Source organism: Burkholderia sp. 9120, from assembly GCF_000745015.1.
GTDB lineage: Bacteria > Pseudomonadota > Gammaproteobacteria > Burkholderiales > Burkholderiaceae > Paraburkholderia.
On sequence record NZ_JQNA01000002.1, the window covers coordinates 3,157,442 to 3,214,187 of the forward strand.

At 63.6% G+C, this 56,746-nt stretch carries 52 protein-coding genes (2 of these 52 cut by a window edge); 23 read left to right on the forward strand and 29 right to left on the reverse strand.

Annotation, left to right across the window (positions count from 1 at the left end; all coding sequences use genetic code 11):
* On the forward strand, positions 1–465 hold the end of the coding sequence (gene fhuB / locus FA94_RS22330; RefSeq protein ID WP_081936358.1) for a Fe(3+)-hydroxamate ABC transporter permease FhuB. It extends 1,575 nt beyond the left edge of the window; 465 of the gene's 2,040 nt are visible here — the last part of the coding sequence; its start codon lies beyond the left edge, outside the window; the stop codon is at positions 463–465.
* Between the two features lie 2 nt (positions 466–467).
* On the opposite strand, the gene FA94_RS22335 is transcribed toward fhuB, so the two are convergent.
* Positions 468–1,616 carry a peptidyl-alpha-hydroxyglycine alpha-amidating lyase family protein gene (locus tag FA94_RS22335; protein ID WP_035555251.1) on the reverse strand — a complete coding sequence of 383 codons (1,149 nt, stop codon included), beginning with the start codon at positions 1,614–1,616 and terminating at the stop codon, positions 468–470.
* A 123-nt stretch (positions 1,617–1,739) separates the two neighbouring features.
* A complete protein-coding gene (locus FA94_RS22340) occupies positions 1,740–2,348 on the reverse strand; it encodes a TetR/AcrR family transcriptional regulator (protein WP_035555254.1) in 609 nt (202 codons plus the stop codon).
* 197 nt (positions 2,349–2,545) lie between these two features.
* Here FA94_RS22340 and FA94_RS22345 point away from each other — a divergent pair, with 197 nt between their 5' ends.
* Positions 2,546–3,322, forward strand: a complete 777-nt coding sequence (locus FA94_RS22345) for an SDR family NAD(P)-dependent oxidoreductase (protein ID WP_035555257.1) — start codon at positions 2,546–2,548, stop codon at positions 3,320–3,322.
* A gap of 7 nt (positions 3,323–3,329) precedes the next feature.
* Here FA94_RS22345 and gcvA (FA94_RS22350) read toward each other — a convergent pair whose 3' ends face one another.
* Positions 3,330–4,268, reverse strand: coding sequence for a transcriptional regulator GcvA (gcvA, locus tag FA94_RS22350; protein ID WP_051980660.1), 939 nt, complete (start codon positions 4,266–4,268; stop codon positions 3,330–3,332).
* 239 nt (positions 4,269–4,507) lie between these two features.
* Here gcvA (FA94_RS22350) and FA94_RS22355 point away from each other — a divergent pair, with 239 nt between their 5' ends.
* Together FA94_RS22355 and FA94_RS22360 are read left to right on the forward strand one after the other, a co-directional pair.
* Positions 4,508–4,897 carry a CidA/LrgA family protein gene (locus tag FA94_RS22355; protein WP_051980661.1) on the forward strand — a complete coding sequence of 130 codons (390 nt, stop codon included), beginning with the start codon at positions 4,508–4,510 and terminating at the stop codon, positions 4,895–4,897.
* A 9-nt stretch (positions 4,898–4,906) separates the two neighbouring features.
* On the forward strand, positions 4,907–5,596 hold the full coding sequence (locus tag FA94_RS22360) for an LrgB family protein (protein ID WP_051980662.1): 690 nt from the start codon (positions 4,907–4,909) through the stop codon (positions 5,594–5,596).
* Positions 5,597–5,650: 54 nt separating this feature from the next.
* Here FA94_RS22360 and FA94_RS22365 read toward each other — a convergent pair whose 3' ends face one another.
* The 7 genes from FA94_RS22365 to FA94_RS22395 form a co-directional block, all read right to left on the reverse strand.
* On the reverse strand, positions 5,651–6,616 hold the full coding sequence (locus FA94_RS22365; protein WP_035562702.1) for a D-2-hydroxyacid dehydrogenase: 966 nt from the start codon (positions 6,614–6,616) through the stop codon (positions 5,651–5,653).
* A gap of 18 nt (positions 6,617–6,634) precedes the next feature.
* On the reverse strand, positions 6,635–8,725 hold the full coding sequence (gene tkt, locus FA94_RS22370) for a transketolase (protein ID WP_081936036.1): 2,091 nt from the start codon (positions 8,723–8,725) through the stop codon (positions 6,635–6,637).
* A gap of 184 nt (positions 8,726–8,909) precedes the next feature.
* Entirely contained in the window at positions 8,910–10,769 is a 1,860-nt protein-coding gene (locus FA94_RS22375; RefSeq protein ID WP_035555263.1) for a TRAP transporter large permease, read from the reverse strand.
* Between the two features lie 4 nt (positions 10,770–10,773).
* Positions 10,774–11,817 carry a TRAP transporter substrate-binding protein gene (locus FA94_RS22380; protein WP_035555266.1) on the reverse strand — a complete coding sequence of 348 codons (1,044 nt, stop codon included), beginning with the start codon at positions 11,815–11,817 and terminating at the stop codon, positions 10,774–10,776.
* A 136-nt stretch (positions 11,818–11,953) separates the two neighbouring features.
* A complete protein-coding gene (locus FA94_RS22385) occupies positions 11,954–12,718 on the reverse strand; it encodes an SDR family NAD(P)-dependent oxidoreductase (RefSeq protein WP_035555269.1) in 765 nt (254 codons plus the stop codon).
* 105 nt (positions 12,719–12,823) lie between these two features.
* A complete protein-coding gene (locus FA94_RS22390; RefSeq protein WP_035555272.1) occupies positions 12,824–13,822 on the reverse strand; it encodes a transketolase family protein in 999 nt (332 codons plus the stop codon).
* Positions 13,819–14,664 (reverse strand): transketolase, encoded by an 846-nt coding sequence (locus FA94_RS22395; protein ID WP_035555274.1) that lies wholly within the window; start codon positions 14,662–14,664, stop codon positions 13,819–13,821. Before FA94_RS22395 ends, FA94_RS22390 begins: the two co-directional genes overlap by 4 nt.
* A gap of 131 nt (positions 14,665–14,795) precedes the next feature.
* Between FA94_RS22395 and gcvA (FA94_RS22400) the strand changes: the two genes are divergently transcribed.
* Entirely contained in the window at positions 14,796–15,686 is an 891-nt protein-coding gene (gcvA, locus tag FA94_RS22400) for a transcriptional regulator GcvA (protein WP_176061208.1), read from the forward strand.
* Positions 15,687–15,799: 113 nt separating this feature from the next.
* Here gcvA (FA94_RS22400) and FA94_RS39530 read toward each other — a convergent pair whose 3' ends face one another.
* Complete coding sequence (locus tag FA94_RS39530) at positions 15,800–16,156, reverse strand: TolC family protein (RefSeq protein WP_286166118.1); 357 nt, start codon at positions 16,154–16,156, stop codon at positions 15,800–15,802.
* A gap of 261 nt (positions 16,157–16,417) precedes the next feature.
* The gene (locus FA94_RS38760) at positions 16,418–17,140 is read right to left on the reverse strand and encodes a hypothetical protein (protein WP_156126689.1); all 723 of its coding nucleotides are present in this window, start codon (positions 17,138–17,140) and stop codon (positions 16,418–16,420) included.
* Between the two features lie 704 nt (positions 17,141–17,844).
* Here FA94_RS38760 and FA94_RS22410 point away from each other — a divergent pair.
* Together FA94_RS22410 and FA94_RS22415 are read left to right on the forward strand one after the other, a co-directional pair.
* Complete coding sequence (locus FA94_RS22410) at positions 17,845–18,561, forward strand: alanyl-tRNA editing protein (protein ID WP_035555283.1); 717 nt, start codon at positions 17,845–17,847, stop codon at positions 18,559–18,561.
* Between the two features lie 18 nt (positions 18,562–18,579).
* Positions 18,580–19,434: an AraC family transcriptional regulator gene (locus FA94_RS22415; protein ID WP_035555285.1), complete on the forward strand. Its 855-nt coding sequence runs from the start codon at positions 18,580–18,582 to the stop codon at positions 19,432–19,434.
* A 62-nt stretch (positions 19,435–19,496) separates the two neighbouring features.
* Here FA94_RS22415 and FA94_RS22420 read toward each other — a convergent pair whose 3' ends face one another.
* The 7 genes from FA94_RS22420 to FA94_RS22450 form a co-directional block, all read right to left on the reverse strand.
* Positions 19,497–19,895, reverse strand: a complete 399-nt coding sequence (locus tag FA94_RS22420; protein WP_035555288.1) for a hypothetical protein — start codon at positions 19,893–19,895, stop codon at positions 19,497–19,499.
* A 107-nt stretch (positions 19,896–20,002) separates the two neighbouring features.
* Complete coding sequence (locus tag FA94_RS22425) at positions 20,003–20,671, reverse strand: RraA family protein (RefSeq protein ID WP_035555291.1); 669 nt, start codon at positions 20,669–20,671, stop codon at positions 20,003–20,005.
* Positions 20,668–21,708 (reverse strand): amidohydrolase family protein, encoded by a 1,041-nt coding sequence (locus FA94_RS22430; RefSeq protein ID WP_035555292.1) that lies wholly within the window; start codon positions 21,706–21,708, stop codon positions 20,668–20,670. The genes FA94_RS22425 and FA94_RS22430 overlap by 4 nt, the downstream gene beginning before the upstream one ends.
* 81 nt (positions 21,709–21,789) lie before the next feature.
* On the reverse strand, positions 21,790–23,112 hold the full coding sequence (locus tag FA94_RS22435) for an MFS transporter (RefSeq protein ID WP_035555295.1): 1,323 nt from the start codon (positions 23,110–23,112) through the stop codon (positions 21,790–21,792).
* A gap of 124 nt (positions 23,113–23,236) precedes the next feature.
* Positions 23,237–24,136 (reverse strand): LysR family transcriptional regulator, encoded by a 900-nt coding sequence (locus FA94_RS22440; protein WP_035555297.1) that lies wholly within the window; start codon positions 24,134–24,136, stop codon positions 23,237–23,239.
* Positions 24,137–24,249: 113 nt separating this feature from the next.
* On the reverse strand, positions 24,250–25,725 hold the full coding sequence (locus FA94_RS22445) for an NAD-dependent succinate-semialdehyde dehydrogenase (protein ID WP_035555300.1): 1,476 nt from the start codon (positions 25,723–25,725) through the stop codon (positions 24,250–24,252).
* Between the two features lie 234 nt (positions 25,726–25,959).
* The gene (locus tag FA94_RS22450) at positions 25,960–26,976 is read right to left on the reverse strand and encodes a LacI family DNA-binding transcriptional regulator (protein ID WP_035555303.1); all 1,017 of its coding nucleotides are present in this window, start codon (positions 26,974–26,976) and stop codon (positions 25,960–25,962) included.
* Positions 26,977–27,180: 204 nt separating this feature from the next.
* Between FA94_RS22450 and FA94_RS22455 the strand changes: the two genes are divergently transcribed.
* The 5 genes from FA94_RS22455 to FA94_RS22475 all read left to right on the forward strand — a co-directional run bounded on the left by FA94_RS22455 (position 27,181) and on the right by FA94_RS22475 (position 33,536).
* Positions 27,181–28,320 carry an ABC transporter ATP-binding protein gene (locus tag FA94_RS22455; RefSeq protein ID WP_035555306.1) on the forward strand — a complete coding sequence of 380 codons (1,140 nt, stop codon included), beginning with the start codon at positions 27,181–27,183 and terminating at the stop codon, positions 28,318–28,320.
* A 112-nt stretch (positions 28,321–28,432) separates the two neighbouring features.
* Positions 28,433–29,686: an ABC transporter substrate-binding protein gene (locus tag FA94_RS22460; protein ID WP_035555308.1), complete on the forward strand. Its 1,254-nt coding sequence runs from the start codon at positions 28,433–28,435 to the stop codon at positions 29,684–29,686.
* A 65-nt stretch (positions 29,687–29,751) separates the two neighbouring features.
* Positions 29,752–30,657 carry a carbohydrate ABC transporter permease gene (locus FA94_RS22465; protein WP_035555311.1) on the forward strand — a complete coding sequence of 302 codons (906 nt, stop codon included), beginning with the start codon at positions 29,752–29,754 and terminating at the stop codon, positions 30,655–30,657.
* A gap of 19 nt (positions 30,658–30,676) precedes the next feature.
* Entirely contained in the window at positions 30,677–31,528 is an 852-nt protein-coding gene (locus FA94_RS22470; RefSeq protein WP_035555313.1) for a carbohydrate ABC transporter permease, read from the forward strand.
* A 37-nt stretch (positions 31,529–31,565) separates the two neighbouring features.
* On the forward strand, positions 31,566–33,536 hold the full coding sequence (locus FA94_RS22475; RefSeq protein WP_035555316.1) for a beta-galactosidase: 1,971 nt from the start codon (positions 31,566–31,568) through the stop codon (positions 33,534–33,536).
* A gap of 189 nt (positions 33,537–33,725) precedes the next feature.
* Here the strand turns inward: FA94_RS22475 and FA94_RS22480 are convergent, their stop codons facing one another.
* The 6 genes from FA94_RS22480 to FA94_RS22505 all read right to left on the reverse strand — a co-directional run bounded on the left by FA94_RS22480 (position 33,726) and on the right by FA94_RS22505 (position 39,674).
* Positions 33,726–34,058 carry a hypothetical protein gene (locus tag FA94_RS22480; RefSeq protein ID WP_035555318.1) on the reverse strand — a complete coding sequence of 111 codons (333 nt, stop codon included), beginning with the start codon at positions 34,056–34,058 and terminating at the stop codon, positions 33,726–33,728.
* Between the two features lie 128 nt (positions 34,059–34,186).
* Complete coding sequence (locus FA94_RS22485; RefSeq protein WP_035555320.1) at positions 34,187–35,545, reverse strand: MFS transporter; 1,359 nt, start codon at positions 35,543–35,545, stop codon at positions 34,187–34,189.
* A gap of 75 nt (positions 35,546–35,620) precedes the next feature.
* Positions 35,621–36,841 (reverse strand): porin, encoded by a 1,221-nt coding sequence (locus tag FA94_RS22490; protein WP_035555322.1) that lies wholly within the window; start codon positions 36,839–36,841, stop codon positions 35,621–35,623.
* A gap of 320 nt (positions 36,842–37,161) precedes the next feature.
* The gene (locus FA94_RS22495) at positions 37,162–37,506 is read right to left on the reverse strand and encodes a cupin domain-containing protein (RefSeq protein ID WP_035555324.1); all 345 of its coding nucleotides are present in this window, start codon (positions 37,504–37,506) and stop codon (positions 37,162–37,164) included.
* A 33-nt stretch (positions 37,507–37,539) separates the two neighbouring features.
* Positions 37,540–38,529: a M14 family metallopeptidase gene (locus tag FA94_RS22500; RefSeq protein ID WP_035555327.1), complete on the reverse strand. Its 990-nt coding sequence runs from the start codon at positions 38,527–38,529 to the stop codon at positions 37,540–37,542.
* 62 nt (positions 38,530–38,591) lie between these two features.
* Positions 38,592–39,674, reverse strand: a complete 1,083-nt coding sequence (locus FA94_RS22505) for a tartrate dehydrogenase (RefSeq protein WP_035555329.1) — start codon at positions 39,672–39,674, stop codon at positions 38,592–38,594.
* Positions 39,675–39,810: 136 nt separating this feature from the next.
* Here FA94_RS22505 and FA94_RS22510 point away from each other — a divergent pair, with 136 nt between their 5' ends.
* Positions 39,811–40,734 (forward strand): LysR substrate-binding domain-containing protein, encoded by a 924-nt coding sequence (locus tag FA94_RS22510; RefSeq protein ID WP_035555330.1) that lies wholly within the window; start codon positions 39,811–39,813, stop codon positions 40,732–40,734.
* 58 nt (positions 40,735–40,792) lie between these two features.
* Here FA94_RS22510 and FA94_RS22515 read toward each other — a convergent pair whose 3' ends face one another.
* The 4 genes from FA94_RS22515 to FA94_RS22530 form a co-directional block, all read right to left on the reverse strand.
* Positions 40,793–41,290, reverse strand: coding sequence for an Lrp/AsnC family transcriptional regulator (locus FA94_RS22515; RefSeq protein ID WP_035555332.1), 498 nt, complete (start codon positions 41,288–41,290; stop codon positions 40,793–40,795).
* Positions 41,291–41,341: 51 nt separating this feature from the next.
* Complete coding sequence (locus tag FA94_RS22520; protein ID WP_035555336.1) at positions 41,342–42,739, reverse strand: aspartate aminotransferase family protein; 1,398 nt, start codon at positions 42,737–42,739, stop codon at positions 41,342–41,344.
* A gap of 185 nt (positions 42,740–42,924) precedes the next feature.
* On the reverse strand, positions 42,925–43,851 hold the full coding sequence (locus tag FA94_RS22525; RefSeq protein WP_035555339.1) for a 2-hydroxyacid dehydrogenase: 927 nt from the start codon (positions 43,849–43,851) through the stop codon (positions 42,925–42,927).
* 6 nt (positions 43,852–43,857) lie between these two features.
* Positions 43,858–44,778 carry a GNAT family N-acetyltransferase gene (locus FA94_RS22530; RefSeq protein WP_035555342.1) on the reverse strand — a complete coding sequence of 307 codons (921 nt, stop codon included), beginning with the start codon at positions 44,776–44,778 and terminating at the stop codon, positions 43,858–43,860.
* Between the two features lie 277 nt (positions 44,779–45,055).
* On the opposite strand from FA94_RS22530, the gene FA94_RS22535 reads away from it, so the two are divergent.
* The 10 genes from FA94_RS22535 to FA94_RS22580 all read left to right on the forward strand — a co-directional run.
* Entirely contained in the window at positions 45,056–46,546 is a 1,491-nt protein-coding gene (locus FA94_RS22535) for an aldehyde dehydrogenase family protein (RefSeq protein WP_035555345.1), read from the forward strand.
* A gap of 266 nt (positions 46,547–46,812) precedes the next feature.
* Entirely contained in the window at positions 46,813–47,481 is a 669-nt protein-coding gene (locus FA94_RS22540; protein WP_035555348.1) for a haloacid dehalogenase type II, read from the forward strand.
* Positions 47,482–47,547: 66 nt separating this feature from the next.
* On the forward strand, positions 47,548–48,822 hold the full coding sequence (locus FA94_RS22545) for an NAD(P)/FAD-dependent oxidoreductase (RefSeq protein ID WP_035555351.1): 1,275 nt from the start codon (positions 47,548–47,550) through the stop codon (positions 48,820–48,822).
* Between the two features lie 81 nt (positions 48,823–48,903).
* The gene (locus FA94_RS22550) at positions 48,904–50,520 is read left to right on the forward strand and encodes an ABC transporter substrate-binding protein (protein ID WP_035555354.1); all 1,617 of its coding nucleotides are present in this window, start codon (positions 48,904–48,906) and stop codon (positions 50,518–50,520) included.
* Between the two features lie 37 nt (positions 50,521–50,557).
* Positions 50,558–51,511, forward strand: coding sequence for an ABC transporter permease (locus FA94_RS22555; protein WP_035555356.1), 954 nt, complete (start codon positions 50,558–50,560; stop codon positions 51,509–51,511).
* Complete coding sequence (locus tag FA94_RS22560) at positions 51,508–52,458, forward strand: ABC transporter permease (protein WP_156126690.1); 951 nt, start codon at positions 51,508–51,510, stop codon at positions 52,456–52,458. The genes FA94_RS22555 and FA94_RS22560 overlap by 4 nt, the downstream gene beginning before the upstream one ends.
* Complete coding sequence (locus FA94_RS22565) at positions 52,458–54,302, forward strand: ABC transporter ATP-binding protein (protein WP_035555359.1); 1,845 nt, start codon at positions 52,458–52,460, stop codon at positions 54,300–54,302. The genes FA94_RS22560 and FA94_RS22565 overlap by 1 nt, the downstream gene beginning before the upstream one ends.
* A complete protein-coding gene (locus FA94_RS22570; RefSeq protein WP_035555362.1) occupies positions 54,299–54,613 on the forward strand; it encodes a (2Fe-2S)-binding protein in 315 nt (104 codons plus the stop codon). Before FA94_RS22565 ends, FA94_RS22570 begins: the two co-directional genes overlap by 4 nt.
* Entirely contained in the window at positions 54,598–55,968 is a 1,371-nt protein-coding gene (locus FA94_RS22575; protein ID WP_035555365.1) for an FAD/NAD(P)-dependent oxidoreductase, read from the forward strand. Before FA94_RS22570 ends, FA94_RS22575 begins: the two co-directional genes overlap by 16 nt.
* Positions 55,965–56,746 carry the 5' portion of an NAD(P)/FAD-dependent oxidoreductase gene (locus FA94_RS22580; RefSeq protein ID WP_035555368.1) on the forward strand. Its footprint extends 400 nt past the window's final position, so 782 of the gene's 1,182 nt are visible here — the first part of the coding sequence; its start codon is at positions 55,965–55,967; the stop codon falls past the right edge of the window. The genes FA94_RS22575 and FA94_RS22580 overlap by 4 nt, the downstream gene beginning before the upstream one ends.

The following is a 56,746-nucleotide window of genomic DNA, read 5'->3' on the forward strand; positions in this document are numbered from 1 at the left end:
AATTTCGTCGTCGGCTCGACGTATTACGTGGATCCGATTGCGGCGGCGGTGGCGGTGGTCGTCGCGGTGTTCGGTTTGGGCGCGGCGCCGTTGCTCGCTCGCTGGCTGGAACTGCTTTCTCTCGGCGAGGGCACGAGCCGTTCACTGGGCGTGCGCGTCGATGTCGCGCGTCTGGCGGTTTTGCTGTTGACTGCGTTGCTGACGGCCACCGCGACCTTGCTGATCGGACCGCTGTCGTTCGTCGGGTTGATGGCGCCGCATCTCGCTCGTTCGCTGGGCGTATGCCGGGCGCGCGAACAACTGCTGGCGGCCGCCGCAGCGGGCGCGCTGCTGATGGTGCTGGCCGATTGGCTCGGCCGCATGCTGCTGTTCCCCGACGAAATGCCCGCGGGCTTGATGGCCGCGTTGATCTGCGGACCTTATCTGCTGTGGTCGATGTTGCGGACCGCGCCGCGTGCGGCGTGAATTCACGCATGCAACACCAGCTTCTGCACCCGCCAGTTCAATAGTTCGGCCACGAACAACACGTTCTCCGACGGGCACGCCATCTGATGAATCCAGCCGAACTGCTTCAACTGTTTGCCGGATTGACCGAGCACGCCGAGCACCTTGCCGTCGAGCGTCATCTTGTAGATACGGCCCGGATAACCGTCGGCGCTGTACAGCACCTGATTCGGTCCCGGTGAAATGCAGATGGCCCACGGCGCGCCCGGTGCAAACGTGCCGGCCGCCAAGGTGGCTTCGTCCGGCATGTTGCCGATCGCCGGACGCGCGCCCGGCGGGACCGGCACGTCGATCGTGAATTGCCGCAGGAACGTGCCTTCGGTATCGAACACCTGAATGCGCCGGTTGCTGCGGTCGGCGACGTAGATGTTGTCGTGCGCGTCGAGCGCGATGCTGTGCGGGGTATGAAACTGTCCCGGACCGGTGCCGCGTTCGCCCCATGATTTGAGCCAGTTGCCGTCGCGATCCACTTTGGCGACGCGCGAGTTGATATAGCCGTCGCTGATGTACGTATTGCCCGCCACGTCCCACGCGACGTCCGTCACCTGACGGAAGCGGCCGTCTTCGGCGGGCAGCGGCGGGTTAGGGTGTTTGAGCGGCGCGGTGTCTTCGTCGGCGGCTTCCTGCTTGCGGCCGAATACCATCGCGACGCGGCCGTCCGGGGTGAATTTGATCACCATGTCGGAGCCTTTGTCCGTCACCCAGATGTTGTCTTGCCGGTCGATCTTGACCGTATGCGCGAACGACCACGCGTACAGATTGCGTCCTATCTCGCGAATGAAACGGCCGTCGGGCGCGAACTCCAGCAATTGCGCCGCTGCCGCGCCATAGGCCGGTCCGTTGGTGTTGCCGCGCGACAGCACGAAGATATGTCCTTGCGAGTTGAGCGCGATGCCGGAGCATTCGCCGAAATACGTGTCTTTAGGCAAATGAACGGGATTGGCAATCGAGTCGTAAGGAATCGCGGGTGCGGATTGAGTGTCCGCGAAGGCGGATGGTATGGCGAGACCGGCAGCGGTGCCGGCGATCAGGTTCAGGAACGTACGGCGACTGATTGCGCGATGTTCCGCGCTGCCGCAGCAAGGGCACAACGACCCATATTGTTCGTTCATCTTCTGTCTCCGGTGGGCACGCTGATTCTGGTCCCATGCGCGATAGTTGTATCAGGCACGCGTCATGTGCCGAACGTACAGAAGCAATCCTAGTTCACAAAGCGCTTAATGGCTAAGTCGTCTTTACGCCATGGTCCCCGCTTGCCGCGCGTCCTTGTTCTGCGCAACGATCAACGCCAGCGAGGAAGCCAGAATCGCCTTCGCCAGTTTGTCTTCGTCGACCGCACGCGCCAGCGTGACCGCGCCGACAATCGTCGCGACGATACCGAGCGCCATGCCTTCGCTGGGCCCCGCCAGGGTCCTGGCGATCTGCGACGTCAGCGAGTGGACGTACTGGGTCAAACGGTCCCGGACTTCCGGGCTCGCATGCCGGGCTTCGCCGGCCAGCGAGCACAACGCGCAACCGTTGCCGGGGTCCTTGACGTGGCGATCGCTGAGAAACAATTCCGCTATGGTTTGCAAAGGCTCTTTCGCCTTGGCCCCGCCTTTACCCGACGCCGTGTTGAGTGCCGCGATGCGTTGCCGGCTCTGAGCGACCGCGTATTCCAGCGCCTCGACGATCAACGCGTCGCGCGATGAAAAATGCCCGTAGAACGCGCCATGCGTGAGCCCGGCGCGCCGCATGCAATCCGCCACGCCGAGCGCCTCGATCCCGTCTTCACGGATTTGCCGCGACGCTGTTTCCAGCACGCGCTGCCGGCTTTCCGCCTTCTGTGCCTGCGAGTAGCCCATTTCGTTCACCGCCTCTTGACAATCTGCATGACGAGCATAATACTGAAAATGTGCATGACGATCAACATGCAGAATGATCAGATGAGACATCGTCGAGATGTCTGGTTATTTGGGGCGGCGTTCGGCCGCTTAACCGTTTCGGGTGTCGCGCGGCCATCGCTTTGGCTGGGCCGGCGGCGCCATGAAGGAGAAAGATGATGCGTTTCACGGGAAAGACAGCGTTGGTCACGGGTGGCAATAGCGGCATTGGTTTCGTCACGGCAAAGCTGATGATTGCCGAAGGCGCGCGCGTGGTGATTACCGGCCGCGATCGCGCGAAGCTGGATCAGGCGGTTGCCGAGCTAGGCGAAAACGCACTAGGCGTGCAGGCCAATCTCGACGACGAAGCGGCGATCGGCACGTTATTCGAACGGATCGGCAGCGCGTACGGTTCGCTCGACATCGTCTTCGCGAACGCCGGCATTTCGGGGCCGACGCCGCTCGGCGGCACGTCGGCCGCCGCATTCGAGGCGATTCTGCGCACCAACCTGACCGCGGTCTTTCTGACGGTGCAGGCCGCGCTGCCGCTGATGAGCGCCGGCGGCGCGATCGTCCTGAACGGTTCGGTGATGCGCGAACTCGGCTCGCCGGGCTCGGCGGCTTATTCCGCGACCAAGGCGGGCATTACGGGCATGGCTAAAGTCTTCGCAACCGAACTGGTGCAACGCGGCATTCGCGTGAATACCGTGATTCCGGGCGGCACGCGCACACCGATCTGGACGCGTGGCGCGCGTGAGGGCGCCACGCTCGACGGTACTGAAGAGGCGCTCGCACCGCGTATTCCGTTTGGCCGCCTGGCCACGCCGGAAGAAGTCGCGGCGGCGGTGCTGTTCCTCGCGTCGAACGACGCTTCGGGAATGACGGGCGCGGAGATTGTCGTGGATGGTGGCACGACTGGCGCACCGTGGGGCTCGGCGCTGTTCCGTCAGGGGTGATGCGCGGCTAGGGGGTGCCGTTTCCCCACGCTAGCGGCTTCACTTCACGGCGCAGTTCTTCGAACAGCCAGTCGCGGAACACCTTCACCGTAGCGTTCCGGCTTTTCTCCGGCGTCGTGACGAAGTGAAAGAACAGCCCCGTTGCAACTTCGGGGCCGAACGGGATCATCAGGCGTTCGTTGCGCACGTCCGGCGCAGCCAGTACGCGCCGGCCCAACACGACGCCCGTGCCTTCGGCCGCGGCCTGGAGCGCGTGATCCGCGTGATTGAAAAACAGGCCGCGCGTGGCATCGCCTTTCAGGCCTGCCTGCTTGAACCACTCCGACCAGCCGGTAGCGGCCGGGTCGACCATTCGCAGCGACTCGTCGTGAATCAGGGGGACGTGCGCGAGATCGGCGGGGGTGAGGGGCTTGCCGTCCGCGTTACGCAACGCGGGGCTGCACATCGGCGCCACGGATTCCTCGATCAGGCGTTCGACATGCAAGCCCGCGGTGTCGATGCGGCCGAAGCGGATCGCCACGTCCACGCCTTCCTTGACGAAATCGCATAGCGCCAGCGAAGCCGACACGCGCGTCTTGATGCCGGGGTGCAATTCGGTGAAAGCCGACAGACGCGGCACGAGCCATTTGGTCGTGAAGGCCGGGCCCGCCGTAATGACCAGCCGCTGGGATTCCTGGCTCGTGTCGACCCAGGTCATGGCGCGCGTCAGATGCGTGAAGCCCAGCGTGACTTCCTGAAAACAGCGTTTGCCGTGTTCGGTCAATTCGATCGTGCGATTCGAGCGGCAAAACAGCTCGATGCCGAGGTATTCCTCGATGCTGCGGATCTGATGGCTGATCGCCGCGGGCGTGACGCACAGTTCTTCCGCGGCGTTCTTGAAGCTCATATGCCGTGCGGCGGCTTCGAAAGCGCGAAGTGCGTTCAACGGCGGCAAGCGATATTTCATCGAATTCGGACGGTGGCCAAAGTAAAGCGCGAACAGCGATTATTCACCGGTTTGTCCGCATGACAAAGCGAAAAGCCTTTCGGGTATAGCGCGGCTCATGCCGGCTTATGCCGGCTCACCCGACACAAACAAAACTAATCCGAGCTTGCGAAATGCTCGCTTTTCGCGTTGACCGGCCGATGTCACAGTGCTGAGGTCCGGCGCCACCCGTGCGCCGTCTTCGATAAAGCGCTCTGATCATGTTCGGTTTCGCCTTCTTCATTGCCATGTATCTGGTCGGCAACGACCTGTCGACGCGTTTCGCGCTGCCGGTCCCCGGACCGATCATCGGACTGGGTCTGGTGTTCGCGCTGCTAGTCGTGCGCGGCAAGGTAGATGCCCCACTCAAAGGGCCGGCCGACACGTTGCTGCGCTACCTTGCATTGATGCTGGTGCCGACCTGCGTCGGCGTGGTCGAACTGATTCATCGTGTGCCGTCCGGCATCCCTGGACTCGCCTGCGTGCTGGTGCTCGCGCTGGTGGGCGGCAGTCTCGCCACGTCCTGGATCGCCAACGCACTGCTGGGTCACGGCGACGTTGGCGTTGACACCGCCGCCGATCCGCTTGCGTCATCCGTTCCACAACGCTAGAGGCTGGCCATGACGACCGCCACGATTTCTCTGGGCTTCATCGCGCTAACCATTGCCGCCTATTCGGCCGGCAACTGGCTATATCTGCGCTCGGGAAAACTGCCCGTGCTGCAACCGGTGCTGATCGCCACCAGTGTACTGGTGGTCGCGCTGCTGAGCGCCGGGCTGCCGTATAGCCGGTATTTCGAGGCCACCGCGCCGTTGCACGACCTGCTCGGGCCAGCCGTGGTCGCGCTGGCCGTGCCGCTTTACGAGAACGTCCACAAGGCGCGAGGGGCGCTGTGGCGGATTGCGCTCGCGACCCTGCTCGGCGGCGTGACGGTGACGGGCAGCGCGTTGCTGCTCGGGCGCGGCTTCGGGTTGAGTCCGCTGATGGAGCGGGCGCTCAGCACCAAATCGCTGACCACGCCGATTGCTTTATCGGTGGCGGGCAAAATCGGCGGGTCCGTGCCGCTGACGATTCTCGGCGTGTTCGTCACGGGGCTGGTTGGTGTGACGTTGACGCCGTTCCTGCTCAAGACGCTTCGTATCGACGATCCGGCGGTGAAGGGCTTCACGCTGGGTTTGACGTCACACACCTTCGGTATTACGCGTGCGCTCGAGTTCGGCTCGGAAGCCGTGGCCTTCGCCACGCTCGGCATGGTGCTGATGGGCTGCGCGTCGGCGGTGCTGTTGCCGGTGATTTTCCGCTTGCTGTGAGCGGATCAGGACAGCAGCGCATGGGCGACGCACCGCGTCCGTCTTCGTCCCCGTTCAATAACTCCCCCGCACCAGATTACTCGGCGTCCCATCGACAAAGTTCTCGATGTTATCCATCAACTGATCGGCCAGCCGCTGCTGCGCCTCATCCGACGCCCACGCCACATGCGGCGTCAGAATCACATTCGGCCGACCGGCGGCGCGCAGCAGCGGGTTGTCGTCGTCCGGCGGCTCACCCGCCGTCACATCGAATCCCGCGCCGCTGATCAGCCCTTCATCGAGCGCCTGCACCAGCGCGTGTTCATCGACGAGTCCGCCGCGCGCCGTGTTGATCAGCAGCGGCCGCCGCTGCATCGCGCGAAACTCGGGCATGGCCAGCATGTTGCGCGTGTGCGGCGTGAGCGGACTGTGTACGGTGATGATGTCGCTGGTCGCCAGCACTTCGTCCCATGGCGTGTACAACGGGCCGAGCCCTTCGCGGCCTTTGTGCGCGGCGAACATCGGCTGCATGCCGAACGCCTTGCCGATTTCCGCGACGCGCTGCCCCAACACCCCTTCGCCGATGATGCCGAGCCGCGCGCCGGCCAGATCGTGAATGGCGTGTGTGAAGAAACAGAATTGCCCGGACTTCTGCCACTCACCGGCGAGTACGTCCTCGCGATAGGCGATCAGATTGCGCCGCAGCGCGAGGATCAACGCGAAGGTGTGCTCGGGCACCGTGTTGATCGCATAGCCGCGAATATTGCTGACCGCGATGCCGAGTCGTTCGCACGCCGCTTTGTCGACGCAGTCCGTGCCGGTCGCGGCCACCGCGACGAGCTTCAGGTCGGGCAACTGCGCGAGCAGGTCGTCGGTTAACGCGACCTTGTTGGTAATCGCAATCGACGCCCCGGCCAGGCGCTTGAGCACCTGATCCGGCGCGGTGCGATCGTGCTCGATCAGTTGATGATCGAAGCGCGGCTCGCGCAACACGATTTGCGGCGCCAACGTCGTGCGGTCGAGAAAAACGATCTTATGCATGGTCATGTCCCCGATGATTTACAGGTGCCGCTTCGCTTCAGCGACGATATATTCCGCGGTGATGCCGAAGTGTTCATACAGCGTTTCCGCCGACGCCGACGCGCCGAATCCCGTCATACCCACGAACCCACCCCGCTCGCCGAGATAGCGGTCCCAGCCGAAACGCAAGGCCGCTTCGATGCCCACGCGCACGGTGCCCGCGCCGAGCACCGCTGAACGGTAGGCGGCATCCTGTTCGTCGAAGATCTCCCAGCAGGGCATGGATACCACTGCCGTCGCGATGCCTTCGTCCTGCAAGCGGCGGCGCGCCTGCAGCGCGACCGCCACTTCGGAACCCGTGGCGAGCAAGGTGACCGCGCGCGGTGCGTCGCTCGCTTCGGCGAGCACGTAAGCGCCGCGCTTTGACAGCGACTCGGCGCTGTGTTCGCGGCGCACCAGCGGCAGCGCCTGGCGCGCAAACACCAGCGTGCTCGGACCATGCCGGTGTTCCAGTGCGAGCGCCCAGCATTCGGCGGCTTCCACGGCGTCGGCGGGACGCAGCACGCGCATGTTCGGCATCGCGCGCAGCGACGCGAGGATTTCGACGGGCTGATGCGTCGGCCCGTTTTTGCCGACGCCGATCGAGTCGTGGCTGAACACGAAATGCACCGGCAAGCCCATTAACGCGGCCATCCGCATGGCCGGCCGTTGATAGTCGGAGAACGCCAGATACGTGACGCTGGTCGCGATCACGCCGCCGTGCGCCGCCATACCGTTGGCCATCGCGCCCATCAGATGTTCGCGCACGCCGCAGTGAACGTAGGCGCCGCTGCGGTCCGCAGCGGTGAACGCGTGCAACTGGCGCTTGTGTCCGGTGGGCGCTTCGAGATCGGCGCAACCGACCATGCGTTCCGGCAGCAACGGCGCGAGCAGGTCGCTGATTTCGCCCGATACGGCGATGCCGGGTTGCGCTTCGCCGCGCTCCACGGCGCGCTTGCGATAGTCGTCGAGCACGTCGCGCCAGTTTTGCGGCAGATGGCCGGACTGCACCCGCTTGAACTCGGCGCGCTGCGCCTCCGGCAACGCGGCGACGCGCGCCTGCCATGCGCGATGTTGCGCGTCGTTGCGATGCCCGGCCGCGCGCCACGCGTCCAGAATTTCCGTGGGCACATCGAACGGTGCATGCGGCCAGCCGAGTTGTTCGCGTGCCGTGTCGGCGTCCGCCTGGAACAGCTTGCCGCTGTGGCCGCCGCGCTGCCCCTGCAAGCGCGCAATGCCGCGTCCGATCACGGTCTTGCACGCGATCATCGAAGGCCGCGGGTCCGCGCGCGCGATCGTCAACGCCGCCGACACCGCTTCGAGATCGTGCCCGTCCACTTCGATCACCTGCCAGCCGCCGACGCGAAAGCGCGCGCAGACGTCTTCGCTGATCGACAGCGAGGTGCTGCCGTCGTCGGTGATCTGGTTGTCGTCCCAGCAGAGAATCAGTTTGCCCAGTTGCAGATGCCCGGCCAGCGAAATCATTTCCTGACCGATGCCTTCCTGCAAACAGCCGTCGCCGACAAACGCGTACGTGGTGTGATCGACCAGATCGCTGCCGAATTTCGCCGCGAGATACGCTTCGGCGATCGCCATACCGAACGCGTTGGCAATGCCCTGGCCGAGCGGGCCGGTGGTGGCTTCAATGCCGTGCGCCGGTTCGTATTCCGGGTGGCCCGCGCAATGCGAGCCGAGTTCGCGGAACGATTGAAGCTGCGCCAGGCTAATCGCGCTATAGCCGGTCAGATAGAGCAGCGCGTAAAGCAGCAGCGAGCCGTGTCCGTTGGATAGCACGAAGCGGTCGCGGTCGGGCCAGGTGGGATCGGCGGGATTGAATTTGAGGTGTCGAGTAAATAGTGCGGTGGCGATTTCGGCCATGCCGAGCGGCACGCCTTGATGGCCTTCGCCGGCGCGCAGGATTGAGTCGATGGAGAGGAAGCGGATCGCGTCGGCGAGCGGCAACGTGGGCTGTGCTTGCGTCTGCGTGTTCGCTTGCGCGAGCGTCGAAGCCGCAGGCGTTGCGGATGCCGAAGGCGCAATGGAAGCGGGCGAAGCGTTAATCACTGCAGGCTGGGCTTCGGTGGTGGACATGGCAACAGGCTCCTCTACGCCAGCCCGCGAAGCGGGCGGCGGCAATCTGACAGATTGGAACAAACGGAATGATTCAGTGGTGAAGGGCGAAGCCAGTGGAGCGGGCGAAACAAGAAACAAGGTCGCGCGAGACCAGATTGCGTCGTGCTCATGGCAACCCGACGCAACCTCGCGCATCAGTGGCTCAATGCAGAAACCCGATCGAAATCCACGGCACCGCGGCCACCACGATCAGCCCGACCATCAACGCGGCGATATAACCCAGAATCGGCTTCATGCCTTCGTCCGGATGAATACGGCTCACGGCGCAAGCCGAGTAATAACCCACGCCGAACGGCGGCGCGAACAGGCCCACACCCATCGACAGAATCACGACCATCGCGTAGTGCACGTCGTGAATGTGCATGGCGCGCGCGATCGGGAACATCAGCGGGCCGAACAGCACGATGGCCGGAATCCCTTCGAGCACGCTGCCGAGAATCACGAACACGCAGATCGACGCCGCCATGAACATTGCCGCGCCGCCGGGCAACGCGCCGAGCGTTTGCGCGAGCTGGCCCGAGAAGCCGGACTGGGTCAGCGCCCACGCCATGGCGGTGGCCGCGCCGATGATCAGCAGGATCGCGCCGGACAGCGACGCGGTATCGATCAGCATCGGTTTGAGCCGTTTCCATTCGAAGCGGCGATAGATCAGCAGACCCGCCAGCACTGCATATGCAATGCCGATGGTGGACACTTCGGTTGCCGTCGCGATGCCTTCGACAACGGCCGCGCGAATCACGAACGGCAATGCAAGCGCCGGGAACGCGATCACGAGCTTGCGCAGAATCTCGCCGCGCGTCGCCCGCTTCACGCCGGACATATCCTCGCGCCGGTAACGCCACTGCACGACGAGGCACAACGTGAACGCCAGCACGATGCCAGGCAGCATGCCGCCCGTGAACAGCGCCGAGATCGACACACCCGTTACCGAACCGAGCGTGATCAGCACGAGGCTCGGTGGAATGGTTTCGGTCTGTGCGCCGGTCGCGGCGAGCAGCGCGACCAGATCGCCGGGTTTCGCGCCGCGCGCTTTCATCTCCGGAAACAGCACTGGCGCGACGGCGGCCATGTCGGCGGCTTTCGACCCCGAGATCCCGGACACCAGATACATCGCGCCGACCAGCACATACGACAAACCGCCGCGCACATGGCCGAGCAGGCTGGCGAGAAACGCGATCATCGCGGCGGCCATGCCGGTCATCTCGATCAACTGGCCGAGAAACACGAACAGCGGCACGGAAAGCAGAATCAGATGCGACATGCCTTCGTCCATCCGGCCGACCACCACCGGCATCGGCGTGTTGGTGGTGAGCGCGAGGTAGCCGAAGGTGGCGAGCCCGAACGAGAACGCGATCGGCACGCCGCTCAACACGCCGAGCGCGACCAGCCCGACGAAGAAGATCAGCAGGTTGAGATTGCCGAGGTCGCGCAACATCGGTCCGAGCAGAACGAAGACGCCGACCAGTGCGCCGACGGTGGCCAGCGCGGCCAGAATCAGCCGCCAGTTACCCATGCGCGCGAGCCGCACCACGGCGACCAGCAGCATCAGTGCCGAGCCGATCGGCAACGCGGCCGCGCGCCACGAATTCGACAGTTCGAGCGCGGGCGTGGTGATGAACGACTCGTCCTGCGCGAAGCTGATCGCGGGGCCGACCACCATCGCCAGAAACGCGATCGGCGCGGCGATCGCCACCACGTCGAGAAACGCCCGCACGCCCGGCGACGCCATGCCAACCAGCGCCGTCATCCGCATATGCTCGCCGCGCCGCAACGCGATCACGGCGCCGAGCATGGCGAGCCACAGGAACAGCATCGACGCGAGTTCGTCGGACCAGACGAGCGGCGCATGCAGCACGTAGCGGCTCGTCACGCCGGCCAGCAGTACGCCGATTTCCGCCAGCACCAGCAACGCGGCGGGAATCTCCACCAGATGCCCGAGCGCGGAATCGAGCGCGCAGGCGAAGCGGTGCTGCGCGTCGTGCGAATAGAAGATCGTGGTCATCGCATTACCCCAGTTTTCCGACGGACTTCTCCAGCAGACCCCAGGCTTCGTCGCCGTACTTGCCCTTCCAGTCGTGGTAGAAGCTCGTCTTGGCCAGCGCGACGCGGAACGATTCACGATCCACGTCGATGAAGGTAATGCCCTTCGACTTCAGATCGTCGCGCAGCGAGTTGCTCAGCTTGGCGATGTCCGCGCGTTGCAGCATCGCGGCCTTTTCGAACTCGCGCGTGACGATCGCGCGGATGTCGGCCGGCAGACGTTCCCACGCGGCGCGATTGCCGAGAATCCAGTAACCGTCCCACACGTGCGAGGTCAGACTGATGTACTTCTGCACCTCGTACAGCTTGGCGGTGGCGATGATCGGCAGCGGATTCTCCTGGCCTTCCACCACGCCCGTCTGTAGCGCCGAATACAGTTCGTTGAAGTTGATCGGCGCCGGTCCCGCGTCGAGCGCCTTGAACAGCGAGGTCAGCATCGGCGCCTGCGGCACGCGAATCTTGAAGCCCTTCAGATCGGCGGGCGCGCGCAACGCGCGAGTGGATGAACTGATCTGCCGGAAACCGTTGTCCCACACCTTGCTGACCGACACGATGCCGGACTTGGTGATCTGCGCGCGGATGTAATTGCCGAGGTCGCCGTCCATCGCTTTCCAGACCGCGTCGTAATCCTTGAACGCGAAACCGGTATTGACGATGCCGGCGGCCGGCGTGAGCGTCGCCAGAATCGACGAGGCCTGGTTGAAGAACTCCACGCCGCCGTTGCGCACCTGCGAGAGCAGGTCGGTGTCGGAGCCCAGCTGATTCTGCGGAAACAGCTTGATATCGAGGCGGCCGTTGGTGGCGTCGCGAATGTGATTGATCGCTTCCTGCGCGCGGATGTTGACTGGATGCGTCGGGTCCTGGCCGGTGGCGAGCTTGTAGGAGAACTCGGGCGCGGCCAGCGCGCGGCGCGACACGCTCCATAACGGCGCGGCGGCGGTCAAGGTCGCGCCGGCCTTCAGAAAGGTGCGGCGACTGATGCCCTGTTGGGCTTTCGAACGGGTAGTCATGGTGTCTTCCTCCAATTCCGGATCGCGCGTCGTTATGGTTTTCTGCTTTCGAGGCGCGGTGGCTGCACGTAGGGCTCGCCGCGCCTGTCTTGTCTATTGCTTATGCAACGTAAATCGGCTGTGCGTTAGCTGTGAATCAGCCGTGAATCAGCATCCCGCCGTTCACGTCGATCACCGCTCCCGTGATATACGACGACAACGGCGACGCGAGAAACAGGAACGCGCCGGCCACGTCGTCGGGCACGCCCAGGCGATTCAGCGGAATACCGGCGAGAATCTCGCCGCGTTTGTCGTCGCTGATCTTGCCGGCGTTGATGTCGGTTTGAATCAGACCCGGCGTCACGCAGTTCACCCGAATACCGTCGATGCCGAGCTCCCGCGCCATCGCCTTGGCGAGACCGAGCACGCCCGCCTTGGCCGCGGAATAGTGCGGCCCGCCGAGAATGCCGCCGCCGCGTTGCGCCGACACCGACGACATGCAGCCGATCGAGCCGCTCTTCTGCTTCTTCATTTGCGGCACGACCGCTTGCGACAGGTACAGCACGCCGCGCAGATTGACGTCGAGAATGCGGTCCCAACCTTCCGCGTCGATATCGAGCAACTTGGCGGCCTGGGTAATCCCGGCGTTGTTGATCAGTACGTCGATCGCGCCGAAGTCGGCAACGGTGCGTTCGACGGCGGCCTGACACGCGCCGCGATCGGTGACGTTGCACGCATAGCCGCGATGCGCGCTGCCGATCGACGCGGCGGCTTCCACCGCGGCGTTTTCGTCGAGATCGAAAATCGCGACGCGCGCGCCGTGCGCCGCGAACATGCGAGCGGTCGCCATGCCGATACCGCGCGGCGACGCTCCGCCGGAAATAACAGCAACTTTGCCGTCGAGAAGACGTGATTCGGACATGATGCGGATCTCCTGAATGGAATGCTTATGGATTGCTACGTTGCTGGCTATTGGTGACTACGCGGTGACGACGCGGTGACGACGCTTGCCGGTTTTCAAAGCGGCTCAGCGCAGCCAGCCTTTGATCGTGTCGCACATGGCGTTGGTGGAAATACCGTAGCGGTCGTGCAGCGTGGGCAGCGCGCCTGCGTCGAGAAACGCGTCGGGCAGACCGATCTGGCGGAACGGCGGGGTGACGCCGTTGGTCAGCAGCACATTGGCCACCGCTTCGCCGAGCCCGCCGATCACCGTATGGTTCTCCGCGACGACCACCAGCCGGCCCGGCCGGCGCGCTTCGCGCAGCAGCGTGACGGAGTCGAGCGGCTTGATGGTCGGCACATGCAGCACGCCCACGTCGATGCGGTCGGCGGCGAGTTCTTTGGCGGTTTCCAGCGCGCGCATCGTCATGATTCCGGACGAGACGATCAGCACCTCGGCGCCGTCGCGCAGCAGCTTCGCTTTGCCGAGTTCGAACCGGTAGCCGTATTCGTCGAGCACGACGGGCACGTTGCCGCGCAATAAGCGCGCGTAGACCGGGCCGCGATGATCGGCAATGGCCGGCACCATCTGTTCGATTTCCAGCGCGTCGCACGGATCGATCACCGTGAGGTTCGGCATGGCGCGGAACAGCGCGAGGTCTTCGGCCGCCTGGTGGCTCGGGCCGTAACCGGTCGTCAGGCCCGGCAGTGCGCAGACTAGCTTGACGTCGAGATTGTCTTCGGCAATCGCCTGGTGGATGAAGTCGTACGCACGGCGCGCGGCAAACACCGCGTAGGTGGTGACGAACGGCTGTGCGCCTTCGTGCGCCATGCCGGCCGCGGCGCCCATCAGCAGTTGCTCGGCCATGCCCATCTGATAGAAGCGTTCGGGGTATGCCTTCGCGAACAGATGCAGGTCGGTGTATTTGCCGAGATCGGCGGTCATGCCGACCACCTCGGGCCGGTTGCGCGCCAGTTCGACCAGCGCGTGACCGAACGGTGCCGAACGCGTGATCTGGCCTTCGCCGGCAATCGAGGCGATCATCGCCGAGGTTTTCAAACGCGCTTTCGGGGCGGCGGCGCTCATACGTTTCTCCCTGCTTCCAGCGCCTGCAGCGCGAGTTGCCACTCGTGCGCATCGACGCGGATAAAGTGGTTTTTCTCGCGGGCTTCGAGGAACGGCACGCCACAGCCCATCCGCGTATCGCAGACGATAATGCGCGGCTGTGCTTCAGGGTGCGCGCGCGCCGCGTCGAAGGCGGCGACCACGGCGGCAAGATCGTTGCCGTCCACGCGCTGCACGAACCAGCCGAATGCCTGCAGCTTGTCGACCAGCGGCTCGAACGCCATCACGTTCGACGACGGCCCGTCGGCCTGCTGATTGTTCACGTCGACCATGGCGATCAGGTTGTCGAGTTGCCAGTGCGCGGCGGACATCAGGCCTTCCCAGACCGCGCCTTCGTCGAGTTCGCCGTCGGAGAACAGCGTGTAGACGAAGGCGTCCGATTGCTTGCGCTTCAGGCCGAGGCAGCGGCCCACCGCGATCGTCAGACCCTGGCCGAGCGAGCCGCCGGACATCTCCATGCCGGGCGTGTAGCTGGCCATGCCGGACATCGGCAGACGGCTGTCGTCGCTGCCGTAGGTCTCCAGTTCTTCATCAGCGATGATGCCGGCCTCGATCAGCGCGGCGTAGAGCGCGATCGCGTAATGACCGTTGGATAGGAGGAAGCGGTCGCGGCCTTCCCAGTCGGGATCGTCGGCGCGATAACGCAGCGCGCGGAAGTAGGCGACCGCCAGCACGTCGGCGATGTCGAGCGCCTGGCCGATATAGCCCTGGCCTTGCACTTCGCCCATTCGCAGCGCGTTGCGGCGGATCTGGTACGCGTGCTCCGCGAGTTCTGCGTAGGGGGCGGTTTCGCTGGGATTCACTGGGCGTCTCCAAAGTTTTTTGTGGTCCGCATCGACACCGCGGCCAGTGATTCAAGCGTAATCTCGCGCCCGCTTGCGCTCAAACGAATTAAGATGGCCAATAGATGAATTGAATTCACGTGGGTGCTGCCATGCACAATCGCGTCACGCTCAAGTCGATACAAGCGTTCGAAGCCGCCGCGCGGCTTTCGTCGTTTGCGCTCGCAGCAGAAGAACTGTTCGTGACGCCGTCCGCGATCAGTCATCAAATCAAGCTGCTCGAAGAGCAATTGAGCATTCGTCTGTTCCATCGGCTGCATCGGACGGTGCTGCTGACCGACTCGGGGCGGCAATACGCTGAGGAAATCACGTCGGCGTTCGGGCGGATCGACGCGGCCACGCGCGAGATCGGCCGCGTGGCGAAAAGCGACATCCTGACGATTCACTGCACGCCGAGCTTCGCGACGCAATGGCTGATGCCGCGTATCGCGCGATTCAGCGCGACGCATCCGGATATCGACGTGCGCCTGAATGCATCGTCGGAAGCGGCGGATCTGATTTCAGGCGCGGTCGATATCGACATCCGCTATGGGCCGCGCAAGCTGCAACCCGCCGGCACGCTGGTGCTCGAATTACCGCCGGAGACGATCGTGCCGCTCTGTTCGCCCGCGCTGATGAGCGGCGACTATCCGCTGCTGGGCGTCGCGGATCTGCAGCACCATCCTCTCGTTCATAGCGAAGGCTGTCTGGTGAGCTGGCGTGACTGGATGCGCTTGCATCGAAAGACGCGGGTCGATATTGGGCGTGGGCCGCGTTTCGATCGCTCGTTCATGGCGTTGAGCGCCGCTGTCGATGGGCTCGGCGTGTGCCTCGAAAGCCTGCTGCTCGCGCAACGCGAACTGGAAACGGGGCGGCTGGTTGCGCCGTTCGGGTTGGAAGGACTGGAGGTGCGGGGTTACACGCTGAATCTGTTGAAGTCGCGTGTCGACTTGCCGAAGCTGCGCAGCTTTCAGGACTGGTTGTTTGCGGAGCTGGAGCGGTGAGTGGGTGTGTGGACAGGCACAGAGAATATGAGCACGCGATGTTTCTGCCGGGCTGTCGATGGCCGCACGTGCTTTTTAGTCTGAATGTGTCAGCTAAACGAATGAGCGATTGATCACATGCTATCCGCCAGCCGGGTGGATTTGAGTCGCCCAAGACTGCCCGCAAACCGCAACCGCGTCGAACGCCACCCGGTAAGCGCCTGAATCCGTTGCTGCTGTGCGTTGGCCAGCGCGGTTTGCGCGTTGAGCAACTCCAGAATGTTGCCGACGCCTGCCTGATATCGGCGCTGCGCCGCTGTGAACGAGCGCTGCGCAATATCCAGCAATGTCGCGCTGTCTTTCACCTCATTTGTCGAGGTTTGCACGGCCTGATAGCTGTTGTCCCACTCACAGCCGCGACCTGAATCAGTTGCTGGCGCGTCCAGGTGGTGCCGTCGGCAAACTGCACCCCATCTGGACGCCCGTGTCACCGTCGCGCAATTCAGCGACAAGGGTAATTTCGTCGGCCACAGATGCCATCTGTTAGATGAAGGGAGCTATTATCATTAGCCGCGCCAATCGCGCTGACTACTGCGCCAACAATAGAGTTGATAGTGTTAGCCGCCGGGATAACCAGATTTTGTGCCGTCGTAATGTCTGCCATCGATATATCGTCCTATTGGGAATGTCGCTTTACCGTGTAACCGTCCCGCTGACTATGGAATATGAATACCGAACAAACGGCGTCCATATCATTGATCTGAGGTGGTGAGGAGTGACCTCGCGATGCGCCCCCGATCTGGCTCATCCATTTTGCTTCCTTGTGAATAGAGAATTCGCGCGACTGCACATGCCTCCGCATAATTCGCCGTTGGAAAAGCGCGCAATCTCAGAAGAAATGAATCTCCCTCACCATTGGGGAGAGATGCAGCAAGCTTGGTGATGTTTGTTGCCGTGTCTTGCAGGCTTGCCGACACGTTGGGGAGACTATCCAGATCCGACTGAATGGCCGATTTTTCGACAAGAAACCAGGTTCTAGCTTCGTTTGCATTGAATGAGCCAACAATTTTATTGGCCCTAACTCTGAATTCAGTCGGTGGAAACTTTCCCTTTACAAATCTTCCGCAGGATTCTTCATCAAGAGCGCCCAGCACCTTACTGACGAGCGGAAGATATTGGGCTAGCAAGTCGTTATGTAGTTTGGCCATTCCTTGAACCATAAGGCGGCTCGCCACTTTTTGTCTGTCTGCCAGGCCAGGTGTCAAAGCAGCGTCACCTAGTTTGTGATTGTTCATTTGCCAGTTCAGGAACTCTTCCTGTTCATGGCGGGCCGGTGAAGAGATTGGGAAAGGATTAAGCGCAGCGATCTCTTCCGGCGAAACAGACGGCTGTTGCCAATACTTCACCGCCGCTGCGCACGTAATAGCACCCGAGACGACGAGCGCCACCCATAATTTCAAGGTTATTTTGACCATCTAGTTATTGTTGGTAGATTTCTGGTTCGTGCTGGAGATTCAAGTCAGTGTGAACGCGTCGGGGTCCTGCCGTTGAGACGCGCCACTCAACAGAGCGTCCCGTTTTGCAGGAAGAAGAGCGGGCGCAGTAACGGGGTTGGGCTACCGGGAAGTTGAACCAGGAACCGACGAGCCGAAGCTCCCCGTCAAGGTAAAACTTCAAACAGGCATCCAAGCTTGCCCGTCGTTGTTTTCGACGGCATGTTGAGTCTGCCTTGCACCTGATCACCTAGGCAAGAGAATAGGGATGCAAAACTATTATTCCGGAGTTTTCCACTGACGTGCCGGCGTGAGTTCTGAAAGGCGAATTCATAGAGCATCGATTTTTCGCCGTACGGGATGGTCTGTAAGCGAACTTATCACCGAGACGATGCATACGGGCGAGTGTGGGTTTTACCGGCTCAATTACAAGTGCCGCTCTGACAGAGGGCTGTGCTTTGCATTGGGACCGGTTATGGGGCGTCTCTTCGGGCTTAAGACGACGTATTGCGGGGAACTGGCCGACGTGCGGTGGTCGGCTACGTGGTCCAACGGTGATCCGTCCGCGAGTCGGTCGCATCGGTCGCATCGGTCGCATTGCGCAGCAGAGCATTTTTAACCAAGACACCCACCCCTGAGCCTCAGTATCCTTGGCCATATTCGTCATCTCATACGGGAACCTCACCGTGGCGCACTACCTTTGCCATGAACAGCCGGATCTGCTGGATTTCGACACGACGGTACTCGCCGCGCGACCCGGCGCGGTCGTGCTGGGACGTTCCGCGCTGCATCCGGGCGGCGGCGGCCAGGTCTCAGACGCGGCCACGCTGACACACGCGCACGGCGCCGCGCGCATTACCGGCGTCGCGGCGGAAGGCGGTCTGCTGTGGCATTTGCTCGACGAACCGCTCGAATTGAGCGGCGACGTGCATGTCGCCATCGACGCCGCGCGCCGCGCCACCGTCGCGCAACTGCATACCGGTACACATATTCTCAACGCGCTGGTGTACCAGCGTTTCGCCGGCGCGCTCGTGACCGGCGCGCAGATCAATGCCGACGGCACGGCGCGCATGGACTTCGATCTGCCCGACGCGGACAACGACGCGCTGCGCGCGCTCGAAGAGCCCGTCAACGACGTGATCCGCCGTGCGATGGATGTGCGCATCTATTACGTCAGTACAGCCGAAGCGCAGTCGACCGAAGGCTTGATTCGCAGCTTGTCGGTCGCGCCGCCGCCCACCTCGGACGGCCGCGTGCGGATCGTCGAGATCGGCGATCTGGATCGGCAGGCTTGCGGCGGCACGCATTTGAGCAACACCGCTCAGTCGCGTCAGATCCGTATCGGCAAGATCGAAAACAAAGGCCGTCGCAATCGTCGTGTCAGAATCGAACTGGTTGGATGAACACCCAGAGGACCCGTCATGCAAACGTCGGATAAAAGCGAACCGGAGGTGGTCTGCTGGCGCGATGGCGCGCTCGACGGCGCGTGTCTCGCGACCGCCCGTTACGGCGATCACAAGTTCGACCGGCATCTGCACGACGAACTCGTCATCGTCATGACGGAGAGCGGCGCGGGGCAATGCCATACGCGCGCGGGCAGCGACGTCGCCGGACCGGGTAGCGTGCTGGTGTTCGGACCCGGCGAGTATCACAGCGGCGAAGTGTGGGAAGGCCGCGAATGGATTTACCGGGCCATTTATCTCGACATGGAAGGGCTGGGCGCGTTGAGCGCCGTGTTCTCGCCGGAATCGCGCGCCGATAGTCCGCTGCTGATTCCGCCGGGGCTCTATCAGGACCCGCATCTTGCGGGTCTGCTGGTGAAAGCGCATGCGAGCCTCGACGAACAGCGCGCGGTGTCGCTGCTGGAGCGTCAGGCGAACTGGTGGGGCGCGATGGGGATGCTGGTCGGCCGATATGGCGAATCCGCGCAGACCTACGGCGAGGCGCGCCGTGAAGCGCACAAGATGGCGCAGGTGCGCGAGTACCTCGAGGCCAACTACGAGCGCGACATCTCAGTCGATGAACTCGCGGAGCTGGTGGGCTTGAGCCGCTATTACCTGACGCGTGCGTTCTGCAAGGAGTTCGGTTTGCCGCCGCACGCTTATGCGACGCAAGTGCGGCTGCTGGCTGCAAAACGGCTGCTCGCGACGGGGCACAATGCGGCGAGCGCGGCTGCGGCGGTTGGCTTTTACGACCAGAGCCATTTGAATCGGCTGTTCAAGCGAGCGTATGGGATCACGCCGGGGAAATACGCGGCGCTGAAGCCGGGGCATTAGTTTTTTGCGGACGCGTGGGGCGTTTTGGAGCGCGCCGCTCCGCACCGCATGCCCTAAAAAACTCACGCCGGTAGCGGCACGTCCTCGATCAACGCCGCCTGCAACAAGCGCATCCGCCGATCGACAAAATACCCACCGCCTTCGGTGTAACGCAAATAAACGCGGCTGCACAGCGAGCATTCCCAGACCGCGCAGCGGTTATACGGAAAGTAACGCGGTGCAATCGGCGCGGAGGGCGACCAGTAATCCACCTTGCCCGGCAGATATTCAGTGAAGGTCGGCTCCGGATCGTCCTCCGGCATCAACGTGCCGACTTCTTCGAACCGCGTTTCGTCGATCGACAACGGCTGCGATTGCCAGCCTTCGAGCGGCGTTTTCGTGCATGAGCAGGGCGCGGCAACGCGCGCTTCCGCTTCACGCGCGAGGTCGAGCAGCGTCGCCGCGTTCAGATAGTCCGCCATAACGGAAATGATTCCTGCAGAGTTGTGGGAAGACACGTGCGAGCGCGGACCATGAAGCCGCGCGCTGCATCGCCGCTATCATGCCCGCGCTCGCGCCGCAGGGAAAGTCAGTTGTTCATCATCCGTTCCCGTTGCGGCACGACCCACGAGCGGTCGAAGCGTCCTTCGGCGATGGCTTTGAGCGACGCCGTTTCCTTCGCGTGCTGGCGGCGCGCGCCTTCAATGACGGCTTCCACATCGGCGGGCGCGATCGCTAAAAGGCCATCTTCATCGCCGACGATAATGTCGCCCGGATGCACCGCCATGCCGCCTACGGTCACCGGCACGTTGATCTCGCCGGGCCCATTCTTGTACGGACCACGATGCGTGACGCCCCGCGCGTACACCGGAAAATCGCGTAGCCGCAGCGCGCCGACGTCGCGAATCGCGCCATCGATCACGAGGCCTTGCACGCCGAGACTTTCCGCGAAACTCGCCATGATTTCGCCCATCAGCGCCTGCGTGAGATCACCGGCGCCGTCGATCACCAGCACGTCGCCGGGTCGGCAAAAATCGAACGCGCGATGAATCGCCAGGTTGTCGCCCGGTCGCGTATGGACCGTGACCGCGGTGCCGGCCATTGGCCGTGGTCGATGGTACGGGCGCAAGCCGACCATGCCGCTCGAGCGCGCCATGTTGTCGCTGAGCAGCGACACCGCCAGTTCCCGCAATGCGTCGAGTGTGGCCGCGTGGGCCTGAGGCGCGGACTCGTATTCGCGCCAGCCGATTGGATTCATACCGTTGCCCCTTGTGTGGCGGATTGACGATCGAGTTGCCGCGATAAACGCGGATAGACGCTGCGTGCGTTGTCTTCGTAGATGCATTGCCGGTCCGCTGCGCTCAACCAGTCGATCGCGTCGATATAGCGGCGCGTGTCGTCGTAGTAGTGGCCGGTTTCGGGATCGATACCCTGTACCGCGCCGATCGTTTCCGACGCGAACAGAATGTTCTCCACCGGAATCACCCTGGCGAGCAATTCGGCGCCGGGCTGGTGATAGACGCAGGTGTCGAAGAACACGTTGTTCAGCACATACTCGCTGAGCAGCGGGCGTTTCATGTCTTGCGCGAGGCCGCGATAGCGTCCCCAGTGATACGGCACCGCGCCGCCGCCGTGCGGAATGATCAGACGCAGCGTGGGGAAATCGGCGAACAGATCGCCTTGCAGCAACTGCATGAACGCCGAGGTATCGCCGTTGATGTAATGCGCGCCGGTGGCGTGAAAATTCGCATTGCACGACGACGACACGTGAATCATGGCCGGCACGTCGAGTTCGACCATGGCTTCGTAGAGCGGATACCAGCTTCGATCGGTGATCGGCAAACCGGACCAATGTCCGCCGGACGGATCCGGATTCAGATTGCAGCCGATAAACCCAAGCTCTTCGACACAGCGCCGCAATTCGGCGATGCAGTTGGCGGGCGGCACGCCCGGCGCCTGCGGCAACTGGCACACGCCGATGAAGTTGCGCGGAAACAGGCCGCATACGCGGTGCACGAGGTCGTTGGACTCGCTGGACCACACCGCGTTGGCTTCGGCGGAGGCGAGGTGATGACCCATGCCGGCAGCGCGCGGCGAGAAAATCGTCAGATCGGTGCCGCGTTCGCGCTGAATTCGCAGTTGACCGTTTTCGATGCTGTCGCGAATCTCGTCGTCGCCAATCGCGGGGCGGGGAGGCGGCGTGCCGCCATCTTTCAGCGCGGCGATCTGCTGCGCGCGCCAGGCTTCGTGCTGGGGAGGCGCGGTCGTGTAGTGACCGTGGCAATCGATGATCATGGTGTGCAATACCCTTCAGTTGTGCTCGTGCGTGTGCCTGCGCGTGCCGGATTCAATGAGCTGATCCGGCGCGGGCGGTCTTCAGGTTCGTGGCGCCGCATCGCCATGAGCGAGCGAGGCGGATTCGTCTTCGGCCGGCGTCACGCGCATCACTAGCGCGATGATCGTCGCGACGATCAGGAACGCCGCGATGGTCAGCAGCGCCAGCTTGAAATTGCCGGTCGCGTTGCGCACGAGTCCAATACTCCACGGACCGACCAGTCCGCCGAACTGCGCGATCGTGTTGATCAGCGCGATGGTCGCCGCGCCCGCCGCGCCGGTTCTGAACGACGACGCCAGGCTCCAGAACAGCGGGTTGCCTGCATAGATGAACAGGCCGGTCACGCACAGCAGCGCATAAGCAATCACCGGACTCGGCGCATACGCGCTACCGGCAATAGCCAGCGCGCTCATGCCGTAGACGAACGCGAGGTGTTTCTTGCGGTCGCCGGTGCGGTCCGAACTGCGGCTGATCAGGACGGTGCCCAACACGCCGAGCAAGGGTGGTGCGGCCGAAAGAAAACCGACTTCGAGATTGCTCAGATGGCCGAGGCTTTTGACGATCTGCGGCAGCCACAGAAACAGGCCGTAAATGCCGACCAGCGCGCAGCCGAACAGACACGCAAGGCTCCACACGCGAATGTCGCCGGCCACACGCAGCAGCGGAAAGTGCGTGTTGCCGCCCAGCGCTTCGCGTTCCGTGGCGAGCGTGGCTTCGAGCCAGCGCTTTTCATCGGCGGAGAGCCAGTTGGCGTCGGCGGGGCGCTCGGTCATGATGCGCAGCGTCACCAGGCCGAGCAGCATGGCGGGCACGCCTTCGAGAATGAACATCCATTGCCAGCCCTGCAAACCGAGCACGCCGTTCGCGTAGGTCATCAACGCGGTCGAGATCGGACCGCCCAGCACCGCCGAAAACGAGCCCGCGATAATGTAGCCGCCCACCGCGCGCGCCCGGTAGCGCACCGGAAACCATTTGGTCAGATACACCGCGACGCCCGGCAGGAAGCCCGCTTCCATCACGCCGAGCAGAAAGCGCAGCACGTAGAAGCTCGAATCGTTGAACACGAACGCGGTGGCCGCCGCGACCGCGCCCCACGTGAGCAGAATGCGGGCGATCCAGCGGCGTGCGCCGACGCGATGCAACAGAAGATTGCTCGGTACTTCCAGCAACATGTAGCCGAAGAAAAAGATACTGCCGGCGAAGCCGAACACTGCCGGGCTGAAACCCAGCTGTTTGTTCATGTCGAGCGCGGCGAAACCGATGTTGATCCGGTCGAGGTAATTGAAGAACATCATCGCGAAGAGCAGGGGCATCAGGCGCCCATACACTTTGCGCATGGTTGCGGCTTCATCGATCGAGGGCATTGACGTGTCTCCGTGTGGCGACAGTCATTGCTGCCGCTGCGTTCTTTATCATGTGTGAGCCCATGATAAGAACGCGCGGAGCAGGCGTCCAAGACCGCTTACTTATGCTTGTATAGGTTTTTGCTTATAGTGCCGCGTCGGCGAGCGGTGGCGGCAGGCAGTCGAGAAACGCACGCAGATGCGGCGATGCATCATCGGTGCGGAAGGTGGCGGCAAGGGTCGAACGATACGACGAACCCGGTCCCGCGAGATGACGGAACACGACGTCGTTGCGGCCATGCCGCGCCACCGATTCGCCAATGAACGTAACGCCGAGTCCCGCGGCGACCAGCGCGATGGCGGTTTGAATTTCATACGCCTCGTGCGCAACGAACGGCGTGACGCCCGCATCGCGATACAGCGACAGCACTGAGCGCTTGAACTGCGCGTTCTGGTGCTTCGGATAAAGGATCAGCGGCGTATCGGCTAGCTCCGTGATCTGCACGGTCGGGTGTGCCGCAAGAGGGTGATTCGGTTCGAGCGCGGCCATGACGCGTTCGCGCATTAGCGGATACGACGTGCAGCCTTCCACGGCAACCGGCTGCCGGCCAATGCCGATATGAATGCGCAGATCGCGCAACGCATCAGTCTGTTCTTCGGTGAGCATCTCGAAGAGCTTCAGTTCGACCTGCGGATACGCATGATGAAACGCCTTGAGCGCGGGCGGCAACACGCTGTACATCGACGAGCGCGTGAAGCCGACGCTGAGCCAGCCGCGCCGGCCCACGCCGATTTCCTGCGCCGCGCGCGTCACCTGTTCCACCGAGCCGAGAATCTGCCGCGCTTCGCTACACAGATAATGGCCGGCCTCGGTCAGCACCAGCGGACGCCTGGCCCGATCCACCAGTTGCGTGCCGAGCCTTTCTTCGAGCGAACGGATCTGCTGGCTCAGCGCTGGTTGCGCGATATGCAGGCGCTCGGCGGCGCGGCTGAAATTGAGTTCCTCGGCAAGAATCACAAAGCACTGCAAGGCCCTAAGGTTCATCACGCTTGTCCTGATACCTGATCTCCGGTAGGCACAGGATAACGGGTCGGCGGCGGCCGGGCGCGTTTCGTCGGATCGAAGTTCGCCCAACCGTCGCGGATGAAACAGGCCGCTTATCGATCGAAGCCGCCCTGGCACAGGTACTTGATCGACAGGTAGTCGTCGAGTCCGTACTTCGATCCTTCGCGGCCGTAGCCCGATTCCTTCACGCCGCCGAAGGGCGCCGCTTCGCTGGACACGGCGCCTTCGTTGATGCCGATCACGCCCGCCTCCAACTGGCTGGCCACGCGGTCGATACGCCGCACGTCCTGCGTGTAGAAGTAGGCGGCGAGGCCGAACGGTGTGTCGTTGGCCAGACGCAGCGCTTCGGCTTCGTCGGTGAAACGGAACAGCGGCGCCACCGGGCCGAAGGTCTCCTCGCAGCACACCATCATGTTGTCCTGCGCGCCGGTCAGCACGGTCGCCGCGTAGTAGTTCGGGCCGAGTTCGGTCAGGCGCTTGCCGCCCGTCAGCACTTTCGCGCCGTGCTCCACGGCGTCTTCCACGTGTCGTGCGATCTTGTCGATGGCGCGCGCGTTGATCATCGGGCCGATCTGCGCGTCCGGGTCGGTTGCGGGCGCAACCTTCAGCGCCGCGACGCGCGTCGCGAGCAGATCGGCGAAACGCTCGTAAACGCCCGCCTGCACGTAGACGCGGTTCGGACACACGCAGGTCTGCCCGCCATTGCGGAATTTCGACGCCATCAGGCCGGTGACGGCGGCGTCGAGATCGGCGTCGTCGAACACGATAAAGGGCGCGTTGCCGCCCAATTCCAGCGAGAGCTTCTTCAACGTCCCGGCCGATTCCCGCGCCAGATGCTTACCGACCGGCGTCGAGCCGGTGAACGTGATCTTGCGAACGCGCGCATCGGCTAGCCAGTCGGCGACCGCGGCAATGCCCTGTTCGCGCGACGCCGACAGCATGTTCAGCACGCCGTCCGGCAAACCGGCTTCCTGAGCGAGCGCGGCAAGAGCGAGCGCGGTGAGCGGCGTATCTTCGGCGGGCTTGGCGACTACCGTGCAACCGGCCGCGAGCGCGGGCGCGATCTTGCGGGCAATCATCGCGAGCGGGAAATTCCACGGTGTGATCGCCGCGACCACGCCGAGCGGTTCCTTCACCGCGCTCATGCGCTTGCCGCGTTGCTGCTGCGGAATCAGATCGCCGTAGATGCGGGTCGCTTCGTCGGCGAACCACGCGACGTACGACGCGCCGTACGCGACCTCGCCGCGGCTTTCGGCGAGCGGCTTGCCTTGCTCCATCGACATCAGTTTCGCGAGGTCGTCGGTATTGGCGACGATCAGCGCGTGCCAGCGGCGCAGCAACTCGGCGCGCTCGCGCGGCAGCTTGTCGCGCCAGGCGGGGAAGGCGCGGGCGGCGGCGTCGGTGGCGGCGCGCGCGTCCGCGGCTCCGCTGTTCGCGACTTCGGCGATCCGCTCGCCGGTGGCCGGATTGGTGACCGGGAAGCGCGCGCCGTCGGCGGCCCCCGTCCATTGGCCGTCGATCAGATTGTGCGTGCGGATCAGTTCGTCGCGCGTCAAGGCGAGAGACATGGGGTGACTCCTTGAGGTTGCCTGGATGAGATCAAGGCATGCGGCAGCGCGCTCGCGTACCTTCGATCGATACTTCGATGCTACGCGCGCGCGGCCGTGGATGACGTCGCCAATAACGGCGTTGACGGCGTGGCACGCGTTTTTTTCGGGGCGTGACAGCATTTTCTGCTGAATCGGCGTGACGTGGCCTGGTGTGGTCCGACATGGCGCTCCGCAGACCAGGCCGCCGCGGCCTCAGCGCGTGCGCCGTGGCCCGGTCGATGCGCGCACCACCAGTTCGGGCGGCGGCGCGAGCACCATCGACGGTTGCTGGTGCGGCGTCTGGATCAGCCGGATCAAACTCGCGATCGACAACTCCGCGATCGCCGCCGTCTGGATCGCGACCGTGGTCAGCGCAGGATGCACCTGATGCGCGAGCTGAATGTCGGTGATGCCGATCACCGATACATCCGCCGGCACCGCGCGGCCCAGCGTGATCAGCGCCTGCGCCGCGCCGATCGCGAGCAGGTCGTTGGTGGCGAAAATCGCGGTGAGTTGCGGCCGGTTCGACATCAACTGCATGCAGGCGGCGTAACCGGCGTCGATCGAATCGCGAATCTGCAGCACCGCGGCCGCGTCGGCCTCGATACTGGCCGCCCGCATCGCCGCACGAAAGCCGTTCGACCGCGCGTCCTGCAAACCGCCGCAACCGTCGCCGATCAACAGACCGATATCGCGATGCCCCAGTTCGAGCAGATGCCGCGCGGCCAGCTCGCCCGCGCGGGCGAAGTCCACCGCGACGCAGGGCAGCGCGGGCGGCGCCTCCGGGTGTTCCCACATGGCGAGCAGGATCGGTGCGTTGTGCGTGGCGGACGCGCAGAGATCGTTGATCGTGATGTCCGTGTTCATGACGAGCACGCCGTCCGCGAGCGTGCCCGCGATCTGGTTCAGATACGCGCGGCCGATTTCGGCGTCGTCGTCGGTATTGCAGACCATCAGGAAGTGGCCGGCTTTGCGCGCCGCGCGTTCGGCGGCCAGCACGAACTCGGGGTAGAACGGGTTCGAGATGTTCGACAGCATCAGCGCCAACGTCGACGAGCGTCCCTCGGCCAGCGCGCGTGCGTTCAGATTCGGCCGGTAGCCGAGATCGGCAATCGCCTTCAGCACGCGCTCGGCGGTTTCCGGGCGGACTTTGTCGCGATTGCGCAGCACGTTGGAAACGGTGGCGGCGGTAACGTGCGCGCGCTTCGCCACTTCGGACAGGGTGACCATAGTCTTGTTATCCCAAATTCAGGGAATGCGATTCAAATGTTGCAGGCCGAGGGCGACGTTGATAACTTTGCAAAAAACACAGCGGAGACACTCATCATGGCTTTTTCCCTCGAACACGAATTTAAGCGATTAAATGCCTGCCGCACAAGGTCTGGCCGTTTATTTTTTACAAAAATTTAAGCGGTTAAATCCACGGAGGGCAGCATGGCGGCAATTCGTTTGACGAACGTGCAGAAGTCGTACGGTGAGCATCCGCCGGTGATCCGGCGCGTGAATCTGGACATCGCGCAGCATGAGTTTTGTGTGTTTCTCGGGCCTTCGGGTTGCGGCAAGTCGACCTTGCTGAGAATGATCGCCGGTCTCGAAGATTTGAGCGAAGGCGAGCTGCATATCGGCGGGCGTCTGATGAACGACGTGCCTTCTGCGGCACGCGGCGTGGCGATGGTGTTTCAGAGCTACGCGCTGTTTCCGCACATGACCGTGTTCGACAACATGGCGTTCGGCCTGAAGCTCGCGAAGCAACCGAAGGACGTGATCGACAGCAAGGTGCGGGAGGCCGCGCGCATTCTGCAACTGGACGCGTTTCTGGAGCGCTATCCGAAAGCGTTGTCGGGCGGCCAACGTCAGCGCGTTGCGATCGGCCGCGCGATTGTGCGCGAACCCGGCGTGTTCCTGTTCGACGAACCGCTGTCGAATCTCGACGCCGCGTTGCGGGGTCAGACGCGGGTCGAAATCGCCCGTTTGCATCAGCGCTTTGCCAATGCGAGCGTGGTCTATGTGACGCACGATCAGGTCGAGGCCATGACGCTCGCCGACCGCATTGTGTTGCTGCACGCCGGCGCGGATGCGGAGCGTTTCGGCAGCGTCGCGCAAAGCGGCGCGCCGCTCGAGTTGTATCACCATCCGAAGTCGCGCTTCGTGGCGGGTTTCATCGGCTCGCCGCGAATGAATTTCATCGACGCCGTGGTCGAGTCGATCGAGCCGGGCCGTGTGAGCGTCACGCTCGCGCATAGCGGCGAGACGTTGATCGCGCAAGTAGACGGCCAGCGTTTGCAGCGCGGCCAACCGGTCACGCTCGGCGTGCGGCCCGAGCATGTGTGCCTCGACGGCGACGAACAATCGATCCAATGCACGACCGTGCTGTCGGAACGCCTCGGCGAGCACAGCTATATTCACGCGGATCACGCGGGCGGCTCGCTTGTCGCGAAGGCTGCGGGCGATACGCCGATCGGCTCGGGCGAACGCATTCGCATTCACGTTCCGTCCGCCGCGTGCCATCTGTTCGACGCGGACGCTGTCGCCTTGCGGCGCAGTCGCTTCGAACCCGAACGGGTCGCCGCCTGAAAGCACGCGCATTCGAAGCACGACACTTACCGAACCAGATTCCGCCACAGAGCGGGTTACATCGCTGCCAGCCGCGGGCTGTCAGCCAACAAGGTAGTCAAGGAGACACAAGATGATTGCTTTACGCCTTCGCCGTCTTGCGCAACTGTCGATCGCAGCCGCTCTGGTTGCCGGCACACTCTGTTGCGCCACAGCCGACGCCGCCACGCTCAACGTCAACGTATCGGCGCGCGGCAACCAGCGGTCGACCTGGCAGGACGCGTTCGACAAGTTCAAGAAAGCGAATCCCGACGTCGACCTCAAGGTGACCTACATCACCGAGGAAGCGTACAAGGTGCAGATGGGCGGCTGGCTCGCCACCGATCCGCCCGACGTCGTCTCGTGGCACGACGGCGAACGGATGGCCTATTACGCGCAGCGTGGCCTGCTCGAAGACCTGTCGCCGGACTGGACGAAGAACGGCTGGTCGCAGCAATACGCGTCGGTCAAGGAAGCGTCCACGTATAAGGGCAAGCAGTACGCGGCGCCGCTCGGCTACGACGCGTACGGGTTCTTCTATCGCAAGGATCTGTTCGACAAAGCCGGCATCAAGGGCGAGCCGAAAACCTGGGACGAGTTTCTCGACGCCTGCAAGAAGCTGAAAGCGAGCGGCGTGGCGCCGATCGCGGTGGCCGCGCGCGATAGCTGGACACTCGCCGCCTGGTTCGATTACCTCGATCTGCGGATCAACGGCAACGCGTTCCATCAGCAATTGATGGCGGGCGAAATTCCGTACACCGACGCGCGCGTGAAGAAGGTCTACGCCGCGTGGAAAACGCTGATCGACGATCACTACTTCATCGACAATGCGCTCTCGTACGACCTCGATTCGATCGCGCCGTTTCTGGTGAACGGCAAGGCGTCGATGATGCTGATGGGCACGTTCTTCTCCGCGAGCATTCCGCCGTCGATCAAGCCGCAAACCGGCTTCTTCCGTTTCCCGGTGATCGACGCCAGCGTGCCGATGGCCGAAGACGGTCCGGTCAACGTGCTGTTGATTCCGGCCAAGGCGAAGAACAAGGCCGACGCCCGCAAGCTGCTGGCCTTCATGGAACAGCCGCAGATCAACGCGGATCTCGCGAAGGGCTGGGGTCAACTGCCGTCGAACAGTCAGTCGGCTGAACCGGAAGACGCGATCTCCAAGGTCGGCTTCCAGACGCTCGCGAACACGAAGGGCGGCATCGCGCAGTTCTACGACCGCGACATGCAGAAGGAAATGGCCGACGAAGGCATGAAAGCGATGCAGCAGTTCTACAGCGATCCGTCGCAACTCGACGCCGTGCTCGTGCGCCTCGAAGCGACCCGCAAACGCATCTACCAGAAGTAAGTCCCTAAGCGCCGCGGCGTAGCAACCGCCGGCGCTTGCCTTCGATCTTCGACGAGGCCCGATCCATGTCTCAATCCGCAGCGCGCCGCTTACCCGCGGCGCAGCACCGTCACGTCTCGACGACGCGCCGTCATCAGCACCGCGCCGCGTTTTTCTTCCTGTTGCCGGGTTGCGCGCTGTTTTGCCTGTGCGTGGTTTATCCGATCTTCAGCAGCATCTCGCTCAGCTTTTATCACTGGGACGGCATGACGCCGAAGACCTTCGCGGGCCTGGACAACTACATCGAACTGTTCCAGTCCGACACGTTCTATACGGCGCTGAAAAACAATCTGATCTGGCTCGCGCTGTTCCTGCTCGCGCCGCCGCTCGGTCTGCTGTTCGCGTTGTATCTGAACCAGCACATGCGCGGCATGCGGGTCGTGAAGTCGCTGTTCTTCGCGCCGTTCGTGCTCTCAGGCGTGGTGGTAGGGCTCGTATTTAGCTGGTTCTACGATCCGGGTTTCGGCCTGCTGCGTCTGATTGTCGGCCACGGCATTCCGGTGCTCGGCGATCCGCACACGGTGACGTTCGGCATCATCTTCGCCGCGCTCTGGCCGCAAACGCCGTTCTGCATGGTGCTGTATCTCACCGGTCTCACCGGCATCAATCCGGAAGTGGTCGAGGCGGCGCGCATGGAAGGGGCGAAGGGCGTGCGTTTGCTCTGGCACGTGATCCTGCCGCAATTGCGGCCCGCCACCTTCATGGCGGTTGTGCTGACCGTGATCGGCGCGCTGCGCAGCTTCGACCTGATCGCGGTGATGAGCGGCGGCGGCCCGTTCGATAGCTCCACGGTACTCGCGTATTACATGTACGACCAGGCGATCAAGTACTACCGCGAAGGCTATTCCGCGGCGATTGCCGTCGTGCTGTTCGCCATCATGCTCGTCTATATCGTGTTCCATCTGCGCCGCATGTTGCGCGAAGAACGCTGATTTTCAGGAGGTTCGTGTCATGTATCCGCTTCCCGTCGAACGCTGGAAACCGCTCAATCGCACGCTTTATAAAGTGTCGCTGCCGATTGCGTTGCTGATCTGGCTGCTGCCCATGCTGGCCGTGCTCGTCACGTCGATCCGCTCGTCCGATGAATTGTCGCAAGGCGATTACTGGGGCTGGCCGAAACATTTTGCGTTGATCGAAAACTACGGCACGGCGCTCACACAAACGCCAATGCTGCATTACTTCACCAATAGCGTGCTGATTACCGTGCCTTCGGTACTCGGCGCGATCGTGCTGGCCTCCATGGCGGGTTTCGCTCTCGCGACCTATCGCTTTCCCGGCAATACGGCGGTGTTGTTCGCGTTCGTCGCGGGCAATTTCGTGCCGATCCAGATCCTGATGATCCCGGTGCGCGACATGGCGTTGAAAGTCGGCCTGTTCAATAGCGTGTGGGCGCTGGTGATTTTTCATGTGTCGTTCCAGACCGGTTTTTGCACGCTGTTTCTGCGCAATTTCATCAAGCAGTTGCCCTTCGAAATGATCGAGGCCGCGCGCGTGGAAGGCGCGAGCGAATGGACCATCTACTGGCGCATCGTGCTGCCGCTGATCCGGCCGGCGCTCGCCGCGCTCGGCATTCTGGTCTTCACGTTCGTCTGGAACGACTACTTCTGGGCGTTGTGCCTTACGCAAGGCGACGACGCCGCGCCGATCACCGTGGGCGTCGCCGCCCTCAAGGGGCAATGGACCACGGCCTGGAATCTGGTCGCCGCGGGTTCGGTATTGGCCGCGTTGCCTTCGGTGCTGATGTTCTTCCTGATGCAGAAGCACTTTGTCGCCGGCCTGACCTTCGGCGCGAGCAAAGGCTGAACGCCGGCCCGTCTTCAACTACTCACGAGATACGTTCATGCAACTTGGTGTTTGCTATTACCCGGAACAATGGCCCCGTACGATGTGGGCCGACGACGCAAAGCGGATGGTCGAACTCGGCATCACGCACGTGCGGATCGCCGAATTCGCGTGGAGCCGGATGGAACCGCGCGCCGGCGAATTCGAGTGGGAATGGCTCGACGAAGCGGTCGCCGTGCTGGCCGCGGCGGGACTGAAACTGGTGCTCGGCACGCCGACCGCTTCGCCGCCGAAGTGGCTGATCGACGCGCATCCGGACGTGCTGCCGGTGCGCGCCGACGGCACGCGCTGGAACTTCGGCTCGCGCCGTCATTACGATATTTCAAGCGACACGTACCGGCGCGAATGCGTGCGGATCGTCAGCGCAATGGCGGCGCGCTATGGGCGTCATGCTGCTATCGTGGCGTGGCAAACCGATAACGAACTCGGCTGTCACGATACCGTGCCGAGTTATTCCGCCGCCGCGCTGGCGCGTTTTCATCGCTGGCTGCATCTGCGCTATGGCACCGTCGGCGCATTGAACGACGCGTGGGGCAATGTGTTCTGGAGCATGGAGTATCCGTCGTTCGACGCGATCGGCCTGCCGAACCTCACGCCCACCGACGCCAATCCGATCCATTTGCTCGAATTCCGCCGCTTCATGTCCGACGAAGTGGCGAGCTTCCATTGCGAGCAGATCGACGTGTTGCGGCAGCATGCGCCCGACGCGGATCTGCTGCACAACTTCATGGGTTTCTTCACGACCTTCGATCACTACCGTTTTGCCGAAGGCGATGCGCTCGACGTTGCCGCGTGGGACAGCTATCCGATCGCCCGCACGGAGTCGATCGCACTGCCCGACGAGCAGAAGGCCCGCTACGCGCGGACCGCCCATCCCGATGTGTCGGCATTCGATCACGACCGCTACCGGGCGATCGGACGTGGGCGTTTCTGGGTGATGGAGCAGCAGGCAGGGCCGGTCAACTGGGCGCCGTGGAATCCGGTGCCCGCGAAAGGCATGGTCAGACTCTGGGCGTATGAGGCGTTCGCGCACGGCGCGGAACTGGTGTCGTATTTCCGCTGGCGTCAGTGTCCGTATGCGCAGGAGCAGATGCATTCGGGCCTCAATCTGCCGAACGACGAATTGTCGCCGGGCGGCCTGGAAGTGCAACTGGCGGCGCGCGAAATTGCGGCGAGCCCGGCGTTGTCGTCACTCGGCGCGGCTGCGCGCGCGGCCGTTGCCGTGGTGTTCGACTACGAGACGCAATGGATGTTCGAGATTCAGCGTCATGGCAAAAGCTTCGATTACCAGACGCTGGCGTTCGACTATTACGAGTCGCTGCGTGAATTGGGACTCGACGTCGATATCGTGCCGCGCAACGCGGATCTTTCGGCGTATCGCCTGGTGGTCGTACCGAGCCTCGCGGTGGTTGACGACGCGCTGGTCGATCAGATCGAACGTAGTACCGCGCAATGGGTCTTCGGGCCGCGCAGCGGCTCGAAAACGAACCTGTTCGCGATTCCTTCGACCCTGCCGCCCGGCGTGTTGCAACGCGTGCTGCCGATTCAGGTGCTGGAAGTGGAAACGCTGCGTCCCACGCTCACGCCCGCGCTGTCGATCGGCGATACGGATGGCGTGGCGCTGCATTGGCGTGAGCACGTTCGCGCTAGTGGCGAGACCCGCATCGAAGCGCAATTTGATGACGCGTGGCCGGCGATTCTCTCGCACGGCAACGTGCGCTACGTCGCGGGCTGGTTATCGCATGCGTTGCATCGCGAGGTGCTGGCACAGGCGGCGCAGCAAGCCGGTATCGCAACGCAACGGCTGCCTGACGGCGTGCGGATTCGTCGGCGGGGCGAGCTGACGTTCGCGTTCAACTTCGGCCCTGAACTCGCGCAAGCGCCCGCACCGGCTCATGCGGACTTTGTACTCGGCCACGCGCAGCTAAAAACCGGCGACGTCTGTGCATGGCGAACCGTCGGCGATTGAGATTCAAGCGCTTCGATCTGGAGCCGGCGGCCTTCATAAGAGCCGCCGTTCAATCAACGGAGGGTGACAGATGAACCGAAGAGAAGTGCTTGTTCGATTTCCACGGCAACGCGCGGAGTTCGCTGGACGCGTTTCGCAAGCGTTAGTCGCAACGCCTGCACAAACGCGTAGCCGTATGAATAGCAGGCGCTATTTCGCCGGCGCCTGCGCTTTGTTCTGGTTTGCGCAATCCGAGGTGAACACCATGCTCGCCTGATCCGGCGTCATATGCGGCGCGTTCGGCGCGTAGATTTTTTCGATGATCGCGTCAACCGCTTGCCGGTCGGACGGATCCTTGTAGTAACTGGCTGCCTGATCGAGCGCTTGCGCCTTGGTCTTTTTGTGCGAGCGCCACGACGCGACCTGGCCGGCGATATCGCCGAGCGCGAAACATTGGTTGCTGACCGTTTGAGCGACGGCCTGTGCCGCCGGTTGGGCAAGGCACGCCGCTGCCAGCAGGGCGGATACGACTACGCGTTTCATGACCTGAATCCTGTCATTAAATGAGCGCGGTATGAAAGCGATGGCATGCGCCACCGCGGCGACCGCGCGAATAAAGAACCGCGTAGTTTATCGGTAAGTGGCGCGTGACGTTTTTTTGCGCACGCGGATCAATGCCCAAACGACTCCGCGTTCGACGCCGCTGGCGTCGCCCCATGCGGCCGCACCGCCTGCTTGAGCAGCAGCGCCACGCACGCAATCAACCCCGCAATCGCCACCATCGCGAAGATCCCGCCGAACGAGAAATGACGCCGCGTCAGTTCCGCGACCAGAAACGAGCCGGCGATGCCGCCAAAGCGCCCGATCCCAAGCATCCATGCCACGCCCGTACCGCGTCCTTCGGTCGGATAGAACGCGGCGGCGAGCGCGGGCATCGACGATTGCGCGGTATTCATCAGCACGCCCGCCACGAACACGATAAACACCAGCGCGCCGACATTGCCCACCGCCTGCCCGATGAAGTACACGCTCACGGCCGTCAACGCATAGCACGCGGCGATGATCCGGTTCGCGTTGAACTTGTCCATCAGCACGCCGCACAGCACGGCGCCCACGCCGCCGAGCGGGAACAGCGCCGAAATCAGCGTTGCGCGCTGCGGCGTGAGGCCGGCGTCTTTCAGCAGAATCGGCATCCAGTTGATCGACGCGTAGAAGATCACCAGACCCATGAAGTACGCCACCCACAACATCACCGAGCCGACGATATACGAACGCGACAGCACCACGCCCATGCCCTTGCTACCGGTTTGCGGCGCGGTTTCGGTCATGGTGAACGAACCCGCTTGCGCGGCCTCGCTCGAAATACGCGCGAGCGCCGCGCGAATCCGCTCGACCGGCGCGCTATTGGCGACCATGTAGCGGACCGACTCCGGCATCTTGATCAGCAGCAGGACCAGCAGCAACAGCGGCGTGATACCGCCGAGCAGCAACACGCTGCGCCAGCCGACATGCGGAATCATCCACGCGGCGAGAAAACCACCGAACGCGGCGCCGAGCGGAAAGCCGCAGAACATCAGATTGATCAGCGTCGCGCGACGGCGATCCGGGCAGTATTCGCCCATCATCGTCACGGCGTTCGGCATGGCCGCGCCGAGTCCGACGCCGGTCACGAAGCGCAGCAGCGTGAGTTGTTCGATATTGCTCGAGAAGGCCGACGCGAGGCACGCCACGCCGAACAGCAGCACCGAGCCGAGCAGCAGCGATCGTCGCCCGAGACGGTCGGATAGCGGGCCCGAGCCGAGCGCGCCGCAGGCGAGGCCGAACAGCGCGGCGCTCAGCACCGGCGCGAGGGCCGGTTTCGTGATGCCCCATTCCGCGATCAGCGAGGGGGCAATGAAGCCGATCGCCGCCGTGTCGAAACCGTCCAGCAGGACGATCACGAAACACATGAAGAAGATGAGCCACTGGAACGGCGAGAAGGGATGTTCGTTGATGAAGGTTTGAACGTTCACAGCGGTACTGCGGCTCATGATGGTCTCCTGACTGCGAAAAAGCGCGAAGGCTCGTGATTACGAGCCTTTCTTTCTTCTACGATCGTGTGCCGTTTAGAAGCGGTGCACGATGCCTACGCCCGCGGCGAACTGGCTGCGCGACGACGAGGGCGCGCTCTGGAAGCCGTCGCCGATCGTGGCTGTGGCGCTGATGATATGCCCCGAGCCGGCGGTGCCGAGCGTGTTGCCGTTGGTGCGCTGGAACGCCTGCAACGCATAGAGGCCGGTGCGCTTCGACAATGCATAGTACTCGGACAGGTTGACCTGCTGGTACTGCGCCGAACTCGTGATGCCGTTCGCCTTGGTCGCGCGCGTGTAGCTGTAGCCGGTGGCGAAGTCCCACGAGACGCTCGGCTTCCAGTGCAGCACCGCGCCGGCCGTGTTGAAGATGGCGGTGTCGCGGAAGCTCGAACCGACGCCCGGAATGTACTGCACGTTCGAGTAAGCCGCCGACACGTCCCAGCCGTTGCCGAAGTTATACCCGCCGGTCACGGCAAAGCGCTGCTGCGCCTGAGCGGTCTGATAGCCGTTGGTCACCGCCGACACACCCGGCTGCGCGCCGTTGTTCGATACGGTCGAATCCGCACCATACGCGCCGCCGCCCACCGTCGAATTGTTGATCCGCATGAAGCCGACCGCGATGCCCACCGGACCGTTGAGGTACTGCACCGCGCCGCTCCACGTCGAGCCGCGGTTGAGGCTGCCCGGCACACCGCCGACCGCGTACGAGCCGCTGAACGTGAAGCCGTACAGTTTCGGCGACGTATAGACCAGCGAGTTGTTGGCGCGATAGATCGTGTCGAGTGCGTCGACGTCGCCCGGATGCGCGCCGTAGTAGCCGGTGAGCCACGTGGTCGGGCTATACGGCGACAGCAGCGAGTAATACGCGGTGTACTGGCGGCCGGCCTGGAACGTACCGTAGGTCGGGTTCGTTACGCCGACCCAGGCCTGGCGGCCGAACATCGCGTTCGTGTATTGCTGGCCGCCGGTGGCGGAATTGAAGCCGGACTCCAACTGGAAGATCGCCTTGGTGTTGCCGCCCAGGTCTTCCGCGCCCTTCAGGCCGAAGCGGCTGCCGGCCCACACGCCGTTGATCATCCTGACGTTCGACTTGCCGCCCGAGGTCGAGCCGAGCGAAGGCGCCTGGCTGCTCTGATAGCCGATACCCGTGTCGACGATACCGTACAGCGTGACGCTGCTTTGGGCGAAAGCGGGCGCGCTGGCCAACGCGGCCATCGCGCAGGCGAGCCGGGTCATGGTGATGCTGCGATTCATGAGGGTGTTCTCCAAGGCGACCTGCTCCGGCCTGCTGGCAAGCCGGGCAATCCAGTCGTCGATCAATTTTTGTGATTTGTTCGCATATAGAACTGTGATTCTTTGTGCGAACAGGCGTCACTGTAAGTAAATCGACAACGAAGGGTCAACGCGGGATTACCCGAGCGTGTTGCAGCGGTGCGTCGGAAAGGAGAGTGCGCTGGACAGCGCGGAGGACTGCTGAGGCCGCAGCGCGCGTCGGCGTGCCGGGAAAAGACGGGGAAGGACGCGCCGGCCTGAAAGGCCTGGCGCGGCGCTCAATGCAACACTTAACGCGGTATTCAGAAGATCACATAGACCTTGCGCATCGTCTCTTCGACTTCCCAGAGGCCTTCCGTGTTGGCTTCGAAGAACAGCGTGTCGCCGCTCGCGAAATGGATGGTCTCTTCGTTGTCCGGCGTGAAGCGCCCGCGGCCCGCGATAAAGTGCATCACCTCGGCCTGCTTGATCGAACGGCGATAGGTGCCCGCCGTGCATTCGAAAATACCGGTATCGACCGCCTCGCTGCCTTCAATCACGCGCTGCACACCGGACACCTGAATCGGCGTCGTGCCCGGCAAGCCGACCGTGCCCCAGTCCTCCAGATTCCGCAGATTCACGCTTTGTTTGAGCTGCTGTACCTTCATCTTCGCTTTACCTTTTGAATGTGCTGAAACGGATCACCGGCCTGCGGTGTCGGAACGCGTGACGGTCTGTTCGATCTTGCCGAGTCGCACGACTGTGACGCCCGGCCGCAGTTGCCGCAGCGAAGGCATGACGAGCATGCAGTTGTCGTAAGGTGTGACGACCGCCTCGCCGTTCGACCAGCCGATCACGGCGCCAGCCTTGTCGAAGATTTCCAGGCCCGTGTACGGCGCGGCGAAACGGAAGTCCATGCTGGTCGCCACGACCGGTTGCGTCACACGTACGATGTGCTGCACAGCCGGCAACGGCGCGAGCCAGTCCTGCGGAAGATCCGTTTCGTCGATCACGCCGGCCAGCAGCAGAAAACGCGCGGTGGTGTCGCGCGCCACGCCGACCGCGCCGCGTTCCCAGTGCTGTCCGCATTCGATCAGCAACGCGTTCTTCGTGCTGGCGGGGTCGCCGAAGCCTTCGTAATCGCGCATACGGCGGCCCTCGGGATGGCCTTCGTCGCAGATCACCGTGGCCGGCGTGCCGAGCTTCACGGCCAGTTCGCTGCCTTTTTGCAGCGGTCCCGCGACGATCAGCGGCTTGCTCTTTTCGTGCATGGAATGCAGATCGAGCAGGGCGTCGACCGTGTCGATCACCGGCCGCATCTCGCGGGCGCGCGTCAATTCGCTGGAGGTGCGCGAGGTGTCGTCGAGCGTCGCGGCGGTCCACACGCGGTTGAAGTCCTGATCGACGAAACGCGCGGCGTCGGGCTTCGCGGGATCGAAGCTCAGGTAAGCGGCGATGTTCGCGAACCCCAGCGTGAGGCGCCCGCGCCGCGGCCGCAGTTGGCGGCGCAGCAGTTCGTCGACGACGATCGCGCCGCACACTTCGTTGCCGTGCGTGAGCGCATTGATCATTACGTGCGGGCCGGGTACGCCGGAGTCGAACGTATGGACGTATGCGATCCCTGATGACGAGTGTTCATGCACCGAGATGTCGGGGAACTCGACTTCGATCGGATAGGCTTCGATGCTCATACGTAAGTGTCCTGGCAAAAAGTTAACGGGCCGACTCGGGCCGACTCGGGTGGGCTCAGCTCTCAGGCAAGTTTAGCCGCGATCGCCTGGCCGACTTCGGTCGTGTTCGCCTTGCCGCCCAGGTCGCCGGTATGCGGGCCTGTCACCAGCGTAGCCTCGATGGCCGCGAGAATTGCGTCGTGCGCCTCGCGCTCCTTGCCTTCGTGATTGCCGAGGAAGTCGAGCATCATCGCCGCCGACCAGATCATCGCAATCGGATTGGCGATGTTCTTGCCGGCAATGTCGGGCGCCGACCCGTGCACCGGTTCGAACAGCGACGGAAACTTGCGGTCGGGATTCAGATTGGCCGAGGGCGCGAGGCCGATCGTGCCGGTACAGGCGGGGCCGAGATCGGACAGAATGTCGCCGAACAGATTGGTGGCGACCACCACGTCGAAACGATCCGGATTCAGCACGAAGCGCGCGCAGAGAATGTCGATATGCTGCTTGTCCCACGTCACGTCGGGATACTGCGCCGCGATGCCGGCCGCGCATTTGTCCCACCACGGCATGCTGATCGCGATGCCGTTGCTCTTGGTGGCGACCGTGATTTTTTTGCGCTCACGGCGCTGCGCGAGGTCGAACGCGAACTTCAGCACGCGCTCGCTGCCGTGCCGCGTAAACACCGATTCCTGCAGCACGAATTCGCGCTCGGTGCCTTCGAACATCACGCCGCCCACCGACGAATACTCGCCCTCGGTGTTCTCGCGCACGATCCAGAAGTCGATGTCGCCGGCCTTACGGCCCGCGAGCGGCGACGGCACGCCGGCAAACAGGCGCGCGGGCCGCAGGTTGATGTACTGATCGAATTCGCGGCGGAACTTGAGCAGCGAACCCCACAGCGAAACGTGGTCGGGCACCGTGTCGGGCCAGCCCACCGCGCCGAACAGAATCGCGTCGGCGGATTGCAGTTGCGCTTTCCAGTCGTCCGGCATCATCTTGCCGTGCTTCGCGTAGTAGTCGCAGCTCGCCCATTCAATGTGCTGATACTCGAAGTCGAGCTCGAAGCGGGTTTTCACGGCGTCCAGCACGCGTAGCGCTTCGGGCATCACTTCGACACCAATGCCGTCGCCGGGAATGACCGCGATCCGATATTTCTTCGACATGTTGCTGCTCCTCCATTAGGACGTTCGACGCTTCAATCGGGTTTATTTTATTCCTGCTGTTTGAGCCTAAAATGGTCGCTTTAGTTAAGCCACTGTGCACGATTCGTGTGCAAACGCATGGACCGCCGAGCGACCTATGAACTCCGTCCCTTCACCCGATCTCGGCGATTTGCGCGTGTTCTGCGAAGTGGCGCGTAAATCCAGTTTCAGTGCGGCGGCGGAGGCCTTGTCGGTGTCGGCGGCGTACGTCAGCAAACGGATCAATGTGCTCGAGACTACGCTCGGCACGCGGTTATTGCATCGGTCCACGCGCCGGGTCGCGATTACGGAAGCCGGCGAACGCGTCTACGCGTGGGCCGAGAAGATTCTCGACGATGTCGATCAACTGGTGGAAGACGTGTCGACCACGCGCCGCATTCCCGGCGGCAAGCTGCGTATTTCCAGCAGCTTCGGTTTCGGACGACGTTTCGTGGCGCCGGCGTTGGCGCGTTTTTCGGAGCGTTATCCGCAACTGAGCGTACGGCTCGATCTGTTCGATCGTCTCGTGGATGTGGCCGGCGAAGGCTTCGACCTCGACGTTCGCATCGGCGACGAGATCGCGCCGCATCTGATCGCGCGGCGGCTCGCGTCGAATCATCGCGTGCTGTGCGCGTCGCCGGGGTATATCGCGCGGCATGGCGCGCCGCGGCAACTCGCCGAGCTGTCCTCGCATGCGTGTCTGGCGATCAAGGAGCGCGATCATCCGTTCGGTTTGTGGCGTTTGACGGTGCGCGGCGAAGCGGTGTCGATCAAAGTCACCGGACCGTTGTCGACCAATCACGGCGAGGTGGCGGTGCAATGGGCGCTGGCCGGGCGCGGCATCGTGCTGCGTTCCATGTGGGACGTGCGGCCGCTGCTCGACAGCGGCCAGTTGCAGCAGGTGCTGCCCGAGGTCACGCAACCGGCGAATCTGTGGGCGGTGTATCCGGCGAGGCTCGCGCAGTCGGCGAAGGTGCGGGTATGCGTCGACTTTCTGAGCGAGGAGTTCGCGCAATGGAGTCCGCCGGAGTCCGCTGGCTGAAGGCGTGGCATTGGAGCAGACCGTTGAACCTTGAGGCCAACGGTCTGCGGTTCGTCGCCTAGTTGTGGTTCTGCGAGAACAGCGTTTCGAGCGGGTAATGGCTCTTCACGAACGGCGACTTGATGATCACGTAGCTGAAGTACTTCTCGATGCCGATATCGCGTTCGAGCAAGCCTTCGACAATGCTCTGATAGTGGCTCACGCTGCGCGTGATGAACTTCAGCAGGTAGTCGTAGCCGCCGCTCGCGAGATGGCATTCGACGATCTCGTCGACGTCGCGGATCGCATTCACAAACTTGATGAAGTCTTCCCGCCGATGATCGGCGAGCGTGACTTCAGTGAACACGATCTGCACGTCGCCGAGCTTTTCGAGCTGGATCTGCGCACCGTAGCCGATGATGTAGCCGGCCTTCTCCAGACGTTTGACGCGAATCAGGCAAGGGCTGGGCGAAAGGCCGACCGCGTCGGCAAGCTCGACGTTGGTGATGCGGCCTTTCTTCTGCAGCTGTGAAAGTATCCGCAGGTCGATCCGGTCAAGCTTGCAGTCGCTGCTCATCGTAACGTTGTCGCTCCGGCGGTTGGGGGACAGGCTGAGGGTGCCTCTACTCTAGCATGCAGCGGCGTGAGTTTTGACCTTCAGCGCGGCCCGCACGTCGGCTTGCGCGAGCACGTCGTCGAGGGTCTTTTCGAGCCGTTCGAACATCAGGTCGAAGTCGGCCTCGGTGTACGACAAGGCCGGCGCGAAGCCGAGTATGTTGTCGCCGAACGCGCGGAAAATCAGGCGGTTTTCATACGCGGCGGCGGCGATCCGTTCGGACAGTTTCAGCGCCGGGTCGAAGCCCGCTTTGGTCTCTTTGTCGGCGACCAGTTCGAGTGCGCCGAGCAGGCCGCGATGCCGTGAGTCGCCCACCAGCGGATGCGCGAGCAGCGCATCGAGACCGCGCGCGAAGCGCGGCGCTCGCGCCACGCCGTTCGCCAGCAGGCCGCCTTCGTGATACAGGCGCAGCACTTCGAGGCCGATCGCCGCACTCACCGGATGCGCCGAATACGTGTGACCGTGACCCACCACGGCTTCGGCGTCGCCATCGGCAATGCCCTGATAAATTTCATCGGACATCAGCACCGCGCCCATCGGCGCGTAGCCGGCGGTCAACCCTTTCGCCACCGTCATCAGATCCGGTTCGACGCCTTCGCCCTGGCAGGCGAACAGCGGTCCCGTGCGGCCGAAGCCGGTGATGACTTCATCGGCAACGAACAGGATGCCGAGCTTACGGCAACTTTCGCGCATGGCTTTGAGCCAGCCGACCGGCGGCACGATCACGCCGCCCGACCCCTGGATCGGTTCGCAGAAGAACGCCGCGACGTTGTCGGCGCCGAGTTCGGCGACCTTCGCTTCGAGCCCGGCGACCGAGGCGGCGATCAACGCGGCGTCGTCGGCGAAATCGTTGCGGTAGGCATACGGCGACGGCAGATGATGCTGGTTGGGCAGCGGCAGATCGAAGTTGCGATGGAACGCGGGCAACGCGGTGAGCCCCGCGCCGGTGGTCGACGAACCGTGATAACCGCGTTGCAGCGCGATCACGTGCTTCTTCGACGGATGGCCCGTGGCGTTGAAGTAATGCGTGATGAAGCGCAGCGCGGAGTCGACCGCGTCGGAGCCGCCGAGCGTGAAATACACGTGCTGCAACGAAGCGGGCGATACCTCGACCAGCTTCTGCGCCAGCTCGATAGCCGGCTCCGAGCCGAAGTGGAAATAGCCGGTCGCGTAGGGCAGTTTTTGCATCTGCGCGGTCGCCGCGTCGACGATGCTCTGCTGGCCGTAGCCGGTGTTCACGCACCACAGGCCGGAGAAAGCGTCGAGCAGTTCGTTGCCGGCCGCGTCGCGCAGAAATGCGCCGCTGGCCGATTCGAGGATGGTGACGCCACGGGCTTCGTGCGCGCGGTAGTTGATGACCGGATGGATCAGATGCTTACGGTCGGCTTCAATGAGCGAATGAATCGGCATGATGGGTTCTCGTCGCGGGAAAAGGCTGTTGACCGTTCCATACTACTGATCAGCGACGATTCACCGCTTGCCTAAACAAATGCCTGAAAAGCGCGCGCGACGCGTTTTGATGCATAAACTCGGCATTTTCTGCTGCGGGTGCTGAAAAGCGGCTTGGCGGTCCCGTTTTGCGTCCGGCGCCGTGTTCAATAACCCTGGGTCCGGTCGATCTGACCGAGCATCGGCAAGCCTTCGCGATGACGGCGCAGATTGTCGAGCACCACGTTGACGGCGGTGTCCGGTCGCGTCGCGCTGGCGATATGCGGCGTGATCCGCACGCGCGGATGCATCCACAGCGGATGACCGGCGGGCAGCGGTTCGGGATCGGTGACGTCGAGAATCGCGTTGTGCAACTGGCCGCTCTCCAGCGCGGCGAGCAGGTCGTGCTGATTCAGATGCGGTCCACGCCCCGTTTGAATCAGCGAGGCGCCGCGCGGCAGCTTCGCGAACAATGCCGCGTCGAGCAGGCCGCGGGTCGCGGGCGTCAGCGGCAGCAGACCGATCAGGATGTCGGTGCGCGCCAGAAACAGGTCGAGCGCGCCTTCGCCCGCATAACAGTCGACGCCCTCGATCTCGCGTGCCGAGCGGCTCCACCCCGCGCAGTCGAAGCCAAACAGCCGCAAGCGCTCCAGTACGGCGGTGCCCAGCACGCCGAGTCCGAGCACGCCGATGCGCCGCTGGCCGGCCGGCATAAGCGGTAACTCGCACCACACCTGCTGCCGTTGCTGCAAACCATAGTCGAACAGATCGCGATGAATCGTCAGCACCGCCTGCGTGACGTATTCGACCATGCCGTCGACGATCCCCGGTTCGATCATGCGCACCACCGGCACATGCGCCGGTACGCTCGACAGATCGAACTGATCGATACCGGCGCCGACCGAGAACACGACTTCCAGATTCGGAAAGGTGCGGGTGGGGTTGTCAGGTGGCTGCCAGGCGGCGAGATAACGGATCGCGGCCGGATCGCCGTGCTCGGGCCAGATATGAAAGGGCAGGTCCGGCGCTTTCTGCGCAAAGAGTTTCGCCCACTGGGCGCCACGCGCCGGGTCGGCTTTGTAGAGAAAGGCCATGGTCGGTCAGAGGATTGCCTGGTTGATGATGCCGTATTGAAGGCAGGCGGCGTGGCCGGCGGCGGCAGTGCTTGCGGACGCAACGTCATTCGCCTGTGCGGGTTCGTTAGTGACGCCAGCCTCGGCCCGCACCATCTTCACCACCGTATCCACGCGCGGCAGCCCCAACTGTTCCAGCCATTCAGTCAGACCGCTGTCGCCTGGCGTATCGATCCGCACGAACACGCCTTCATTCAGCGCGAGCCAGTGGCTGATCAGTGCCTTGGCGCGGCTCGCGTCATCGGATGCGGGCGCCACCACCGGCCCGATCGCGAAGCCCCGCCCGAAGCGCCGAAACAGCGCGAAGCCGACCAGTTCGCCATCGCGGTCGAGCGCGATGCCGTCGGCGGTGCTCATCAACGCGGGCAGCACCTCGCCGCGATCCAGGCCGCTGGCTCGCGAAGCCAGTTCGACCAGCCGTGCCGTATCGCGGGAGCCGAGCGGGCGCAGCCGCTCGCCCGGTGGCAAGGACACGAGCGGCGGCTGGAACGCCGCGCCCTGATGTTGATCGAGCGTGCCGGCCGCGCGAAAGCCGAGCTTTTCATAGAGCGGCTGACCGGCGGGTGTCGCGTGCAGAAACGTGACGCGGCTGCCGAGTTCTTCGAGCACGCATTCCATCAGCTTTCTGCCGATGCCGTGCCCTTGCCGCGCCGGCGACACGATCACCATGCCGAGCGACGCGCGATCCGCGCCGTACTTCCAGCACAGCGCGGTGCCGATCACGCCGCTCGCGTCTTCCGCGACGAAACCCACGCCCAGTTGCGCGACGAAGCGCCAGTCGTCGGCGCGATGCGGCCACTTGAGCTCGACGGTCAGCGCGTGCGCGGCGGCGATGTCGTCGAGGGTGAAGCGTCTATAGGTAATCGAATCGGTCTTCGAATCGGACACGCCGGACTCCCTGAATGGCTGAAGGCTTACGCCGTCACTGTGTCATCCGCTGCGCGGTGTGACTAGGACGATCTTTTTATCCGGGGCGCCGGAACGGGCCGCCGTGCAAATCGATGCAAAACGCCCAGTCTGGACCTGGTTTACCAGCGCGTTCTGCTGTGCGGCGATTTTTGTCGGCGACATATGCCGGGCACGCGGCTCTACGATTTTGTCATGGCGGCGGCGTGGTGAAGGCCGGCCGCGTGGACCCTCCAGCCAGTCACACAGGACCTCTCTCATGCACAGCTTCAATCCGAACGACGTCGCGATTCGCAATGGGCATTTCATCGGCGGCGAGTATGTGGAGGGCAACGAGCACGACGGCGTGCGCCGCCTCGACGTCTCGCGTCCGTCGGACGGCGTGATCTACGCGTCCATCCCGCTCGCCGATCCCGCGATGGTGGACCGCGCGGTCGAGAATGCCTGGCAGGCCTTCCGGCACAGCGGCTGGGCGCGCATGGCGCCGCGCGAACGCGCAAAGATCCTGCGCCGTTTCGCCGACCTGGTCGAAGCCGACGCGCCCGCGCTCGGCCGCCTCGAAGCGCTCGGCTCGACGCGTCCGATCGCTCAGGCGGTCGGCTGGGACGTGCCGTTCACCGCCGAGGGCATCCGCTTCTACGCGGAGTTCGCCGACAAGCTGGGCGGCGAAGTCGCGGCAACCGATCACGATCATCTGGGCATGATGATCGCGGAACCTTATGGCGTGATCGGCGCCATCGCGCCGTGGAATTTCCCGCTGGTGATGGCGTCGTGGAAGATCGCCCCCGCGCTGGCGGCGGGCAACGCGGTGGTGCTGAAACCGTCGGAGATGACGCCGTTCTCGGTGCTGCGGCTGGCCGAACTGGCGGTCAAGGCGGGCGTGCCCGCCGGCATCTTCAACGTGATTCAGGGCGATGGCCGCGTGACCGGCGACGAACTCGTGCGCCACCCGAAGATCAGCAAGGTCACGTTCACGGGCTCCACGCGCACCGGCGCCGCGATCATGACAGCGTGTGCCCAAAGCGGCACCAAGCCGGTCACGCTCGAACTGGGCGGCAAGAGCCCGCAAATCGTCTTCGCCGACGCCCCGCGTCTGGACGACGTGGCGCGCCGCGTTGCCGGCTCGATCACGGGCAATGCTGGTCAGGTGTGCGTGACGGGCTCGCGGTTACTGGTTCAACGAGGCCTTGCCGATGAGCTGAGCGAGCGTATCGGCAAACTCTTCGCCGAACTGAAACCCGGCGCGACGTGGGCCGCGGATACGACGCTCTCGCCGATCATTTCCGCGCCGCAGGCGGCACGGATCGAGGCAATCGTCGGACGTACTCTCGAAGCGGGCGCAACGCTGCGTTATGGCGGCACGCGCGTCGACGGCGGCGCGCATGGCGCGTTCTACTCGCCGACCTTGCTCGCGGACGTCACGCCTCAGTCCGAGGCCGTGCGCGAGGAAATCTTCGGTCCCGTGCTGACGCTGCAAACCTTCGACACCGAAGAGGAAGCGCTCGCGCTCGCGCAGCATCCCGACTACGGGCTCGCGGCGGGCGTGCATACAGCCGACCTCGGCCGGGCGCTGCGCTTCGTGCGCGGCCTCGAAGCCGGCACGGTGTGGGTCAACCGTTACGGGCGCAGTTCCGATTTTATGATTCCGACGGGCGGCTACAAGCGCTCGGGCATCGGCAAGGACCTCGGCCGCCAGGCCTATGAGGCCAACCTGCGTTTCAAAAGCGTGCTGATCGATTTGCGGCCTTGAGCGCGCGCCGGTCGGCTGATCGCGGCAAAAGCCTGTCTCACCGCGGTACGCCGACCGCAAACCCATAACCAGCAAGGCTTTCAGGCCGGTCGCCGCATTCTGTGCTGTCCAGCGGCCCCAAAACGCATGGTTTGTGTCACCAGCAGCACCCGAATCAGGAACATCTATGTTTTTGCGCTGATTAAATCTTCTACAGCGCTGAGCTTTCCGCTGTTTTCGTTAATGAGCTCGCTGCGAGTTCACCACCTCGATAGGACTGCATCATCATGATCGAATTCGAACCGAAGTACATCACCTTCGACTGCTACGGCACGCTGACCAAATTCCGCATGGCCGACATGACGCGCGAAATGTTCGGCCACCTGCTGAGCGGCGACGACCTCGAAAAACTCGTCGCGTTCTACGCCGGTTATCGCCGCGACGAAGTGCTCGGCGCATGGAAGCCGTATCGCGACGTGGTGGTCAACGCGTTGCGCCGTGCCTGCCAGCGCATGAACGTCGAGTTCAACGAAGTGGAAGCCGAGAAGATCTACACGGCCGTGCCGACCTGGGGCCCGCATCCCGACGTGCCGGAAGGCCTCGCGCGTCTGGCGAAGAAGTACAAGCTGGTGATTCTGTCGAACGCCTCGAACAACCAGATTCAAAGCAACGTCGACAAACTCGGCGCGCCGTTCCATAAAGTCTTCACGGCGGAGCAGGCGCAATCGTACAAGCCGCGCATGCAAGGCTTCGAATACATGTTCGATCAACTGGACTGCAATCCGGAAGACGTCCTGCATGTGTCGTCGAGCCTGCGCTACGACCTGATGACCGCGCACGACATGGGCATCAAGCACAAGGTTTTCGTGAACCGCGGTCACGAACCGTCGACGCCGTACTACCAGTACTACGAGGTCGACGGCATGCCGCAACTGGCCACGGAACTCGGTCTGTAAGCGCCGGTTGCCCGCGCTCAAGACAAAAAACCGCCTCGCTCATTGCCCCTCTCAAGGACAGACCGGATGAAGCTCGATTCCTATTGGCTCGACACCGCACCGCCGCTGTTGTCGGCGTGTGAAGGCCCGGTCGACGGCCAGGCCGATGTGCTGGTGATCGGCGGCGGCTTCACCGGATTGTCGGCGGCGCAGGCGTTGGGCAAGCGCGGCGCGGCGGTGACCGTGGTGGACGCGGGACGGATTGGCGGCGGCGCGTCCGGGCGCAACGGCGGACAGGTCAATACCGGCGTTGCGCAGGACTTCGTTGCGCTGGTCGCGCAACTCGGCGTGGAGCGGGCCAGCGCGTGTTATCGCGCGTTTTCGGACGCGGTCGACACTGTCGAGCGGCTGATTCGCGAAGAAAACATCGACTGTAATTACGTCGCGACCGGCAAGCTGAAGCTGGCATCGAAACCGCACCATCTCGCGCATCTTGAGAAGACGGCGGAGCTGATTCGCCGCGAAGTCGATACGGATATCGAACTGATCGGTCGCGAACGGATTCGCAGCGAGGTTCAATCGGACAGTTTTCATGGCGGCCTGTTGCAGCGGCACGGCGGCCAGATGCATATGGGCAAGTTCACCGTCGGTCTCGCCGATGCCGCCGTGCGGCGTGGTGCGAAGCTGTATGAGAACGCGGCCGTCAGCGCGATCGTGAAGGACGGCAGCGGCTATCGCGTCACCACCGCGCGCGGCGAAGTGCGCGCGAAGCAGGTGCTGATTGCGACGGGTCCGTCGCGGCATGGTCCGTTCGGCTGGTATCGGCGTCGGATCGCGCCGATCGGCTCGTTCATCGTCGTGACGGAACCGTTGCCGCCCGCCTTGCTTCAGCAGGTGTTGCCGAAGCAGCGCGCGTACACCACCACGCGGCTGATGCATAACTACTTCCGCGTGACGCCCGACTCGCGTCTGCTGTTCGGCGGCCGCGCGCGTTTCACGGCGTCCGAACAGCCGTCGGATGCGAAGAGCGGACGGATTCTGCGAGACGGTCTCGTCGCGATGTTCCCGCAACTGGCGAGCGCGCGTATCGACTATTGCTGGGGCGGTCTCGTCGACATGAGCGCCGACCGTCTGCCGCATGCCGGCCAGCATGACGGTGTCTATTTTTCGATGGGCTATAGCGGTCACGGTACGCAGATGTCGACTCACATGGGCCAGGTGATGGCCGACGTGATGGATGGCCACGAAGAACAGAACCCGTGGCGCGAGTCCGAATGGCCCGCGATTCCGGGCCACACCGGCAAGCCGTGGTTTCTGCCGCTGGTGGGCACGTACTACCGCATCAAAGATATTTTTTACTGAATTCCCGTCGTCGTATCAGGCAATCACAACCACACAGCCGCACCCACAATTCAACCTCGCTTACCCTCGCGGAGATGTTCGATGAATAAGGAAAACTCGCAACACGGCGTGCTTCAACTCGATACGAGTCTGGAGCGATTGACCGCCAGGGGGGCATCGCGGCGCGATGTGCTGCGCGCGATGGCCGCGGCCGGCATGATGTCCGTGACGGGCGCCGGCCTGTTGTCCGCGAGCGGCGCGGCCTTCGCGCAAGCGAAGCCGAAGCAGGGCGGCAAGATCCGGGTGGCGACGCAATCGGCCTCCGCTTCAGACACGCTCGATCCCGCGAAAGGCGCGCTCAGCACCGACTATGTTCGTGGGTTCATGTTCTACAACGGGCTGACCGAACTCGATTCGCACCTCGGCGCGAAGATGGCGCTGGCCACCTCGCTGGATACAAAAGACGCGATCGTGTGGGTTGTGAAGCTGCGCACGGGGGTGCAGTTCCATGACGGCAAGGCGCTCGCGCCGGCCGATGTCGTCTATTCGATCCTGCGTCACAAGGACCCGGCCACGGCTTCGAAAGCCAAGACGCTCGCCGACCAGATCAAGGACGTGAAGGCCACCGGCCCGAACGAAGTGACCATCACGCTGGAAGGCGCGAATGCCGACCTGCCGGTGATTCTCGCGACCTCGCACTTTGTGATCATCAAGGACGGCACCAAAGATTTCAAAACCGCGATCGGCACCGGCCCATTCAAGGTCAAGGAGTTCTCGCCGGGCGTGCGCACGGTCGGCGTGAAGAACGAGAAGTACTGGAAACCCGGCATGCCGCATCTGGACGAAATCGAGCTGATCGGTATCGGCGACGAATCGGCGCGCGTCAATGCGCTGCTCTCCGGCGACGTGCAACTGATCAACTCGGTGAGCCCGCGTTCGACCGCGCAGATCAAGAGCGCCGGCGGCCACTCGGTGCTGGAGACGAAGACCGGCGAGTACACCGATCTGATCGTGCGCGACGAAAACGGCATTACCGGTAACGACGATTTTCGGCGGGGCATGATGTATCTGCAGAACCGAGACCAGATTCGTCAGGCGATTTTCCAGGGCTACGGCGCGATCGGCAACGATCAGCCGATCGATCCGACCAACAAGTACTACCTGGCCGGCTTGCCGCAGCGCGGCTTCGATCCGGACAAGGCGAAGTTCCACTTTCAGAAGGCGAAGGTAGGCAGCGCGCCGATCCAAATTTTTGCGTCGCCGGCCGCCGAGGGCTCGGTGGAAATGGCCATGCTGCTTCAGCAGGTTGCGCCGCAAGCGGGTCTGAATCTGCAGGTGACGCGCGTGCCGGCGGATGGCTACTGGTCGAACCACTGGATGAAGCATCCGCTCGGTTACGGCTCGGTCAATGCGCGTCCGAGCGCCGACGTGATCTTCACGCAGTTCTTCAAGTCCGACGCACCGTGGAACGAAGCGAACTGGAAGAGTCCGAAGTTCGATCAGATGCTGGTTGCCGCACGCGGCGAACCCGACGACGCGAAGCGCAAGAAGATTTACGGCGACATGCAGGTGCTGGTGCATGACAACGGCGGCATCGGCATTCCGCTGTTTCAGAGTTCGATCGATGCGTACACGAACAAGCTCAAGGGCCTCGGTTCGATTCCGCTGGCCGGCTTGATGGGTTTCATGTTTGCGGAAAACGTCTGGCTCGAAAGCTGAGTCTGATGGGTCCTGCTGTTCCAGGAGGCGACTTTCAATGAAAGCTCATGCGCAACGTCTTATCGCCGCGCGCCTCGGCCTCGCGCTGCTCACGCTGCTGCTGGTCTCGGCGGTGGTGTTCGCCGTCACCGGGCTGCTGCCGGGTGACGCGGCCCAGCAGGCGCTCGGCCAGGCGGCGACACCCGAGGCCGTCGCCGCCCTGCGGCATCAGTTCGGGCTCGATCAGCCCGCGCTGCAGCGCTACGTCGAGTGGCTGGTGCAGGTGGTGACCGGCAACTTCGGCATCTCGATGTCGAACAATCTGCCCGTCAGCCAACTGATCGCGACGCGCCTGCCGAACTCGCTGGTGCTTGCCGGTCTCACGGCGCTGGTCTCGGTGCCGCTCGCGCTGACGGTCGGCATTGCGTCGGCCATGTTTCGCGGCTCGCTGCTCGACCGCACGCTCAACGTGCTGACGCTGTCCACGGTGGCGGTGCCGGAGTTCCTGATCGCGACCGTCGCGGTGCTGATCTTCGCCGTGAAGCTGCGCTGGCTGCCGGCGCTGTCGTATCTGTCGGAAGTGGATTCGTTCGGCGCATTGCTGCGTATCTACGCGATGCCGGTCATGACGCTGTGCTGCGTGCTGGTTGCGCAGATGGCGCGCATGACGCGCGCCGCGGTGCTCGATCAGCTCAATTCGTCGTACGTGGAAATGGCGGTGCTCAAGGGCGCCTCGCCGGTTCGGGTGGTGTGGCGGCACGTGTTGCCGAACACCGTCGGGCCGATTGCCAACGCGGTGGCGCTGAGCCTGTCGTATCTGTTCGGCGGCGTGGTGATCGTCGAATCGATCTTCAACTATCCCGGCCTCGCGAGCCTGATGGTCGATGCGGTCACGAATCGCGATATGCCGCTCGTGCAGGGCTGCGTGATGGTGTTCTGCGCGGCCTATCTCGCCCTCGTGCTGATCGCCGATCTGTGCCAAATCGTCTCTAACCCGAGGCTACGTCGATGATGAGCCAACCTACCAATCCCCACCACGTTCCGCACGCCGGCACGGAGCTGTACGACGTGCAGCGCGACGAACTGGTCGCCGAACCCGCGCCCGTCGAAACGGCCGCGTTGAAGCAGGGCGTGTTCAAACGGCTCGTGCAGCGTTTTTCCGTGCTCGGGCTGATCGGCCTGACGATGGTCGCGTTCTGGCTGCTGGTCGCGTTCGTCGGGCCGCTGGTCGCGCCGTACAAAGGCGGCGCGCTGACGTCGACGGAAATTTTCGGCCGGTATAGCGCGGCGTATCCGCTCGGCACCGACTATCTCGGCCGCGACATGTTGAGCCGGATTCTCTACGGCGCGCGCTATACGGTCGGCCTCGCGCTGGCCGCCGCCGTGCTGGCCAGCGTGATCGGCACGTTCTTCGGTTTGCTGGCTGCAGTGTCCGGACGCTGGGTCGATGAAATTATCAGCCGTCTGTTCGACGCGCTGATTTCGATTCCGAGCAAGGTGCTCGCGCTGGTGGTGATCGCCGCGTTCGGTTCGTCGATCACGATGCTGACCACGGTCGCGGCATTGGCCTACATTCCCGGCGCGTTCCGCATTTCGCGCTCGCTCGCGGTGAACCTGATGGGCCTCGAATACGTGCAGGTGGCGCGGGCTCGCGGCGAAGGCATCTTCTATATCGCGCGGGTCGAGGTGCTGCCGAACATGATTCATCCGATGCTCGCGGATTTCGGCTTGCGCTTCGTGTTTATCGTGCTGCTGCTCAGCGGGCTCAGTTTTCTCGGGCTCGGCGTGCAGCCGCCGAATGCCGATTGGGGTTCGCTGGTGCGCGAGAACATCGGCGGCTTGTCGGAAGGTGCGCCCGCCGTGTTGATGCCCGCCGTCGCGATTGCGACGCTGACGATCGGGATGAATCTGCTGATCGACAATTTGCGGCGTCGCGGCCGTAGCCATGGAGGTGCGTGATGGCCGAGCGGGACATGATTGAAGTAAGAGGCCTGCGGGTCGTCGCCGGCGCGGCGCCGGGGGCCGTGACCGAGATCGTCAAGGGCGTCGATTTTTCGGTGAAGCAGGGCGAGGTGCTGGCGCTGATCGGCGAGTCGGGCTCGGGCAAGACGACCATTGCGCTGGCGCTGCTCGGCTATGCGCGAGCCGGATGCTCGATCAGCGGCGGCTCGGTGTGTATCGGCGGACTCGACGTGTTGTCGCTCGACGCGAAAGGACGCCGCGCATTGCGCGCGCGCACCGTGGCCTATGTCGCACAGAGCGCGGCGGCCGGTTTCAATCCGGCGCGCACGATCATGGATCAGGTCACCGAGCCGGCGCTGCTGCATCAGTTGATGACGAAAGAGGCGGCGCGGGTCAAAGCGATCGACCTGTTCCGCGCGCTGGCGTTGCCCGCGCCGGAGACGATCGGCGAGCGTTATCCGCACCAGGTGTCGGGCGGGCAGTTGCAGCGCTTGATGGCCGCGATGGCGCTGATCACCGATCCGGCCGTGGTGGTGTTCGACGAACCCACTACCGCGCTGGACGTGACCACGCAGATCGAAGTGCTCGCGGCCTTCAAGAAGGTGGTGCGCGAGTTGGGCACCACGGCCGTGTACGTGTCGCACGATCTGGCGGTGGTCGCGCAGATGGCGGACCGCATCGTCGTGCTGAACGGCGGCGCGGTGAAAGAAAACGGCGCGGTCGCGCAAGTGCTCGATGCGCCCGTGGATGCGTACACGCGTCAATTGCTGGCCGCGACACGCCGCCCGGAACTCGAACTGGAAGCGCCCCTCAACCCCGGCAAACATGTGCCGCCGTTGCTGGAGATTCGCGGGCTGTCGGCGGGGTATGGCCGCATCGACCGGTTCGGATCGCCCGCCGTGCGCGTGCTCGACGACGTCAGCCTGACGATTCCGCGCGGCCGCACGCTCGGCGTGATCGGCGAATCCGGTTCCGGCAAAACGACGCTGGCGCGTGTGGTGGCCGGGTTAGTCGATCGTGCGAGCGGCGAGGTGCTGTTCAACGGCAAGCCGTTGCCCGCGCAACTGTCGCGGCGCACGCCGGAACAATACCGGCAGATTCAGATCGTGTTCCAGAACGCCGACACGGCGCTGAATCCGAGTCATTCGATTGCCGACATTCTCGGCCGGCCGCTCGCGTTTTATCACCATCTGCGCGGCTCGGCAGCGAAGAAGCGGATGCTGGCGCTGCTCGATCTGGTCAAGCTGCCGGCGTCGATCGCCACGCGCACACCGGCCGGTTTGTCCGGCGGTCAGAAGCAGCGCGTGAATCTGGCGCGCGCGCTCGCCGCGGATCCCGCGCTGATTCTGTGCGACGAAGTCACCTCCGCGCTCGACACCGTGGTCGGCGCGGCGATCCTCGATCTGCTGGCTGAATTGCGGCGCGAGCTGGGTGTGTCGTACATGTTTATCAGCCACGATATTTCGACAGTGCGCGCGATCTGCGACGAAGTGATCGTGCTGTATGCCGGCCATCGCGTGGAAGCGGGGCAGCGCGACATGCTTGCGGCGCCGCCGTATCACCCTTACACGGGCCTGCTGGTCGATTCGGTGCCGGTGTTGAAACCCGGTTGGCTCGACGCGCGTCGCGGGGTCGTCGCCAGCGCGTTGCCGGCAATGGGCGAGAGCGCCGATATCGCCGAGCTGTGCGCGTTCCGCGCGCGTTGCCCGGTACGGATCGACGGCATGTGCAACATGACGCCGCCGTCCATGAAGAAGCTGCCTTCCGGCGCGGAGATTCTTTGCCACCATCCCGCCGCGGAACTGAACCGCTTGCAAACCCTGGAGACGATCCCGGCATGAACGGACGATTTGTACGGCTAGCGGAAACGGGCCGTCGCACCTTCGCCATCACGGTGGACGGTGTGGCGCGCGAAGCCGCCGAGGGTGACACGCTGATGGTCGCGCTGCTGACCGGCGCGACCACCTTGCGCGATTCCGAATTCGGCGACGGACGTCGCGCCGGTTTCTGCCTGATGGGCGCGTGCCAGGATTGTTGGGTGTGGACCGCGCAAGGCGAGCGCGTGCGCGCGTGCAGCACGCCCGCCGCGCCCGGCATGTCGATCGTCACGAAGCTGGCGGAAGCCGGGGAGGGTGTATGGCCGCGCGGATAGTGGTGATAGGCAGCGGGCCGGCGGGCGTGCGTGCCGCGCAGGCGCTGGTCGAAGCGGGGCTGCGGCCGACCGTGATCGATGAAGGACGGCGCGACGGCGGGCAGATTTATCGGCGGCAACCGGAAGGTTTTTCGCGCAGCTACGCGACCTTGTACGGCACCGAGGCCGAGCGTGCCGCTTCGCTGCACCAGAGTTTCGATGCGTTGAAGAGCAAGGTCGACTATCTGCCGGACACGCTGGTGTGGAATATCTCGCCGAATGCGTTGCATCTGGTGAGCGGCACGCGCTACCGGACGTTGCCGTTCGACGCGCTGATTGTTTGCAGCGGCGCGACCGATCGGTTGATGCCGGTGAAAGGCTGGCATCAGGCGGGCACGTATAGCCTCGGCGGCGCGCAGGTCGCGTTGAAATCGCAGGGCTGCGCGATCGGTTCGCGTGTCGTGATGATGGGCAGCGGGCCGTTGCTGTATCTCGTGGCCGCGCAGTACGTGAAGGCGGGCGCGCAGGTCGCGGCGGTGCTCGATACGTCGACGTTCATGCAGCGCGTGGCCGCATTGCCGAAGTTGCTGGCGATTCCCGCTGCGTTGAAAAAAGGCATTGCGTTGACGCGTGTGCTTGCCCATGCACGCGTTCCGGTTCATCGCGGCGTGCAGCCTGTCGAGATCAAAGGCACGCCGCAACACGGCGTGAGCGGTGTGGAAGTCGCGCTGCCCGGCGGCGCGCACCTCGAGTTCGCGTGCGATGCCGTCGCGCTCGGTTATCACTTGCGTCCCGAGACGCAACTCGCGGATCTCGCGGGCTGCCGCTTCATCTTCGACGACGCCGCGCAGCAGTGGCTTCCGCATATCGATGCCGACGGCCGCAGCAGCATCAAAGGCGTTTATCTGGCGGGCGATGGCGCACGCGTGCGCGGCGCCGACGCGGCCGAACGCTCGGGCCGCCTGGCCGCGCTGGCGGCGCTGCAGGATCTCGGCACGCCGGTTGAGGGCGTGGAGCGCTTGCGCGCCGAACTCGCGCGCTTCACGCGCTTCGCCGCGGGGTTGAGAGAAGCGTTTCCGTGGCCGGCGAAATTCGCTGCCGCGTTGCCGGACGAAACGATCGTCTGCCGGTGCGAAGCGATCACGGCCGGCGAATTGCGCCGCGTCGTGCACGCGAGCGGCGCGCAGGAAGCCAATCGCGCGAAGGCGTTTTCGCGCGTCGGCATGGGCCGCTGTCAGGGGCGTTATTGCGGCCATGCGGGCGCGGAGATCATCGCGGCGGCGGCCTGCGTGCCGCTGTCTTCCGTGGGACGGTTGCGCGGCCAGGCGCCGGTTAAACCGCTGCCCGTAGCGTTGGTCGAAGAGGTGAGCGAATGAGCGCGACTTCCTCCATTAAGGGCGGCGAGGCCGACGTCATCGTGATTGGCGGCGGCATTGTGGGGACCACGACGGCGTTCTTTCTGCGCCAGCGCAACCGTTCGGTGATTCTGCTCGAACGCGGTCTCACGGGACAGCAGGCGAGCGGCGTGAACTTCGGCGGGATTCGCCGGCAAGGCCGCTCGTTGCCGCAACTGGCGATGTCGAACCGCGCGCTGCGTACGTGGCAGCGTTCGGCGGAACTGCTCGGTGAAGACGTCGAGTTTCTGCCGGTAGGCCATACGCGGGTCTGCTATCACGAGAAAGACGTTGAGAATTTCGATCAGTACGCGATCGATGCGCGCGCGCATGGTCTCGATCTCGAAGTGCTGCACGGCGAGGCCCTGTTCAAGCGTTATCCGTTTCTCGGCCGCGAAGTGCTGGCGGCCTCGATTTCGCCGCTCGACGGCCACGCCAATCCGCGACTCGCGGCGCCCGCATTCGGCCGCGCGGCGGCGCGGCTCGGTGCGCAGATCGTCGAGAACACGGAGATTGTTCGCGTCGAGAAAGACGGGGGGCGGTTTCGCGTGGAGAGCGCGCGCGGCGACGTGTATTGGGCGGCGCAACTCGTGATCTGCGCGGGTGCATGGGCCACCCGTCTCACTGAGCAATTCGGCGAAACGGTGCCGCTCATTGCGAGCGGCCCGCAAATGTGCGTGACCGAGCCGGTGCCGTATGTGTTCAAGTCGTCGATCGGCGTGTTCACGTCGATCAAGGAAGAGAGCATTTACTTCCGGCA

Excerpts from the sequence above, each read along its gene's own strand:
- gcvA (WP_051980660.1), bottom strand. The coding sequence starts at position 4,268 with ATGAAATATCGCTTGCCGCCGTTGAACGCACTTCGCGCTTTCGAAGCC.
- FA94_RS22570 (WP_035555362.1), top strand. The coding sequence starts at position 54,299 with ATGAACGGACGATTTGTACGGCTAGCGGAAACGGGCCGTCGCACCTTC.
- FA94_RS22380 (WP_035555266.1), bottom strand. The coding sequence starts at position 11,817 with ATGACTACCCGTTCGAAAGCCCAACAGGGCATCAGTCGCCGCACCTTT.
- FA94_RS22375 (WP_035555263.1), bottom strand. The coding sequence starts at position 10,769 with ATGACCACGATCTTCTATTCGCACGACGCGCAGCACCGCTTCGCCTGC.
- FA94_RS22555 (WP_035555356.1), top strand. The coding sequence starts at position 50,558 with ATGAAAGCTCATGCGCAACGTCTTATCGCCGCGCGCCTCGGCCTCGCG.
- FA94_RS22390 (WP_035555272.1), bottom strand. The coding sequence starts at position 13,822 with ATGAGCGCCGCCGCCCCGAAAGCGCGTTTGAAAACCTCGGCGATGATC.
- FA94_RS22440 (WP_035555297.1), bottom strand. The coding sequence starts at position 24,136 with ATGAACCTTAGGGCCTTGCAGTGCTTTGTGATTCTTGCCGAGGAACTC.
- FA94_RS22535 (WP_035555345.1), top strand. The coding sequence starts at position 45,056 with ATGCACAGCTTCAATCCGAACGACGTCGCGATTCGCAATGGGCATTTC.
- FA94_RS22360 (WP_051980662.1), top strand. The coding sequence starts at position 4,907 with ATGACGACCGCCACGATTTCTCTGGGCTTCATCGCGCTAACCATTGCC.
- FA94_RS22475 (WP_035555316.1), top strand. The coding sequence starts at position 31,566 with ATGCAACTTGGTGTTTGCTATTACCCGGAACAATGGCCCCGTACGATG.
- FA94_RS22465 (WP_035555311.1), top strand. The coding sequence starts at position 29,752 with ATGTCTCAATCCGCAGCGCGCCGCTTACCCGCGGCGCAGCACCGTCAC.
- FA94_RS22445 (WP_035555300.1), bottom strand. The coding sequence starts at position 25,725 with ATGTCTCTCGCCTTGACGCGCGACGAACTGATCCGCACGCACAATCTG.
- FA94_RS22460 (WP_035555308.1), top strand. The coding sequence starts at position 28,433 with ATGATTGCTTTACGCCTTCGCCGTCTTGCGCAACTGTCGATCGCAGCC.
- FA94_RS22515 (WP_035555332.1), bottom strand. The coding sequence starts at position 41,290 with ATGAGCAGCGACTGCAAGCTTGACCGGATCGACCTGCGGATACTTTCA.
- FA94_RS22505 (WP_035555329.1), bottom strand. The coding sequence starts at position 39,674 with ATGTCGAAGAAATATCGGATCGCGGTCATTCCCGGCGACGGCATTGGT.
- gcvA (WP_176061208.1), top strand. The coding sequence starts at position 14,796 with ATGCACAATCGCGTCACGCTCAAGTCGATACAAGCGTTCGAAGCCGCC.
- FA94_RS22545 (WP_035555351.1), top strand. The coding sequence starts at position 47,548 with ATGAAGCTCGATTCCTATTGGCTCGACACCGCACCGCCGCTGTTGTCG.
- FA94_RS38760 (WP_156126689.1), bottom strand. The coding sequence starts at position 17,140 with ATGGTCAAAATAACCTTGAAATTATGGGTGGCGCTCGTCGTCTCGGGT.
- FA94_RS22355 (WP_051980661.1), top strand. The coding sequence starts at position 4,508 with ATGTTCGGTTTCGCCTTCTTCATTGCCATGTATCTGGTCGGCAACGAC.
- tkt (WP_081936036.1), bottom strand. The coding sequence starts at position 8,725 with ATGTCCACCACCGAAGCCCAGCCTGCAGTGATTAACGCTTCGCCCGCT.
- FA94_RS22335 (WP_035555251.1), bottom strand. The coding sequence starts at position 1,616 with ATGAACGAACAATATGGGTCGTTGTGCCCTTGCTGCGGCAGCGCGGAA.
- FA94_RS22510 (WP_035555330.1), top strand. The coding sequence starts at position 39,811 with ATGAACTCCGTCCCTTCACCCGATCTCGGCGATTTGCGCGTGTTCTGC.
- FA94_RS22520 (WP_035555336.1), bottom strand. The coding sequence starts at position 42,739 with ATGCCGATTCATTCGCTCATTGAAGCCGACCGTAAGCATCTGATCCAT.
- FA94_RS22385 (WP_035555269.1), bottom strand. The coding sequence starts at position 12,718 with ATGTCCGAATCACGTCTTCTCGACGGCAAAGTTGCTGTTATTTCCGGC.
- FA94_RS22575 (WP_035555365.1), top strand. The coding sequence starts at position 54,598 with ATGGCCGCGCGGATAGTGGTGATAGGCAGCGGGCCGGCGGGCGTGCGT.
- FA94_RS22495 (WP_035555324.1), bottom strand. The coding sequence starts at position 37,506 with ATGAAGGTACAGCAGCTCAAACAAAGCGTGAATCTGCGGAATCTGGAG.
- FA94_RS22490 (WP_035555322.1), bottom strand. The coding sequence starts at position 36,841 with ATGAATCGCAGCATCACCATGACCCGGCTCGCCTGCGCGATGGCCGCG.
- FA94_RS22525 (WP_035555339.1), bottom strand. The coding sequence starts at position 43,851 with ATGGCCTTTCTCTACAAAGCCGACCCGGCGCGTGGCGCCCAGTGGGCG.
- FA94_RS22450 (WP_035555303.1), bottom strand. The coding sequence starts at position 26,976 with ATGGTCACCCTGTCCGAAGTGGCGAAGCGCGCGCACGTTACCGCCGCC.
- FA94_RS22415 (WP_035555285.1), top strand. The coding sequence starts at position 18,580 with ATGCAAACGTCGGATAAAAGCGAACCGGAGGTGGTCTGCTGGCGCGAT.
- FA94_RS22470 (WP_035555313.1), top strand. The coding sequence starts at position 30,677 with ATGTATCCGCTTCCCGTCGAACGCTGGAAACCGCTCAATCGCACGCTT.
- FA94_RS22565 (WP_035555359.1), top strand. The coding sequence starts at position 52,458 with ATGGCCGAGCGGGACATGATTGAAGTAAGAGGCCTGCGGGTCGTCGCC.
- FA94_RS22560 (WP_156126690.1), top strand. The coding sequence starts at position 51,508 with ATGATGAGCCAACCTACCAATCCCCACCACGTTCCGCACGCCGGCACG.
- FA94_RS22540 (WP_035555348.1), top strand. The coding sequence starts at position 46,813 with ATGATCGAATTCGAACCGAAGTACATCACCTTCGACTGCTACGGCACG.
- FA94_RS22485 (WP_035555320.1), bottom strand. The coding sequence starts at position 35,545 with ATGAGCCGCAGTACCGCTGTGAACGTTCAAACCTTCATCAACGAACAT.
- FA94_RS22420 (WP_035555288.1), bottom strand. The coding sequence starts at position 19,895 with ATGGCGGACTATCTGAACGCGGCGACGCTGCTCGACCTCGCGCGTGAA.
- FA94_RS22340 (WP_035555254.1), bottom strand. The coding sequence starts at position 2,348 with ATGGGCTACTCGCAGGCACAGAAGGCGGAAAGCCGGCAGCGCGTGCTG.
- FA94_RS22435 (WP_035555295.1), bottom strand. The coding sequence starts at position 23,112 with ATGCCCTCGATCGATGAAGCCGCAACCATGCGCAAAGTGTATGGGCGC.
- FA94_RS22425 (WP_035555291.1), bottom strand. The coding sequence starts at position 20,671 with ATGAATCCAATCGGCTGGCGCGAATACGAGTCCGCGCCTCAGGCCCAC.
- FA94_RS22500 (WP_035555327.1), bottom strand. The coding sequence starts at position 38,529 with ATGAGCATCGAAGCCTATCCGATCGAAGTCGAGTTCCCCGACATCTCG.
- FA94_RS22480 (WP_035555318.1), bottom strand. The coding sequence starts at position 34,058 with ATGAAACGCGTAGTCGTATCCGCCCTGCTGGCAGCGGCGTGCCTTGCC.
- FA94_RS22345 (WP_035555257.1), top strand. The coding sequence starts at position 2,546 with ATGCGTTTCACGGGAAAGACAGCGTTGGTCACGGGTGGCAATAGCGGC.
- FA94_RS22365 (WP_035562702.1), bottom strand. The coding sequence starts at position 6,616 with ATGCATAAGATCGTTTTTCTCGACCGCACGACGTTGGCGCCGCAAATC.
- FA94_RS22430 (WP_035555292.1), bottom strand. The coding sequence starts at position 21,708 with ATGATCATCGATTGCCACGGTCACTACACGACCGCGCCTCCCCAGCAC.
- FA94_RS22455 (WP_035555306.1), top strand. The coding sequence starts at position 27,181 with ATGGCGGCAATTCGTTTGACGAACGTGCAGAAGTCGTACGGTGAGCAT.
- FA94_RS22550 (WP_035555354.1), top strand. The coding sequence starts at position 48,904 with ATGAATAAGGAAAACTCGCAACACGGCGTGCTTCAACTCGATACGAGT.